This is a genomic window from Arcobacter sp. YIC-80, assembly GCF_044841725.1.
GTDB lineage: Bacteria > Campylobacterota > Campylobacteria > Campylobacterales > Arcobacteraceae > Arcobacter_B.
Window position 1 is genome coordinate 1 of sequence record NZ_JBJBSI010000002.1, and the last position, 57,091, is coordinate 57,091.

Genomic DNA, 57,091 nt, shown 5'->3' on the forward strand with positions numbered 1-57,091 from the left:
ATTACTTCTTATTAACCTTCGTTTTTAAAGATCTTAATCTCTTTAGAACTTTTTGTCGTTCCTCTGAAATTGGACGGGAATTATAGACAAATTTCTCCCCTTTGTCAAGAAGTTTTCCTAAATATTAGCTTAAATTGCTCAATTTGTAATCTTTTTGTCTTTTTTTCTGCTTTTTACTATGCTTTTATTGGGTTTCTGTTTCTCTTATCTTTATATATGATGTCTTATTTTGTATTTCTATTTTTCTCTTATTCATATTTTGATCAATTAATACTAATGTGCAATTATCTATTAGTTTATTTTCTCTTTTATATAATAAGTAAACAATATTAATTTTATAGATTAAAGGAATTTCATTATATTTAATAAGATAGTATTTTCATTTATTAAATATAATATCAAGTTTTTATATTTATATGATTTCTATCTTAGTAACTATTTAGTTTTTTTAGGTCTTTTGATTTATATTAGTATTTAGTGGAGATAATTTTTTGGCAAAAAAAAAGCTTTTAGCTAGAAGAACTTAAGTTCTTTTAGATAAAAGCTTATTTTAAATGGTACCCCCTAGACGATTCGAACGTCTGACCTACGCCTTAGAAGGGCGTTGCTCTATCCAGCTGAGCTAAGGAGGCAATAATATAAAGATAAAAAGCCTTAAATAAAAAGTTAAAAAACAATTTATTTAAGGCTTTTATGGAGCGGGAGACGAGACTCGAACTCGCGACAATCTGCTTGGAAGGCAGAGGCTCTAGCCAACTGAGCTACTCCCGCAATAAAATAAAAAGTGGTGCGGATGAGAGGACTCGAACCTCCACACCGTGAGGCACCAGATCCTAAGTCTGGCGTGTCTACCAATTTCACCACATCCGCAATGTTTTTTCACAAAAAAACTAAAAATAGTTTACCTTTGTAAACTAGTGGTACCCCCTAGACGATTCGAACGTCTGACCTACGCCTTAGAAGGGCGTTGCTCTATCCAGCTGAGCTAAGGAGGCAATAATATAAAAATGGGGTAAGTAATGGGATTCGAACCCACGACCCTCTGAACCACAACCAGATGCTCTAACCAACTGAGCTATACCTACCACATGAATTTTAAAATGGTCGGGGCGAGAGGATTCGAACCTCCGGCCCCCTGGTCCCAAACCAGGTGCGCTAACCAGACTGCGCTACGCCCCGACACTTAACTCTTTTTAAGATGTTTCTCTCAAAAAGTGGACGGAATTATAATATATTTTTTTTACTTTGTCAAGTGTTTTTAGAAGAAAAATGAAAAATTTTCATTTTTTCTTCTTAAAAGCCCTAAAACTGGATTAATCCGTCTATTGGAGAACTTGCTGTTGCATAAGGTTTTTTAGGAATTCTTCCTGCTTTATAAGATAATCTACCTGCAATTGTAGCATATTTAAATGCTTCTGCCATTGCCATTGGGTTTTGTGCTTGAGCTATTGCTGTATTTGCTAAAATTCCATCTGCTCCTAATTCCATTGCATAAGAAGCATCACTTGCACAACCAAGTCCTGCATCTACTAATACTGGAACTTTTACTGCATCTTTAATAAATGCAATGTTGTATGGGTTTTGAATTCCTAGTCCTGAACCAATAGGTGCAGCTAATGGCATAATTGCATCAGCCCCTGCTGATTCTAATTGTTTTGCAACAATTGGATCATCAGAAGTATAAGCCATAATTGTAAAACCTTCTTTTTTCAATACTTCACAAGCTTTAATAGTTTCTATTACATCTGGATAAAGTGTTTTTGCTGCATCACCAATAACTTCTAATTTAATAATATCAATTCCTGTTGCTTCTCTCATTAATCTAAAAGTAGTGATTGCTTCTTCTGCTGTAAAACATCCAGCTGAGTTAGGAAGTAGTTTTACATTCGTGTCTTTAAAGTAATCTAATAAATTTTCTTCATTTGGATTTGTAATATTTACTCTTCTAATTGCAACTGTAATTAATTCACTTCCTGATGCTAATGTAGCATCTTTTGTTGTTTGAAAAGAATCATACTTACCTGAACCAACAATTAGTCTACTATTAAATTCATATTCACCAACTTTTAAAATATCATTGTTCATATAGTTTTCCTTTTATAATGCATTATATAGTGTGATTATTTAACAACAATCACTTATAAATTTTGTATATTTTTTGCTTGAATTCGTTATATCTATTTGGATAATTTCCGGGACATCATAGCTATGTAATTCTTTAATTTTGCTTTTAACTTTTTCAAAATTTTCTTTTCTTGTTTTTATATTAAGTATTGTTTCAAAATCACAACATAACTCATCTTCCCACGCATATACTGATTCTACTTCATGTAATTGTACACAAGCAGCAAGCTTTTCTTGAACTAGAACTTTTGCTAAATTTTTTGCTTCAACTTGTGAAGCACATGTTGTTTGAATAATTACTGCATTCATAATTTTTTTACCTCTTCAATTAAATCTGATGGGATTAAAGAGTAATCATTTTTTTTATAAGCTTTTGCTGCAAATGTATGTGCCAAACTTGCACTTATTGTAGATTCTATACTCTTATACCCTTGTGCTAATAGGGATGCTATTAATCCACTTAATACATCTCCACTGCCACCTTTACTCAAAACAGAACTTCCGTATGGATTAACAAAGATTTCTTTATTCTTTGAGATTAACACATTTGCACCTTTAAGTAATAAAGTAATATTTGGATACTTTTTGCTAAATAACTCTACATAAAAAAATCTATTCTCTTGTAATTCAATAATTGAAATATCAGCAATTTTACATAATTTTAATAATGCACAAAACTCTTTTGGATGAGGAGTTAATACTATATCTTTATCCAATATATCTAAAATAATTTCTTCATAGAATAAATCAGCATCGATTATCATAGGAAGGTCATTATTTAAAATTTCTTTAATTTCTTTTTTATCATACTTACCAAGTCCCATACCAATTGCTATTGCTGTACAGTTTTGACTTAGAAAGTGTGTTTGCATTATATGATAAGGTAAATCTAACTCTTCATGACATACAACACTTACTAATCCAGCACCAAAACCAAAAGCTGCTTTTGCTGCTATTACTCCTGCACCTTTTTTACAACCTGCAATTACATTTAAATGACCATAAGTACCTTTATGAGAATTTTGTTTTTTAGATCTTTTTGGAAGTATCATATCCTCTTTTTCTAAAAGATACTTATTGCTATTACCTTCATATACTTCTCTTTGTACTCCCAAATTAGCTACTTTAATATCACCTACAAACTCTTTTGCTGAATCTGTATATAAAGATGTTTTTAAAGCTCCCATTGTAATAGTAATGTCTGCTTCATAAGCAACATCTATTATTTGTCCTTTATTATTTATCCCACTAGGAATATCACAAGCAATTTTAAAAGCATTAATGTCATTTAATTTATTTATTAAACTTATTGCATCATTTTTTAAAGGTTTATTTAATCCACTACCAAAGATACAATCAACAATAATATCAGCTTCATATAAAGTTTCTATGATATTTATATTTAAAGCTTTTGCTCTTTGGAACTGAAGTTTTGCCATTGGAGATTTTAGGTCAGTATAAAAATATAAAGAAACTTCATAAGCTTTATATAGAAGTCTTGCTAAGGCCATTCCATCTGCACCATTGTTTCCTGAACCACAAACAATCAAAATAGATTTTTTATCTTTATGATTTTTTTGAATATATGAAGCCATTGAAGAAGCTGCATGCTCCATCAAGATATCTTCTGTTAATGCAAACTTTTCATAACATCTTTTATCTAAAGAGTTTACCTCATCAAATATTCTCTTCATAGTTATTCCTTATTTTTTAAACTTCCAATCATTTGCTTGTAATACTACTTTTACTTTCTCTTTTACATCACCTTGTAATTCTATCCATTCTTCTTTTATAGCTCCACCACAAGCAAGCTTTTTCTTTAAAAGTTTAAGAACTTCTTTTTTCTCTTTTTCATCTAAATAAAATCTTCCTACTAATGTTACAGGTTTACCTTTTCTTTTTTCATAAGTAAATACTAACTGATGTTGATTTTTTGGAATAATTTCATTATTTGATTTCTTTTTATTTTTCTTATCATTTTTAGAAGTATCAAAACTATCACCTTCTAATTTTGCACCCATTTCAAAAATCATTTTACATTCCTTTTAATCTAGTTTGCACATCTATTTTATTTACATCTGTGAAATCATTTTGTTTATATTGTTCAACAGCAACTCTTCCAATCATAGCTGCATTATCAGAACAGTATTTCAGTTCACTTAAATGTAAATTTGTTTTATGCTTTTTACATAGTTCTTCTATTTGAGTTCTTAAATGTATATTTGCACTAGCTCCACCTACTATTGAAAAATCTTTTGGAACTATTTTTTTAAATTGTTTCTTTAGTTTTTGCATTATATGAGCAACTGCTGTTTTTTGAAAAGAGGCACACACATCATATTTGTCTTGTTCAGTTATACCATCTTCTTGGTTTTCTAACTTTTCTATTTGCATTCTTACTGCATTTTTCAAACCACTATAACTAAACTGTATATTTGGACTTTGTCTTAATGGTACTGGAAAATCAAATCTATTTTCATCACCTTTTAGTCCATACTCTTGAACTATAGGTCCACCAGGATAGCCCAAGCCCATCATCTTTGCTACTTTATCAAAGCTCTCACCAAAACTATCATCAATTGTTGAAGCAATGATATTCATATCACTTAAAGATTTTGCTTCTATTATTTGAGTATGTCCTCCTGATACTAAAAGTATAGTCATAGGAAGAACTTCTTTTTTTTCTATAAATAGTGAATATATATGACCCTTTAGATGGTTTACTGCAATTAAAGGAAGATTTAAACTAATACTTAAAGCTTTGGCCATAGTAACTCCCTCCATAAGTGTTACAGATAAACCAGGAGCATTTGTAACTGCAATTGCTTTTAGTAAAGGAAAAAACTCTTTACACTCTTCTAATATTTTTGGTAGAGCTTCCACATGAAGTCTTGCTGCAAGTTCAGGAACTACTCCTCCATACATGCTATGTTGTAATTCTTGGGATATTTTTTTGTGATAAACTAATTCTAGGCTATTTATATCTGTAATGGCAATTGAGCTGTCATCACAACTTGATTCTATACTTAAGATTAACTCTTTTGACATTTACAAGTAACCCTTTTCATTTTTATCTTTTGTTAACCAATCAAGTGCAAAATCATGACTACCAAATCCCGATTCGGCATTTATATGTCCTGCATTTTGCATAATGTTAATTTCTACATTTAAATCTTCTTTTAAAAGCATTGCTTCTTCTTCTGTCATATAAGGATCATTTGTTGAGGCTAACATAATAACTTCTTTTGCTTTTAAATCTTTTGGCGGTGTATATGGATAAAATGTTTTTGCTGCTTCAACTACTCTTGTTCTTGAAACAGGCGCAACTAACATTAGTTTTTCTAAACTAATATCTAATTCATCACAAGTTTGAAACCATAATACATTTGCTAAAGAATGACATATAATAGTATCTGGTTTAAAATGTTCAATCTCTTTTTTTAAAAACTCTTTCCATTCTTTTAATTGAGGATTATCTCTTTTAGGAAAAGAAGGAAATGATACTGTGTAATTTTGTTTTATTAAATCTCCTGCTAATACAGCCTGCCAATGGGGATAATCACTACCTCCTAAACCATGTAATATTAAAATTTTCTGCATTCATTCTCCTATTTAAATACTTCTAACACATCTAACATATTTCTTTTTATGTCTACTGTCATAATATGGTGTACCACTTATAAAATGCATATAATCAGCATAAAACCATAAAGTTCGCCAATGAGCTTTAAAAGCCCAGTAACCATCTGGTACATTATATTTAAAAGCATAATTTATATAGTTTTTATGATTTTTTTTATTTACTATAGTTTTAAATTCATCTATAGTTGGAATTCGCCAGTTTGAATATCCTGCAAAAACTAATTTTTCACAATATTCAATTGCTTTTTCATGCTCTTTTTTTATTTTAAGAACATCAATAGTATCTATCCACATTAAATTGGTATTTGTATCAATTACCACCTTTAAACTATTTTTTCTGAAAGTTTGAGCTTGTAATAACGTACAAATTAAAACCATAAAAACTATGTATTTCATAACTTATCCTTTTAAGTTATCTATTTTAAACTTCCCTTTTTCAAGATTGTCTTTTACACTTTCATCAAGAAGCTCAATTTTTAGCTTATACCCTTGTTTATAAACTAAACCTGCTAAAAGTTTTGGTGATTCATTATTTGAATCTTTTTTTGTGTCTAAAGATGAGTTATTTTTCCATTCTTCAAACTTCTTCTCATATAATTGTACTATATCTTTTTCAAATTTACTTCTTGTGTAGATTAAATAAATAACTAAAACTAGTAAAATTGAAAAAGGAATTAACATATCAAGACCCATAATATGTTCTCACTTCCTTATCTATCTCAAATATATCTTCTATTGTTTGTGCTTTTACATTATTAAACTTATTTAATGCATTTAAACTAATTTTAGATACATCTAAAAAGCCTATTTCATTGTTTAAAAATTTAGATACTGCAACTTCATTTGCTGCATTTAAAACAACACCTAAATCAAGATTATTTAATATCTCATCTTTTATTTCCCAAATAGGATAACGTGACTTTTCTATTTTTCTAAACTCTAAAGAGGCTACTTCTAATAAATCTACAGGTTTTAATATTTCTTCATCGCATTTTCCTAAAATTGCATAAGCAATAGGAAGTTGCATAGAAGCATTTGCAATATGAGCTGTTGTACTTCCATCTTTAAAGTTTACTAAAGCATGAATAAGTGATTTTGGTTCAATTATTGCGTCTAATTTTCTAATATCAAATAACCAAGCAGCTTCCATTAATTCAAATATTTTATTTGTCATTGTTGCACTATCTATTGTAATTTTATTACCCATAGACCAGTTTGGATGATTTAAGGCTTCTTTTATTGATACATTTGCTAATGATTCTAAAGGATAATCTCTAAAAGACCCTCCACTTGCAGTAACTAACATAGAATCAATTTTTTTATCTTGAAGTAAATACCAAAGTCCAAAATGTTCACTATCTATTGGACTTAAAGCACTTTTATCTATAAATTTTCCAGCAACTACTAAAGACTCTTTATTTGCTAAGGCAACTTTTTTACCACATTGTATAGCTTTTAAAGTTGGTTTTAATCCAAGAAAGCCAACAAGAGCATTTACTACAATTTTAGAATTACTAGTTTCTATTGCTTCTAAAATTGCTTCTTCTCCAAAAGATACATTTTCATGGTTTACTTTGTGAAAATCCTCTTTTGAAGCTATAACTACTTTTTTAGGTTTAAACTCTTCTATTTGTTTATTTAATATTCCAATATTTTTACCTGCTACTAAAACTTCAATATCTAAGTGAAATTTTCTAGCAATATTTAAAGTATTTACACCAATAGAACCTGTACTTCCTAATACAATCACATTACAACCCTAAGAAGAACTAACATAACAATTGCACCAAAAAGATAGCCATCTGTTCTATCTAAAATACCTCCATGTCCAGGTAAAATATTTCCACTATCTTTTACTCCTGCTTCTCTTTTTAAATAAGATTCAAATAAATCTCCAAATACAGATGCAAAAGCTACTATGATAGATATTGTGATCGCCATTATTATACTTAAATTTTCATGAGCAAAAATTGTACCTAAAATCCCTGCTGTTATAACTCCACCTATTACACCTTCTAATGTTTTATTGGGACTAGTTTCACTAAATTTAGTTTTTCCAATACTTTTTCCTACAAAATAAGCACCTGTATCAGCACCTGCTACAACTACTAATAACCATAAAAGAGTCATAACTCCATACTCTGCATAAAGTGATAATAAAAATAAAAATGAAGCTGTTGGATAAAGTAATGGTAAAAACATTTTTTTATCAAGTGATTTTTTATATGCTAATTGAGAAGCATATCCAATTGCGACAATAAAAATTAAATCTTCTGGATTTGGATGAAAATAAGCAGCAAACCATAAAAGTGCAGTATATACATAAATACTATCACCTTTTAGTTGAAATAGTTTTTTTGACTCACTAATTGAAATCATAAGCATTGTACCAAATAGAAGCCACATTAAGAAAAATGAATCAATATATCCAATTATTACCATTGCAATAATTAGAACTAAACCTGTTTTAATTCTAGTAGAACTATCTTTTATAATATTAGCCATAAAGTAAACCTTGTGTTTGTTAAAATTAGAAGATTATACTAAAGTTTGGCTTTTGATTAAATTTTTAAAAAATTAAATGAAAAGGAAAAAAATTTCCTTTTCATAAATTATTTTGAAGAAATTAGTTCATTAAATCTAGGATGATTAATAATATCTTTTATTAATTTTTTAACAGATGGAGCGAATGAACTTCCCATATTATTACAAGCTGTATATGCTAGAAATGCTGAACCATATTCATTTTTACTTTCTATATCAAAACTTTTTCCATTTGAAGAAGAAACTTTTATATCAAAAGACCAATATGCATTACCAATCATAGAACTTGCATAAATTTTTTTAAGATGCCCACTTAATTTAATATCAGCATTTTTATCATAAATACCAGCTATTATTAACTCATCTCTTAAAGCATTTTCAATATATTTTTCAAATGCCTCATCATTAGGCGTTTCAATAGTTTCAGCAGCTCTACACAATACAGTACTTTCATTTTCTGTTTCTGCAGTAAATGACTTTATTCCTAATTTTATATTTTTATAACTTTTTAATGTTTGCACATTTTCTGCAGATACAGAATAGTCAGATGTTTTAATACCACAACCAGTAAATAATAATGCTGTAAAAGCAGCTATAGCTATTGAATTTTTAGCTTTCATTCTTTTCCTTTTAAATAAATAATTTTTCTAATCATAATATTTTGCTACTTAAAATAAAATATAATTTAATAAATTTATAATATTTTATTTAAAATTTTAAATTTTTATTACTATCGTTGTGTATGGGTTATATAAAACATTTGATCCTGATTGTATTTTTACATTTCTTCTTTGTGTATAATCTACTTCATAAGTACCTGAACTATCCATAGAAAATTTAGCACAAAGTGTTGCTGCTTGCTTTATTACAGAATCGGGAATTGTTTTCTTTGAATTTTGTACTATTACATGTGCTGATGTTCTATCTTTTAAATGAAACCAAAAATCACTTGCTTTTGAATTTTTAAGAAGATAGATATTCTCTCTTTCACTAGTTCCTAACATAATTTTATATCCTTCAAAAAAGAAGCTTTCATAAGGCTGTGCTTTTTTCACTTTTGCTTGATTTCTTTCTTTTTTAGGGTATAAGAACTCACACTCTTGCATTGATTTTGCATTTTGTATATTTTGTTTCATTCTATATAAAAAAGCTAATTTTTCATCTAAGTTATCTTTTTCAAGAGATATATTTTCTGCTTTTTGTTTAGCTCTTTTTGCTTTTTTGAATAAATCATTAGAATATTTAGAAGCAGAAGCATTTTCTTCTAAATCAATCTCAACTTCTTTCCCTTCATAATCGTAAGTTTTTAAGATTTTTTGATATGGCTTAATATTATGTATATTTCCTAAAATTAGATTAGCTTTTTCATATAAGTTAAGTGCTTGACTTTCTAACTCTTCTTTTTTGGGTAAGGCATTTATTGTTTTCTCTAATTTTTTTATTTTTTTATCAATTTGGCTTATTTTTTGTTTTTTTAAATTTTCTAAGTTTTTCTCTTCTTTTTTTAAAAAAACATCGTATAAATATTCTTCAATATTTTTTACCTTATCAATTTTCGGAATAAAATTTTGTTTAGGTATCTCATCTAATTTATGCCCAACCTTTACAATTCTACTAGAGGAAAACTCATCAATATGCCTTAATGCTTCTAAAACAACTCTATTTTCATCTAATAAAATTATATTTGTATGTTTACCTGTAAATTCAAGCTGTAAAATTGTTGTTAACTTTTTATAAGAAGAGGATGAATTTACTTTTATATTTATCACTTTGTCATTTTGATAAAGACAAATATCTTCAATTTTAGAGTTATTAAGTCTTTTTTGAAGAACAACATCAAAAGGAGCATTAAAATCTTTTTTAGATTTTAAAAGCTCTTTTGATTTAAAAACTATACTATTTCCTTTTGTCATATCAAAATATAATATATTTGTATTATTAAATTCTATTATAATAGTATTATTGTCTATTCTCTTACAAAGCCTTATTTTTTGGGAATTACTGGCTAAGTATTCAGTTATTTGTTTTAATAAAAAATGTTTCATATAGTATTCGCTTTTCTAATATTTCTAAGATAATATTTATCTGTATTTGCTATAATTGTACCCAAACAATTATTAGGAGTATAATATGAAGTTATTAAAGTTACTTTTAGCTGCTACTTTAGTATTAGGTGTATCTACTACAACATTAAGTGCAAGTTCTGTAAAAGGACAAAAACTATTTATCAAAAAATTTAAAAATTCTTGCGGAATGAATGGAGCAAAATTTGCTGCAAAACACTCACAAGATGAATGGCAAGAGATTATGGATAATGGAAATTTTAAAAAAGAGTTTGTGAAAATTTGTCCAAATGTAAAAGAATCAGATATTAAAGATAGCTGGGTTGAGCATATTTTTGAATTCTCTTATGAGTATGCAAATGATTCAGGAAATGTTCCTTCTTGTTAAGCTAAAAATACTTTTTAAAAGCTTGGGAAAAAAACCAAGCTTTTTTTATTTCAAATTTAATATAATTTAAACTAATAGTTTAACTATAAATTAAATTAATAAAACTTATAATACGGAAAATATAAATCAAGGATTTTAATATGAAAAAAGTATTATTAAGTTTTGCTACTATAACAGCACTTACAACTACTTCTTTTGCAAATGATATAAATAAAGAGATGTTTAAACAAATACAACTCTTAAAAGCTAAAATTGAAGCTTTAGAAAAACAAATGCAAAAACAGAATAAAGCTCCAAAATTAGATGAAAAAAGAATTGTTAAAATAGAAAAAAAATTAAAAAGCAATTCTAAAAAAATACAAAAAGTAAAAGCTCATGACGCTGGTGATAATATAAAATGGAATGTTGATTTTAGAACACAAGTTGATAATCTAAACTATAAACTAGCAAATGGGAAAAAACTTAAAAATGAAGCTGTTATGTCTAATAGATTAAATTTAGGTATGAAGTTTAAAGCAGATGAAAACTCACTATTTTATGGAATGCTTTCATACAATAAACTTTATGGTGATAATTCTTCAAATGTAAATAACAATGCAAATTTTGATTGGATTACAAATGAAAGTGCTACAAATGATAATGAACTAAAAGTAAAAGAAGCCTACTGGTTATACTCAAATGATTCATTTTTAGGAAATGAAGATATTTCATGGACAGCAAGTATTGGTAGACGTCCATCAACTGATGGTTTAGGAATAAACTATAGAGCGGATCAGAAAAGAAAATCAGCCTTAGCTCATACTGTAAATGTAGAGTTTGATGGAGCAAGTGCTAGATTTAATATAGATAAACTTACAGGAATGACAGGTTCTTGGGCTAAAGTTTGTATGGGTAGAGGTTTAACAAATGCAAGGCTAAGATTTTCAATGGATGGAAAACCAGCGTATACAAAAGATTCAAGTAGTGAAAATATTGATATGGCAGGATTAATTTATGTACCTTATGATGATGGTCAATACTCTATTCATACAAATTATGCAAGAGCTTGGAATTTAATAGGAATGAAAAATGGTGGTTCTACATTTGAAGATTTTGGAAAAATAGATTTAGCAACTATTATGTTAAAAACTGATGGAATTGGTAATGGAATCAACGATATCTTAGACTATACAACTGTTTTTGCTTCATTTGCTATGAGTAAAACTCATCCAAAAGAAGGTATGAGTATGTTAGGTTCAAATGACTCTAAAACAGGTCACTCTATTTGGTTAGGAGTTAATGCTCCATGTCCTTTAAGTCCAGATGATGCAAAAATAGGAGTTGAATGGAATAAAGGAAGTAAATACTGGAGATCTATGACTTATGGTGAGGATACAATGGCTGGTAGTAAAATAGCAGCAAGAGGTACTGCTTGGGAAGTATATAGACATCAAAAATTAACAAAAGCTTTAAGTTTAACTATGAGATATACAAATATTAAATATGATTATACAGGAAGTAATGGTTTCTTTGGAGAGTTAGGCGCACCTACTAAAGTTACAGGTGATAATGTAAAAGAAGCACAAAATGTTACAGCAAATATAAGATATAGATTTTAAGGAAGTTTCTCTTCCTTAAGTCTTTAAGATAGGGAAACTTTATCTAACTTATAAATAATTTTCTCTGCTAACTCTAACATCTCAATATTCAATTTTTTAAAATCATTATTTTTAATATTAACAATAAAATCATCATAAACATTTCCATAAGGATATAAAATAAAATAAATATACTCTTTTGATTTTGCTTCTTTATTTAATTCTTTAAACCAAAGTGCTAACATAGCAAAATAAAGCATAGAAGGATTAAATGACTGATTTTGCTTTAAAAGTTTTGAAAGTTCTTGGTTTATAAAGTTATAAGCATTTAGTATTGCTTTGATTCTATAATGCTTTGCATTTTTTAAATAATAACTTGAAGATAAAGTTACACTATTTATTTGTGTAAGCATATCATCACTAATTTTATTGAATTTTTCGACTACTTCTTTATCTAGTCCATAACTATTAGTATCTTCCTTATCTTTATAAGAAAGAATCAAGTCTTTACAAAATAATAATAGGCTTTCTGTTTTTATCTTTGATAGGTTTAAAATCATACTTAATTGTAACAAAACTTTGTTAAATTACGAAATATCTAATTAACTTTAAGAAGCTTTGCGATAAAATAAGCTAAATTTAATAAAAAAACATAATAAAAAGGAATTTATTGGAACCTATTGGTGTATTAAAAGATGGTCAAATATATGACCTTCAAACTGCTGAAGCTTTAAACATTCAGGGAGAGGATATTAAGGCTGATAACTCTAGTGAGTCTTTAGAGATTCTTAGACACTCATGTGCTCACATGATGGCACAAGCTATTAAAGAATTATATCCTGAAGCTAAGTTTTTCGTAGGGCCTGTTGTTAAAGAAGGTTTTTACTACGATTTTAAAGTTGAATCGAAAATTTCAGATGAAGATCTTCCAACTATTGAGAAGAAAATGAAAGAAATTGCAAATAGAAAATTACCTATTGAAAGATATGAAACTTCAAAAGAAGAAATTCTAACTAAGTTTGCAAACGATGAACTAAAACAAGCTGTATTAAAAAATATCACTGATGACACATTAACCCTATATAAACAAGGTGACTTTGAAGATTTATGTAGAGGGCCTCACGTACCTAATACTAGAATGATTAGAGCATTTAAACTAACAAGAGTTGCTGGTGCATACCTTGGTGGTGACGAAGAAAATGAAATGATTACTAGAATCTATGGTATTGCATTCTTTGATAAAAAAGAATTAAATGACTACGTTAGAATGCTTGAAGAAGCTAAAAAAAGAGACCATAGAAAACTTGGAACAGAATTAGAATTGTTTGCATTCAATGATGATGTAGGTGCTGGGCTACCTTTATGGTTACCAAATGGTGCAAGACTTAGATCTAAATTAGAACATATTTTATACACAGCTCATAGAGTAAGAGGATATGAACCTGTAAGAGGTCCTGAATTATTAAAATCTACTATGTGGGATATTTCAGGACATAATGCTAACTATGGTAAAAATATGTACTATACTACTATTGATGAACAAAAATATGGAATGAAACCAATGAACTGTGTTGGTCATATTCAAATTTTTAAAAATAAATTAGTTTCATACAAAGATTTACCAATGAAACTATTTGAATATGGTGTTGTTCATAGACATGAAATGAGTGGTGCAATGCATGGATTATTTAGAGTAAGAGAGTTTGCTCAAGATGATGCACATATTTTTTGTACACAAGCACAAATAAAAGATGTAATATTTGAAGTTTTAGAATTTGTAGATACTTTACTTAAACTATTTGACTTTAAATATGAAATAGAAGTTTCAACTAAACCAAAAAAAGCAATTGGTGATGACATCTTTTGGGAAACTACAACTAAAGGTATTATGGATGCCTTAGATGAAAATAATATACCTTATGGAATTGATGAAGGTGGAGGAGCATTCTATGGTCCAAAAATCGATATTAAAATTCTTGATGCAATTGGAAGAAAATGGCAATGTGGTACAGTACAAGTTGATATGAACTTACCGTCAAGATTTAATGCTGAATTTATTAATGCAGAAGGTGAAAAAGAGCAACCTGTTATGATACATAGAGCAATTCTAGGTTCATTTGAGAGATTTATTGGTATTTTAACTGAACACTGTGCTGGTGAATTCCCATTTGCTATTGCTCCTACTCAGGTAATTTTTGTACCAATTGCAGATACTCATGTAGAGTATGCGAAAGAGTTAGAAAAAGAGCTTTTAAGAGATGGAATGGATTCAAAAATATTTGATATGAATGAATCTTTAAATAAAAGAATCAGAATGGCAGAAAAACAAAGAGTACCAATGATTGTTGTTATTGGAGATGAAGAAGTTGAAAATAAAACTGTGGCATTAAGAGATAGAAGAAAAAGAGAGCAGTCAAATATGACTAAAGATGAATTTATCTTAATGTTAAATGAAATAAAAAAAGGGAGTAGAATTTGAGTAGTATGAGAAAAGGTAAAAAAAATGAAGCAATAATGAATGAGGACATTACTGCTAAAGAAGTAAGATGTATGGGAGATGATGGTACAAACTATGGTATCATCCCTACAAGAGATGCACAATCAACAGCAGATGATTTAGGACTAGATTTAGTTCTTATTTCAGCAGATGCAAAACCACCTGTTGCGAAGATTATGGATTATGGTAAATTTAAATACCAACAAGAAAAAAAGAAAAAAGAAGCTAAGAAAAAACAAAAAGTTATCGTAGTAAAAGAAGTAAAATTTTCTGTAAAAATTGCAGAAAATGATATCAATTATAAAGTTAAGCACGCTATTGAATTCTTAGAAAAAGGATACCATGTAAAATGTAGAGTATTCTTAAAAGGTAGAGAAATGGCACATCCAGAAGCTGGAGCTGATGTACTTGAAAGAGTATGGCCAATGCTTGAAGAATATGGTGTAAGAGATGGTAAGCCTAAACAAGAGGGAAGATTTGTTAATATGATGGTTCTTCCTAAAAAAGAAGATAAACACTAATATAAAAAAAGAAGAGACTCTACTCTCTTCTGCTCTCAAAAATCCTTCTTTAAACATTTTTTAAGTAATTTTTAAGTAAAATCACGAACTTTTTCAGTTTATTTGAAAATGCAAATTTAAAAGGAGGATTCTTCCATGCCAAAGATGAAAACTAACAGTGGCGCTTTAAAAAGATTTAAAGTGAAAAAAAATGGTTCTATCAAAAGAGGATCAGCTTATAGAAGCCACATCTTAACTAAAATGACTCAAAAGAGAAAAAGAAATCTTAGAGGTCCTAAAACAGTTGCTGCAGTTGACGCAACTAGAATTAAAAGAATGTTAAACAAAGCGTAATTATTTATTTCATATAAATAATTATTAGTCCCTCCACTTATGTGGACAAGTTCAACTATAATGTTGACACCTAATATTAACAATATAATATACGGTAAAGGAAAAATAGAATGCCTAGAGTAAAAACTGGTGTAGTTAGAAGAAGAAGACACAAAAAAGTATTAAAGCAAGCTAGAGGTTTCTTTAGTGGTAGAAGAAAACACTTTAGAAAAGCGAAAGAGCAATTAGAGCACTCTTTAGTATATGCTTACAGAGATAGAAAACAAAAGAAAAGAGATATCAAAAGACTTTGGATTATCAGAATCAATGCAGCTTGTAGATTAAATGATATCAACTACTCAAGATTCATGAACGGTTTAAAATTAGCTGGAATTGAATTAGATAGAAAAATCTTAGCTGATATGGCTATGAATGATTCTGCTGCATTTGCTTCATTAGTAGTAAAAGCTAAAGAAGCACTTAACTAATAAATTTGCAAATCATAAAAAATTAAAAGGGACTAAGGCTTTGCCTTAGTCCCTTTTTTTATTTATATACCTAAAGGTTCATTGACCTCAATTTTACAATTATCACCTTTACAATCTATATTTGCATCAAAGTAATAAATTTCATCCATATCAATTTTTGCATCTTTTAGTTTCACCCATGCATCCATTGATCTTCCACCAGCTGTGCAATTAAACACAATAGTTTTATCTTTTGGGAGTTTTGAATAAAACTCATTTGCTTTTAACTTTTCAGCTTCAATATTTATTGCACCTTTTAAATGGCCTTTTCTAAACTCAATAGGTGATGTTACATCAACAATTTGAATATATTTTGGTACTTTATTGTTTTTGATTAAATTATAAAACCATAATCCATCAACACTCCCCTCATCAAGGCCTTTTTTTAATCCATTTTTACTGTACTGAACTTTTGAGCTAATTTTTTCTTTTTTTACTAAATTAATACTTTTAGTTGTAGCTAATCCAGCTTTCTTCCATGCTGGTATTCCTGCTGCAAAAACAGAAACATTACTATATCCTAAATCTAAAAGTTTATTTGCTACTATATGAGACTTTGAACATGTATATCCACCACAAAATGTGATGATTTTTTCATCTTTATTTATAGGTAATCTTCCCGATAAAGTTTTAAACTTTGTATCAGGAATAGAAATAGCTCCAGGAATTGTCTCTTTTATATATTTGGAATAAGGTCTTGCATCAATTAATAAAGCACTATTTTTAGCTTGAGCTGTTTTTATAGTATTTAAATCTATATCTAAATGACTTTTTTTTTCAATTAGCATTTTAACCTTAGAACTTGTATTATCTATGGATGCTTGACTTCTTGAACATCCAGTAAATAAAAGTATTACTGTTATTATATAAACTAAAAATAAACTAGCTTTCATAAATTCTCCTATTTTACAAATTATATTTTTCCTGATAACATTCCGTATTGTGTCATTGGCTTTAAAATATATGATTTAAGTAACCACCAAATATATCTTTCTTGTGTTGGATCTAAAGGGAATGATGGTTTAGGTTTCATTGACCAATCAAATTCAGCAAGCATTACTTTACCAATATCAGTAATAATAGGACAAACTGTATATCCATCATACTTAGCTTTTAACTCTTTTCCTTCCATAAGAGATAAAATATTATCAACTACTACTTTATACTGTTTTCTTATACTTCCACCTGTTTTTCCTAAAGGAATGGCTGCTATATCTCCCAAAGAAAATATATTATCATATTTAACATGTTGCAAGGTTTCTTTATTTACAGGAACCCATCCTTTTGATGAACCTATTTCAGAATCTGCAATTTCAGGTGCTGCTTTCATGGGAGGAGTAATATGTAAAAAATCATAAGGTATTTCTAAATTTATATGCTTAATTATTCTATTATACTCTTCTAAATCAGGATCCCATGAACCTTTTTCATTCCAAAATTTATCAAATGTTGCTGTTTTATTTTTTAAATCCACTTTCGTAAGATTATGGTTTAAACTATATTTCATATCTCTTACTTTAAATTGCTGAATTATTGCATCTTCATACTCTTTTACACTAAACATTTTTGAACTATTTGTATAAAAATGCATATTTACATTTTGTCTTGCTTTTGGACTTACTTCATTTAATCTAGAATTCATTAAATACATGATTTTTTTAGGTGCACCTCCACACTTAATAGGTGTATTTGGATGAGAAAAGATTGCTTGTTGTTTTTTTCCATTATTTGCTTCATAAATAGTTTTTTGCATGTTTTCCCATGTTTGAACTGCCCCATCAACATTATAAATTGTACTTGCATTTGTATTTTTAAAAAACTTATTCATTTTTTGAGAATCTTGTACTGTGTATAAATATTCTAACTCTTCAAGTCCTTCTATTTTTTCAAAATCTAACACTAATCCAGCAGCAATAACTAAAAAGTCATACTCAATAGTATCCCCTTTTTGAACTCTTAACTTATTATTTTTAGGATCAAATTGTACTGCTTTATCTTTTATAAGTTTAACTGTTTTAGGTAAAAACTCTTTTGTTTCATAAATGACATCATTTTTATCATATATTCCAGCTCCAACTAATGTGTTTCCAGCTTGATAAGATACGGACTTTGCATTTGGTTCTATAATTGTAATATCAGGATTTGTCAAACTATTTGATAATCTTGCAGCTGTAGATATCCCAGCTAATCCTCCACCTACAATAACTATTTTAGCTTTTACATCACTTGCATTTAAATTAGTAGAATAAGCTTTATTGTTCATCAATAATAAACTTCCAGATATTCCCATTAACTTTAATGCTTCTCTTCTATTTATTCCATTTTTTCTTAATTCAATATCAAATTCTTCTATCAAGTCTTTTTTCACAATTTACCTTTTAATAGAAATTTTAAATAATTTATATTCATATTTTTATTATTGTATGCTATTTTAGCTTATATAAATTACAAGTAATTTACAATAAATAAGAGAATAAAATATTATATATAAGTTTAAATTATCTTTATTGTTTTTTTAGAATTTTCTTGGTTATAAAAAGTATAAAAGCTCTTGGAATAAGTAAGAATAAATATATAAAAAATGAAAAAATAAGGGGATGAAAAGAACCAAAGCCTAAAGCTCCTGCTTGACTTAAGTTCTTTAAATGTAAAAGAGGATAAGTTATCCATTCTTCAAAATGGAAACTAATTGATAATAAAATCAAAATAGTAAGAAAAATAAATAACTCTTTTTTCATAAATTATGCTCTACCTGATAACATACCATACATAGTCATAGGTTTTAACATATAAACTTTCATTAACCACCAGATATATCTTTCTTGTGTTGGATCAAGGGGGAAAGTAGGAGTTGGTTTTTTAGACCAGTTAAACTCTGCTAACATTACTTTTCCAATGTCTGTAATTAAAGGACAAACTGTATATCCTGCATATTTAGCTTTTAACTCTTTGCCTTCCATTGCTGAAATTAGATTATCTACTAAAACTTTATATTGTTTTCTTACACTTCCACCTGTTTTACCCATCGGAACTGCTGCAATATCTCCAATTGCAAAAATATTATCATATTTTACATGCTGTAAAGTTTCTTTATTAACAGGAACCCAACCTTTTGACGAACCAATTGCAGATTTTCCTATTTCAGTAGGTGCTTTCATTGGAGGAGTAATATGTAAAAAGTCAAATGGAACTTCTACATTTTGATGCTTTGTAAGCATTTCATACTCTTCTAAATCTTCATCCCAAGCACCTTTTTCATCCCATCTTTTATCAAAAGTGGCTACTTTTTTTTCTAAATCTACTGCTGTTAGATTATGTTTATAATGCCATTTAAAATCTCTTTTTTTAAATTGTTCTGAAATAGCCTCATGGTATTCTTTTACTCCAAACATAGTTGTTCCATTTGGATAAAAAGTAAGCTCTGCATTATTTCTAGCACCAGCTTCTTCTAATCTTGCATTTGTTAAATACATGATTTTTTTAGGTGCACCACCACATTTAATTGAAGTATTAGGATGTGTAAATACACCTTTTACTTTCTTACCACTCTTTGCTTCTTCAACAAACTTTTGCATTTGAACCCAAGCAGCAACTGCTGAATCAGTATTATAAATAGAACATACACCACTATTACCAAACTTATCAATAATACTTTTTCCATTTTCTAATGAAAACTTTTCACCTATTTCTTCTAAACCTTTAATAGCTCCAAAATCTAAACTTAATCCAGCTGCAACAATTAAAAAATCATATTCTACTTTTTTTCCTGATTGTAAAATAACACTATTATCATTTGGATTAAATTCAACAGCTTTATCTTTGATTAAAGTACATCCATCAGGCAAATAATCACTTGTATTATACATTACATCTGATTTTTCATAAATTCCTGCAGCAATTAAAGTATTACCTGGCTGATATGAAACTGATTTAGGATTTGGCTCAACAATTGTTATATTTGGGTTAGTTAAAGTATTTGACAATCTTGCAGCAGTTGCAATTCCAGCTAGACCACCACCTATAATTAAAATTTTTCCTTTTACTTCACTTGCGTTTGCTGTTGTTGAAGCTTCAACTTCTGAGGGATTAAGTAAAAAAGATGCTGTTCCTAAACCTGCAAGTTTAAAAGCATCCCTTCTACTTATTCCTGATTTTTTAATCTCTTCATCTATTATCTCTAAAGCTTCATCAAACTCTTTTTTTGACATAAGTTTTCCTTCTAATATTATTATTAATATTTCTTATTAATCTTTTGAGAAAAGAATATCTAAAAAGAAATAAATAAAGACTTATATATATAGGTATTTTAAAATATTAATTATAAGTATTACTTATCATTTTTAAGGACTTAAAATAATCTTCTTTATGGTTTAAATTTATAAACTCATCATCATTTGGTAGTTGTAGGATATTAGTTTTGTTATTTTGTAGTAAAAAGCCAACTTTATGAAAGTCTTCTTGTAACATTTTTCTAGTAGTCAAACTTATATTTGAAGAAAAAACTCCACAAAGATTATGTGTTCTTATTGTCTTGGCAACAGTAATATCAAACTCTTTTGAAGCATTAATAATTTTTTCTATACTTTTTATAGATACTAAAGGTGTATCAACTGTAATAATAAAAACTTTTTTTTCATTTAATTTAGTTAAAATTGAATCAAGAGCAGCAATAGGTGAATAAGTTTTACTTTCATCTAACAAAAGATTATTTTTATCTAAGAAATCGAATTTATTCTCTTTTGATGAAAGATAGATATTTTTAAAAAAAGGCTTTAGCCTATCATATTGATATTCTGCTAATGTTTTAGAATTGTTGAAAGGAAGAAGAGCTTTATCTTCTCCCATTCGAGAGCTTTTACCTCCACACAAAATTACACATGGTATTTCAAATGAAGGATTTTTCATTATAAACTTCTTGGGTCTGTAATATAACCAGAAATAGCACTTGCAGCAGCAACTGCACTGTTTGCTAAATAAATTTTAGATGACCTTGATCCCATTCTTCCTACAAAGTTTCTGTTTGTTGTAGAAATACACACTTCATTATCACCTAAAATTCCCATATATCCACCTAAACATGCTCCACAAGTAGGATTTGATACTACAGCACCTGCATCAACTAAATCATCAATGTATCCAGCTTTTGTCGCATCTCTTAAGATTTTTTGAGTACCTGGAGTTAAAATAAGTCTAACGTGTCTAGCTACTTTTTTACCTTTTAAAATTTCAGCAGCTACTTTAAAATCTGATAATCTTCCATTTGTACATGAACCAATAAATACTTGGTCAACTCTAATTTCATCAGCAACAGCTTGAGAAACTGAGTGTCCATTATCAGGTAAAAATGGATATGCAATTACTGGCTCTAAATTAGCTACATCAATTTCAATAACTCTTGTATAGTTTGCATCTTCATCTGAGTAATGAATTTTTGGTTCAGCTCTTAAACCACCATTTAGTTCTGCTGTTTTATTTAAAAACTCTTCTGTTACTTCATCATAAGCAAAAATACCATTTTTAGCCCCAGCTTCAATAGCCATATTACAAATAGAGAATCTATCATCCATCGATAAGTATTGTACTGTGTCACCTGTAAACTCTAAAGCTTGATATAAAGCACCATCAACACCTAAAATTCTAATAACTTCAAGAATAATATCTTTACCAGATAAATACTCAGTTGGCTTTCCAGTCATTACAACTTTAATAGTTTCAGGAACTTTAAACCAGTTACCACCTGTAATCATACCAAATGAAATATCAGTTGAACCCATACCAGTTGAAAATGCTCCTAATCCACCATGAGTACATGTATGTGAATCAGCCCCAATAATAACATCACCAGGTAATACTAAACCTTTTTCTGGTAATAAAGCATGTTCAATACCCATATCTTTCTCATCAAAAAAATGTTTTAAATCATGTTTCATAGCAAAATCTCTTGAGATTTTTGCTTGGTTTGCTGAGGCAATATCTTTTGCTGGAATAAAGTGATCTAATACAATAGCAAAACCATCTGGGTTAGCTAATTTTTCTCTTCCACTTTCTTCAAATGCTCTAATAGAAATAGGAGTTGTAATATCATTACCAATTACCATATCAATTGGACTTCTTACAATCTCTCCAGCTTTTACTTCTCTTCCTACGTGTTCACTAAAAATTTTTTCTGTAATCGTTTGACCCATTTTATACTCTTCCTATACTTTTTTATATAATTTTTTGCGATTATATCTAAATTTATTTTAAGCTCCCAAATAGCTTAAGAGCTTAACTCTTTTTGTTTTTTCTCTTCTCTTGCTTTTTTAATTTGAATAAATATAATTATTGCTACACCCAAATTAATAATCACATCTGCAAGATTAAATATAGCAAACTCAAAGCCATAATGCCAATAAAAATAATCAACAACAGCTCCATAAGTAAATCTATCTAAGATATTTGATAAACCCCCTGCATATAATAAAGCTAAAGCAATATAGTAATCAGCAAATACATCTTTATTTCTTAATAAATAAACGGTTGCTATTAAAGCAATTAGTAACTGTATATATTTTAAATACTCTTCTAAAAAAGCAAACATTGAAAATGCAACGCCATAATTATATGCAAGTTGTAAGGACATTATTGGACCTTGAACATCCCAACTAAAATTAGCAAAGCCATATTTTACGACTTGATCAATAATAAATATAACTATAAATATTAATAATGCTATGTTAAACTTTTTTTTCATAGTGCCTTTTTGAAGAATGCAATTAATTCTTCCATTTCCCCATCAACAACTTTTTTATCTTTTCCTTCTAAAAGTAGTCTTATTTTATTTTCTGTTCCTGAATACCTAATAACTTCTCTTAATCCCTTTGCTCTAATTTTAGAAATTAACTCTTCATAACCTTCTATTTTTTCTAAAGGTATTTTTTCATCAACTTTCATATTGTGTTGTGCTTGTGGATATAAATCAAAAGCATTTAAAATTTCACTAGCTTTTTTTCCTGATTTCAAAATTAGTGCTAAAACTTGTAGTGCAGAAGCTAGTCCATCACCTGTTTTTGCAGCATCTGAAAAAATAATATGACCACTTTGCTCACCACCAAAGTTAATATTTTCTTTTGTCATTGTTTCAAGAACATATTTATCACCAACATTTGACCTAAAAAGTTTAATCCCATCTTTTTCCAAAAAGTCTTCTAAAGCTTTATTTGACATAATAGTAGCGACACAAGCATTACCTTTTAGTAACTTTTCATCATTTAAAAATTTACATAAAGCTCCAATTAGTTTATCTCCATCAACTACATCACCATTCTCATCAATTACTACAAGTCTATCAGCATCACCATCTAGTGCAAGTCCAATGTCAGCTCTAAATTCTCTTACAAGTTTTCCTACATTTTCAGGATGCATTGCACCACAATCTTCATTTATATTGTAACCATTTGGTTTGTCATTTATAGTAATTACGTCTGCACCTAACTCTTCTAAGATTGTAGGGCCTACTTTATATGCAGCACCATTTGCACAATCAAGTACAATTCTTAAACCACTTAAATTTAAATCTGTAGGGAAAGAGCTTTTTATTGAAACAATATATCTTCCAATAACATCGTCAATTCTTTTTGAAGAACCAATTTTTCTACCTGTAACTTGTTCTTTAGTCATTAGTTCATCATCATTAAAAATCTCTTCAATTTTCTTTTCACAAGAAACCCCAAGTTTATTACCGTGATTATCAAAAAACTTTATTCCATTATCTTCATAGGGATTGTGTGAAGCTGATATCATAATACCTGCATCACATCTCATAGATTCAGTTAAATATGCAATTGCAGGTGTTGGCATTGGCCCAATTTGAATTACATCATATCCTACAGCTGTTAATCCTGATACTAAGGCATTTTCAATCATATATCCACTTCTTCTTGTATCTTTTCCTACAAGAATTTTTTTAGTAGTCGAATGTTTTCTAAAATAGATACCAGCAGCTTTTGCTAATTTAAGCACTGTAATTGCATCTAAAAACTCTCCAGCTTTACCTCTAACACCGTCAGTTCCAAATAGCTTCATATTAAATCTTCCTAAAATTAAACTAAGTTTAAGTTATTTTAGATAACATTCTACCCTTAAAAATTTTACAAAGAGGTTAAATAAAATGGCAAACCATAAATCTGCTGAAAAAAGAGCTAGACAAACTAAAGTTAGAACAGAAAGAAATAGATTCTACAAAACAAGAATCAAAAATGTAATTAAAAATGTAATCGCAGCTGTAGAAGCTTCTGATAAAGAAAAAGCAACTGAAGCAATGAAAACTGCAAACAAATATATCCACCATTGTGTATCTAAAGGTATCCTTAAAAAAGGTAATGCTGCTAGAAAAGTATCAAGATTACAAACAAAAGTTAACGCTATATAATTTATAGTAAACAGAATATAGGTAAATATGACTCAAGAAAAATTACAACCCTTTATTAATAGGTATAATGAGATTAATGATTTATTAATCTCTCCTGATATTACTAGTGATATCAAAAAAATGACTGAGCTTTCAAAAGAACAGTCAAATATAGAACCAATTGTTAAAAAAGCACAAGAATATATTCAAACTTTAGAAGACATTGAAGAAAATAAAATGCTTTTAGATGATGAAGAATTAGGTGAACTTGCAAAAGAAGAACTTAAAGAACTTGAATCAAAAAAACCTGAACTAGAGGAAGAAATTAAATTTTTAATGATTCCAAAAGATCCTAATGATGATAAAAATATTTATTTAGAGTTAAGAGCTGGTACAGGTGGTGATGAAGCTGCAATTTTTGTTGGAGATCTTTTTAGAGCTTATATAAGATATGCAGAAAATAATAATTGGAAAGTTGAAATCATGAACTCATCTGAGAGTGAATCAGGTGGATATAAAGAGATTGTAATTTTAGTAAAAGGTGACCACGTATTTTCAAAACTTAAATTTGAAGGTGGTACACACAGAGTTCAAAGGGTACCTGCAACTGAATCTCAAGGCCGTGTCCATACATCTGCTATTACTGTAGCTGTAATGCCTGAAGTTGATGACGTTGATGTTCAAATTGATCCAAATGATTTAAAAATTGATGTAATGAGAGCTAGTGGGAATGGTGGACAATCTGTAAATACTACAGATTCTGCTGTAAGAATTACACATATTCCTACAGGTCTTGTTGTAACAAACCAAGATCAAAAGTCACAACATAAAAATAAAGACAAAGCAATGAAAGTTTTAAAAGCTAGACTTTATGAAGTGCAAATGAATGAGAAAATGGAAGCAGAAGGTGCCAATAGAAAAGAACAAGTTGGTACTGGAGATAGAAGTGGAAGAATTAGAACATATAATTATCCACAAGGAAGAATTAGTGACCATAGAATAAATCTTACTCTATACAGACTGGATGCAATAATGAATGATGGATTGTTTGATGAAGTAATTGATCCTCTTATTGCTGATCATCAAGCAAAACTTATTGAAGCAAATGGACTATAATCCATTTGCTTTTTTTATAAATGACTATTTTAAAAAATACTATTTACAAACACTACAAAAATAACCATACTTACGAAGTTATAAACTTTTGTAAAATACAAGAAAATGATCTTTGGGTTAAAGCAATAATTTATAAACCAACAGATTGTGACGAACTATTTGTAAGATCTCTTGAAGAGTTCAAAAATAAATTTACTTTAAATAAATAACTTTCTTTATTAATCATACTCTACATTATAAAGCCTAATTAGTATAGTAACCAAAATGTAACCTTCTCATATTATACTTTCATCATAAAATTTATTTAACGGAGAAAATAAACATGAGAAAAACACTTTTAGCTCTAGGGGCAAGTGCATTATTAGTTACTAGTTTAAGTGCTAGAGATCAAATCAAAATCGTAGGTTCATCAACAGTTTATCCATTTGCTTCATCAGTTGCAGAAGAATTAGGAGCAACAACTAAATACCCTACTCCAGTAGTAGAATCAACTGGTTCAGGTGGAGGAATGAAACTATTTTGTGCTGGTAATGGATTAAATACTCCTGATATTACTAATGCTTCAAGAAGAATGAAAACAAAAGAGTTTAAAATGTGTCAAGAAAATGGTGTAACTGATATCACAGAATCAGTAATTGGTTATGATGGTATTGCATTTGCACAATCAAAATCAAATGCAGCTTTTGATATTTCAAGAAAACATTTAGCATTAGCAGTAGCTAAAGAAGTTCCATCAAAAGATGGAAAATCATTAATTGCTAACCCTTACAAAAAATGGTCTGATATTGATTCTTCATTACCAAATAGAGAAATCATTGTTTATGGACCACCAAAATCATCAGGAACAAGAGATGCATTTGAAGAATTAGTAATGCAAAAAGTATTCAAAAAAATGCCAGTTTATACTGATCTTTACAAAGCTGACAAAAAAGCAAATAAAAAATATAAAAAATACTCTGTAGTGAGAACTGATGGTGCTTATGTTGAGTCTGGTGAAAATGATAACTTAATCGTTCAAAAATTAAATAAAAATAAAAATGCATTTGGTGTATTTGGATTCTCATTCTTAGTAGAAAATGATGATATGATTCAAGGTGCTACAATCAATGGTGTTGCTCCAACTCCTGATACAATCTCTTCAGGAGATTATCCAGTATCTAGATCATTATTCTTCTACGTGAAAAACTCTCATGCAAAAGAAGTTCCTGCAATGAACAAATATGTAGATTTATTTATGAGTGAGAAAATGATTGGAAAAGATGGAATCTTAGGAGAAATTGGATTAATTGCCTTACCTGATGCAACAAGAAATGCTATTAGAGCTTCTGTTTCAAAAAGAGAAAAGCTAACTTTAGACACTCTAAAAAAGAAACACTAATTTCAACTTAAACAACCTTACTTAATAAAGAGGAGAATACTCTCTCCTCTTTCTAACTCTCTTAGGATTATGAAATGACAAAGAAATGGAATACAATTTTAAGAAGGTTAGATTATGCCTTCCAACCTATTATTCATACACATACAGGAAAAGTATTTGCTGTTGAAGCCTTACTTCGAAATGTAACAGATACAGAATATATAAACTCTATTCAAGAACTATTTGATTTAGCCTTTCAAGAAGACCTGCTTTATGAAGTAGATTTGATATTAAGAGAAAAAGCTATAAAAAAATTTTCTTTAATTGAAGTAGAAAATATTAGATTATTTTACAATCTTGATAATAGAATTATTTATAATAGATCTTATAAAGCTGGAAATACATCAAAAATATTAGAAAAATACAATCTTTCAAAAAGTACTATTTGTTTTGAATTAAGTGAAAAAGGTAGTACAATTGAACAAAGTGCTTTATCTAGTATGCTTCAAACATATAAAAAAAGTGGTTATCAAATTGCCATTGATGATTTTGGGATTGGAGTTTCTGGACTAAAACTTTTATATTTTTCAGAAGCTAATATCATAAAGCTTGATAGATTTTTTATTACTAATATAGACTCAGACTCTAAGAAAAAGCTTTTTTGTAGCTCAATTGTTGAAATGGCTCACGTAATGGGAATGAAAGTAATTGCAGAAGGAGTTGAAACTAAAAATGAATTTTTGACATGTAAAGATATGGGAGTTGATTTTATTCAAGGGTATTTAATCCAAAAACCTACTACAAAAACTAAAGAGATTAAAACTATATATAAAAAAGTTATAGACCTAATTCATAACGACAAAAGAAATGATAATATTCATATCATAGAAAAAAAATATATTGAAAATATAGAACCTTTAAATATAAATAGTTCATTACATGACTTATTTGTTTACTTTAAAAACCAAACTAAAAACATTTTTGTACCTATTATTGATGATCATAAAAACCTATTAGGAGTTATTTATGAAGTTGATATAAAAAAAATATCTTATTCTCAATATGGATTGTCTTTAGCAAAGAATAAAAATATTTCTTCTACATTAAAAAAATATATAAAAGAAGTTATTTCTGTTGAGTCTTCATGGGGAATAGATAAAACTTTAGATAGATTTAATCATAACTCCAAAAACTCTATGGGAATTTTTATAACAAATGCAAATAAATACAAAGGATTTATTGGATTAAACTCCTTACTTGAATTATCTCATAAAAGAAATATAGAAATTGCTTCAAATCAAAATCCTCTTACGAAACTTCCTGGTAATCAACAAATTGAGAATTTTATTTATGAGGCTTCAATCAATAAAAAGTCTCAAACTTCATATATGTTGTATTTTGATTTTAATGATTTTAAGCCTTTCAATGATTATTATGGTTTTAGGCAAGGAGATAGGGCTATTTTAATTTTTTCAGAACTTATACAAAAAAAATATTCCAATGACTTTTTTATAGCTCATATTGGAGGAGATGATTTTTTTATTGGAGCAAAAAATAAAAACTTTGAGGAACTTTTTGAACTTACAAGCAATGTTCTTAAAGAGTTTAAAGACAGTGTAAAAAATTTATATAGTAATAGTGATAAAAAAAATGGCTATATTATTACAAAAGATAGATTTGATCAAAAAAGAAAATTTAATCTTCTTTCAACTTCATGTGCGATTATTGAAGTATCAAAAAATTCAAAAATTGAAAACTTTGATCATACGATTAGCCTACTAAAAAAACATTCAAAGAAATATCCATTCCCACTATGTGCTTCTATTTAACATTTGTAACCATTGTGTAACCATCTTTTTATACAATCTCTTCAAATTTTATACAAAAAGGCAAATGTTTGAGCACTTTTGAATCAAAAAACAAAAAAACGCAAGTTTATGAACAGCTAATTAAACTTGCTTTAATCACTGCTTCTGTTATCGCTATACTTACAACATTTGGTATTTTATTTTCAATTCTTTTTGAAGCAATTGAATTTTTCCAAATGCGAAGTTTTTGGTATTTTATTACAGGAACTGAATGGTCACCTGGAGTTACAGGTAGTAAATTTGGAGCTGTTCCAATTTTTGCAGGAACTTTTGTAATTACAATAATTGCTTTATTAGTTGCTATACCTATTGGTTTAGGAAGTGCAGTTTACATGAGTGAATATGCTAGTCCAAGATTAAGAGACTATTTAAAACCAATACTTGAAGTACTTGCTGGTATTCCTACTGTTGTTTATGGTTTCTTTGCTGCTATTACAGTAGCTCCTTTTATTGTAAAAGCTGCAGCTGTTTTTGGATTAGAAGCTACATTTAATTCAGCTTTAGCCTCAGGAGTTGTGATGGGAATTATGATTATTCCTGTTATTTCATCTTTATCTGATGATGTTATTAGATCTGTTCCAGATAGTCAAAGAAAGGCTGCCTATGGTTTAGGTATGACTCATGGTGAGGTTATTAAAAATATAGTTTTACCATCTGCTATGCCAGGTATTATTTCAGCTTCACTACTTGGTTTATCAAAAGCCTTAGGAGAAACTATGATTGTTGTTATGGCAGCAGGTTTAAGACCAAATATTTCGTGGAATCCACTTGAAGATATGACAACTGTTACAGTTACAATTGTAAACTCTTTAGTTGGTGATTTTGAGTTTAATTCTCCTGAAACTTTATCAGCTTTTGCTTTAGGTTTAGTGCTGTTTGTAGTTACATTAATATTAAATATGATTTCATTGTCATTAATTAGAAAATTCAAAGAAAAATATAAAGTGAACACATTATGATTAGTAGAAAAAATAAGAAAAAACAAGAAAACAATCCGTTTTATGATCCTTCATTAAAAAGAAGACATTCAAGTGCAAAAAGATTTAAAAAGTTTACACTTACATCTTTAATTTTTTCAATTGCATTTTTAGCTTTCTTTTTATTTGATATTATTGGAAAAGGAATTCCAGCTTTTAACATTACTTATGTAAAAGTAGAAGTTAATTATAGTGAAGCTGCTGTAAAAGATTATAGAAAAGCTGTAGATAGAAAATACAGAAATATCATATCAAGAGCTTGGCTTAGAGAATTACCTTTAATCATTAAAGATAACCCTTCATTACTTAATACTAAAAAAACTCAGTGGGTTTTAGCTGATGATCAAGTTGATCAATATATCAAAGGTCATCATTATAGACTTAAAAGAAAAGATAGAGCTTTAATTGATGATATGAAAGCTCATGATTTAGTTGAATTAAAATTTAACTCGATTTTCTTTACACAAGGAGATTCAAAAACTCCTGAATATGCTGGTTTATATTCAGCAATGGTAGGTTCAATTTTAACACTTATTATTACAATGTTAGTTGCATTCCCTATTGGAGTTATGACTGCAATTTATCTTGAAGAGTTTGCTGATGATAACAAATTTACAAGATTTATTGAAGTAAATATCAATAATCTTGCAGCAATTCCTTCAATTTTATTTGGTCTTTTAGGACTTGCTATTTTTATTAATCTTTTTGGAATGCCAAGAAGTTCACCTTTAGTGGGAGGTTTAACTCTTGCTCTTATGACTTTACCAATCATTATTGTAAGTTCAAGAGCAGCTCTAAGAGCAGTTCCTGATAGTATTAGACAAGCTGGATATGGTTTAGGTCTAACTAAAATTGAAGTTACAAGAGACCATGTTTTACCTCTTGCTTTTCCAGGAGTTTTAACAGGTTCTATTATAGGTTTAGCACAAGCTATGGGTGAGACTGCTCCATTAATTATCATTGGAATGATTGCATTTATTCCTGATGCCCCAGGTATGGTTACAGACGCAGCAACAGTTATGCCAGCACAGTTATTTACATGGGCAGGTATGCCAGAGAAAATGTATATTGAAAAAACAGCAGCAGGAATTATGGTACTTTTATCAGTACTTATTTCACTTAATGCATTAGCAATATATTTAAGAAAAAAATTCGAAGTTAAATGGTAAGAAGCGTTAAAAAAGCCAACTGCTTGGCTTTTTGGCTCAAAGAGAGTGCGAGCACAAGAGCTTCGCAAACGAAATTGATGTGCATAAGCGCCAATGAGTTCGGGAAAAGGAAGAACAAAAATGTCAAAAGATAATAAAGTAAAAATTAAAGTAGAAGAATTAAACCTTTGGTATGGAGATAACCATGCTTTACATAATATTAGTGTAGATTTATTTGAAAATAAAATTACTGCACTTATTGGGCCTTCTGGATGTGGTAAATCTACATTCTTAAGATGTTTAAATAGAATGAATGATCTAATTAATATTGTTAAAATTGATGGTGAAGTTGTTATTGATAAAAAAAATATTTACGATAAAGATGTTGATGAAGTAAGTGTGAGAAAAAGAATTGGTATGGTATTTCAACAACCAAACCCTTTCCCAAAATCAATTTATGACAATGTTGCTTATGCTCCACTAAAACATGGGATTGTAAAAAAAGGAAAAGAGTGTGATGAATTAGTAGAAACTTCTCTTAAAAAATCTGGATTATGGGATGAAGTAAAAGATAAGTTAAATGACCCAGGAACTTCACTTTCAGGAGGACAGCAACAAAGGTTATGTATTGCTAGAACTATTGCTGTTAAACCAGAGGTTATTTTAATGGATGAACCAACATCAGCACTTGATCCAATTTCAACTGAAAAAATTGAAGCTTTAATGTTAGAACTTAAAAAAGATTACACAATCATTACAGTTACACACAATATGCAACAAGCAGCAAGGGTTGCTGATTATACTGCATTTTTCCATTTAGGAAAACTAATAGAATATGATGAAACAGAAACTATTTTTGTTAATCCTAACAATAAGAAAACAGAAGATTATATTACAGGAAGGTTCGGATAAAATGTTAAAAACTTACGAAGAAAAAAAAGTTAAAATAGAAGATGAAATATTAGAAATTGGAAACAATGTAGTTGAGGCTTTAGAGCTTACACTTATGGGACTAAAAGATGAAGATTTATCAAAATTAAAAGAAATTGACTTATCTATAAAAAAAATAGCCAATAAATCAAATGAAATTGATAATTTAATAGTTACAACATTAGCCTTATATTCACCAGAAGCTAAAGATTTAAGAGAGCTTGTTTCTTATTTAAAAATCACTAATGAATTAGTAAGGGCAGGAGCAAATACTAAAACTTTTGCCAAACTATTTAGAAAGGCATATAGTGATGATTTAAATACTAAAACTATTTTAGAGTATGCTATTCCTTTACAAAAGTCATCTATTCTTGCACTACAAACTTCAATGAGTATGTTAAAAGAGTCTAATTCTAAACATATAGAAGAAAAGTATCAAAGAGTTGTAGTTGAAGAGAGTAAAACTGATGATTTATATGCAATGATTGAAAAAAATATTTTAAAACTAATTTCAAAGAATTTAGAATTATCAAAAGAGTATTTTGAAGTTTTAAGTGCCTTAAGAAAGTTAGAAAAAACAGCTGATAGAGCAGCTTCAATCGCTAATTTATTATTATTTGCTGAAAAAGGGGGAGATATAGAACAATCTTAAGGATTGTTCTTATTTTATGAAAAAAGCAATTTTAAAGATAAAAGCATACTTCAGTTCAAACTTTGAGGTACTAGCAGCAACTATTATTTTTACAACTATTTTAGCAACGGGATTAGAGTTTTATAAGGCAATTATTTTAATGCTTGAATTTATTGTTATTATGGAAGTTGTAAAGATGATTTCTGACTTTATAAAAAAAGAAAAACTAAGACTTAGATTTGTTATTGATATTTTTATCATTTTTTTAATTCGTGATGTTATAATATTATCTACAAATGTTAATAAAGACTATTTTGATATTAGTTTTTTACTTATAGTTATTTTTATATTCTTTATTTTTAGAATTTTGGCAATTAAATTCTCTCCTGGTGGAAATAAAAAAACAAGTAAAATATCAATGTAAATATAAAAGAGATAAAATGGAAGACAAAACAATATTAATAGTAGAAGATGAAGAAGATATATTAGAACTTTTAGAATATACACTTCAAAAAGAAGGTTTTGAAACAATTGGCTTTTTAAATGTTGATAAAAACTTAGAAAAAATCTTTGATGAAGAAAAAATAGATTTAATTTTGATGGATAGAAACCTTCCTGGTTGCGAAGGTACACACTTTATAGATGAAATTAGAAAAAAAGGTTATAATAATCCAGTTATTTATGTTACTGCAAAAGACAAGGATGAAGATATTCTTGAAGGATTTGAATCTCATGCTGATGATTATATTACAAAACCTTTTAATATTAAAGAATTAATAGCAAGAATAAAAGCTGTAATAAAAAGATCAACTAAAGACATTGATATCTTAAAAATAAGAGATATTGTCTATAAAGCTTCTAATAAAAAATTTTTTATTGATAATATAGAGTTAGAATTAACACACTTAGAACATGATTTACTTTTAGAGTTTATAAAAAATAAAGATATTTTGATGACAAGAGAGCATTTACTAAATTCTGTTTGGGAAGATTCCCTTGATAAAAAAATGAAAACTGTGAATGTTGCAGTAAAAAGACTAAAAGCAAAGATTGATCCTGATGGAGAAAAAAACTATATTAAATCAATCAGAGGGGAAGGTTACATTTTTTGTTAAAAATACATCAACTTTTTTTAAGAACCTTTAGTCTTATTTTTATAGCAATTCTAATTAGTTTAAGTATAGTTACTTATTTTTGGTCTAAAAATATCTATTTAGATCAAATTGAAAAAAATTTAATTCAAAATATTGATACCTTATCTATTGTATTAAATGATTTAGATAATGTAGATAATATTATCAAAGACTTACATTCACAAATTGATCTTAGAATTACTATAGTTGATGAAAAAGGAAATGTAATAGCTGAAAGTGACAAAAATAAAGAGTTATTAGAAAATCATGCAAATAGAAAAGAGATTTTGGAAGCTAAAGATTTTGGAATTGGAAAAGTTATAAGATATTCTACTACAATGCACAAAGAACTACTTTACATAGCAAAAAAAGTTACTATCAATAAAAAAATATATTTTATTAGAATGTCTGACTACACAGATAATATTACAGACAATTTTATGAAATTATCACTTCAAATTTTTGCATTTATTAGTTTTTTTATAATTATTGCATTTCTTGCTTCTTATTTTATTAGTTTAAAAATCAAAGATGAAACTGAAAATATTTTAGATTTTTTAACTCAGCTTGCTTCTAAGAAAACAACTCCTGAATTAGAATCAAATTTTACTTTGGAATTTCATAAAATCACAAAAATTCTAAATAAAGTTGCTATAAAATTAAAGAAAAAAGAGAAACAAAAAGCTAAACAAAATGCAAAATTAAAAATAGCAAATAGACAAAAAGACGAAATTATATCTGCCTTGTCCCATGAATTTAAAAATCCCATTGCTATCATTTCTGGATATAGTGAAACTATTTTAAATGATGATGCAATGCCCCAAAGTATAAAAAATAAGTTTTTAGCAAAAATACATTCAAACTCCTTAAAAATGTCAAATATAATTGATAAATTAAGATTGACACTTAAACTTGAAGAAGGAAAACAAGAGATAATACTACTTCCTACTTCTATGAAAGTCTTAATTAAAGAAATTATTTCTGATTTACAAGATAACTATAAAAATAGAGAGATTGAATTAATAGGAGAAGATATACAGTTAAAAGTTGATTCTACATTAATTAGTATGGCTATTTCAAACCTTATAGAAAATGCTTTAAAATATTCAGAAGATAAAGTAATTGTAAAGATAAATAGTGATGAAATAAGAATAATTGATAGTGGAATAGGAATAGAAGAATTAGACTTAGAAAATATTAAACAAAAATTCTACAGAGTCTCTAAAAATGGTTGGAATAACTCTTTAGGTCTAGGTTTATTTATAGTTCAAGCCATATTAAATTTACACAATTTTAAACTTGAAATAGAATCAATTCACAATAAAGGTTCTGAATTTTCAATAAAATTTTAAAATTTACTTAATTTAAGTATTTTTTAAGTATCACTACACTATTATTCCACCTCATTAATAAAAGCGGAGAAAATAAATGAAATTTACTCAAATGGCAAAAGCTAACGAAATCGAAAGAGATTGGATAGTAGTAGACGCAGAAGGTAAGGTTTTTGGTAGAATCATTACTGAAGTTGCAACTATCTTAAGAGGTAAAAATAAACCTTGCTTTACACCACATGTTGATTGTGGAGATTACGTTGTAATCATTAACGCATCTAAAGCAAAATTTACAGGTGCTAAATTAGAAGACAAGAATTACTTCACTCACTCAGGATACTTTGGTTCTACTAAGACTCATAAAATGTCTGATATGTTAATTAATAACCCTGAGAAGTTATATAAACTTGCAACTAGAGGTATGTTACCAAAAACTACTTTAGGTAAAGCAATGTTAAAAAAATTAAAAGTATACGCAGGTTCAGAACACCCTCACACTGCGCAAATTAAAGGATAAGACTAATGGCAAAAGTTTACGCAACAGGAAGAAGAAAAACAGCTGTAGCTAAAGTATGGCTAGAAAATGGTAACGGTCAACTTACAATCAATGGTCAATCTTTAGACACATGGTTAGGTGGACACGAAGCAATTAAAAAAAGAGTTATGCAACCATTAGAAGTATCTAAACAAGAAACTTCTGTAAACATCGTAGTTAAATCTTTAGGTGGTGGTTACTCTGCACAAGCTGATGCTATTAGACACGGAATTTCAAGAGCTTTAGTTGCTTATGATGAGCAATTCAGAACTATCTTAAAGCCTTACGGATTATTAACAAGAGACGCAAGAGCAGTAGAAAGAAAGAAATACGGAAGAAGAAAAGCAAGAAAAAGCGGTCAATTCTCAAAAAGATAATCACTATTTTATCTTTATATACTTTGTTTTTACAAAAATCAAAAAGGAAGCAAGAAATTGCTTCCTTTTTTTTTATGTCAATTTTACTACAATACCTTATGAAAAATATAAAACCACTAATCAAAATTTTAATTGTTTTATCAATATTAGTAAGTACTGTTTTTGCTAGTACTCTAAATATGTCTATTAGTTCAAGTCCTAGTAGATTAAATCCTATTCTATCAAATGATACAGCAAGTACAGAAGTATCTAGTTGGCTTTTCAATGGTTTATTTAAATATGATAAAAATGGTAATCCAACAGTTGCTTTAGCAAAGTCTTATAAGTTCATAAGCCCTACAAAACTTCTTATAAAACTAAGAAAAAATGTGTTATGGCATGATAAAAAAAAGTTTACTTCAAAAGATGTAATTTTTACTTATGAACAAATAATTTCCCCAAAAGTCTTTAACTCAATAAAATCTAACTTTAAACTTGTAGAAAGTGTAAAAGCTTTAGATGAATATACGATTGAAGTGATTTATAAAAAACCTTATTTTAAAGCTTTAGAGACTTGGATGGTTGGAATTCTTCCTTATCATATTTTAAAAGATGAAAAAAATTTAATGACAAGTGATTTTAATAAAAAACCAATTGGTACGGGTCCATATAAAATAGACGGTTTTAAAACAGGTTCTGATATCAAGATATATGCTAATGATGATTATTTTGATGGTCGTCCTAAAATCGATGAAATAAATTTTAAGTTTTTACCAGATCCCAATACATCTTTTTTATTTTTAAAACAAAAAAAGCTTGATTTAGGAGGATTGACTCCTATGCAAGTTGATAGACAAATAAATGAAACATTTAAAGAAAATTATAGAATTATTGAAAAACAAAGTTTTGGTTATGCATATCTTGGTTTTAATTTAAGAAATGAGAAATTTAAAAACAAAAAAGTTAGAGAAGCAATTGCACTAGCAATTGATAAACAAGAATTAATTGACATTCTCTTTTTTGGTCATGCTAAAGTTGCTAATGGACCTTTCTTACCAGGAAGTTTTGCATACAATGATAAAGTTAAAACTACAAAAACAAATATTTTAAAAGCAAAAAAAATTTTAAAATCACTTGGGTTTAATAAAAATAATCCTTTTACTTTTGAAATTATTACAAATACAGGTAATGACATAAGAGTAAATGCTGCTCAAATACTTCAATATCAGTTAGCAAAAGCTGGTATAAAAATGAAAATCAGAGTGATGGAATGGCAAGCATTTTTAAATACTGCTGTAAATCCAAGAAACTTTGAAGCTATATTACTTGCTTGGAGTCTTGCTTTAATGCCTGATGCTTACCCTTTATGGCATAGTGATTCAGATAAGCTTGGAGGATTTAATCTTGTAGGATACAGAAATAAAGAAGTTGATGAACTAATAGAAAAAGGTGCTAATACTGTAAATAGAGAAAAGTTAAGTACTATTTATAAAAAAATTTATAAAAAAATAGCAGAAGACTTGCCTTATGTATTTTTATATATACCAAATTCTATTACTGTTGTAAATAAAGATATAAAAAATATTAAACCTGCTTTTTTAGGTATAACATATAATCAAAAAGATTGGATAAAGGAATAAATATAAATGAATAAAGATACAATAATACTATTTGATTTAGACGGAACACTAATAGACTCAACAGATGCAATTGTTTCATGTTTTTATCACTCATTTAAAGAATTAAACTTTGAATTTAAAGGAACAACAGAAGATATTAAAAACCTTATTGGATACCCCCTTGATGTAATGTATGTAAATTTAGGAGTTGAAGATAGTAAAAAATGGAATTTTGTAGATTCATACAAAAACCAATATAGAAAAATTTCAAAAGAGCAGACATACCTTTTAGAAAATGCAATTGAAGCAGTACAATATGCTTCATCTTATGCAAGACTTTCAGTGGTTACAACAAAAACAAGAATGTATACAATGCCTCTTTTAGAAAACTTAAATATAGACAAGCACTTTGAGATAGTTACAGGAAGAGAAAATGTACAAAATCCAAAGCCACATCCAGAACCTATTGATATAACATTAAAACAAATGAATTATGACAAAGATAAACATGATGTATGGATGATAGGTGATACAAAACTTGATTTAATTGCTGCAAAAGAAGCAAAGGTAAATAGTATTGGAGTTTTATGTGGCTATGGAAAAAAAGAAGAATTACTACTTTATACAGATAAAATTCAAAATAATGCTTATGAAGCTGTAAAATTTATAAAAGAGCAAAAAATTTAAAACTTTTTGCTCTAAGAGACTCAATTTCTTAAATAAAAAAGCTTAATCTAAACTTATTTTTTGATATTAATAACAGCTTCCTATATATTTTTAAGACACAAACCCTATAGTAAATATGTGAATTAATAATAATTAAAAATTTATTAGTAAACACCATAAATTAAGACTTTATTTCTTAGTAAACTAATTAAATAAGATTGTTTTTATTATTTTAAAAAACTTTTTTCTTATAAAATACTAGTGATTAATTAATTTAATTGTGTTAAGAAAAGTTACATATCTACACTTAAAAAACTTAATGAAAGTACATTCTAAGTTAAAAGTATGTATAATAGTTAAGACTAATTAAATTTTTTAAGTCAAATTTAATAATTAAGGAGCCACTATGTTAGAAATTAGATGGCATAGCCGTGCAGGTCAAGGTGCTGTTACTGGAGCAAAAGGACTTGGTTCTATTGTTGCACAATCTGGAAAAGAAGTTCAAGCTTTCGCTTTTTATGGTTCAGCAAAAAGAGGTGCGTCAATGACTGCCTACAATAGAATTGATGATAAAGTTATTTTAAATCATGAAAAATTTATGAGTCCTGATTTTGTATTTATACTAGATCCAGGATTAGCATTTACTGATGATTTTACTGCTAATGGTAAAGATACTACAAAATATATTATTACTACACACCTTAGCAAACAAGAGTTAATAGACTCAGTTCCTGAATTACAAGGGATTGAAGACAGAGTATACATTTTAGACTGTCTACAAATAGCTAGAGATACTATTGGTAGAGCTATTCCAAATACACCAATGCTTGGTGCATTTATGAAAGTTAGCGGAATGTATGAATTAGAGTTCTTTAAAGAGGCAATGCAAGGGGTATTAAAAAAATTACCTCAAAATATTATTGATGCTAATATGGTTGCAATCCAAAGAGCTTACGACGAAGTTCACTAAAGGATAAAATATGAGTAAACCAATTAATGAAATGGGATGGGATGAGCTAGTACCAGGTGCTGCTTTATATACATTCGAAGGTGATGTTGATTATAACATTGCTGATATTCAACCAGAAGAAAGAAATTATTCTGAGACAAGTTCAAAAAGTATGTCAGTAGGAGACTGGAGAATTATTAAACCAGTTTGGAACTCTGAAACATGTATTGATTGTCAAAACTGTTGGGTATTCTGTCCGGATACTTCAATTATTGCTAGAAATAAAGAGATGAAAGGTGTTGATTACGAACACTGTAAAGGATGTGGTCTATGTGTAAGTGTATGTCCTACTAATCCAAAATCTTTATTAATGTTCAACGAATATGAAACTGTTGAAGATGCACTTGCTAAATGGCCAGAAAAGAAGAAAAGAGGTGAAAAGTAATGAATAGTAGAGAAATGGAATTAAACGAGGTAGAAGTTTGGGATGGTAACATGGCAAACTCTCAGGCTCTTAGACAAGCCGACGTTGATGTAGTTGCTGCTTATCCTATTACTCCTTCAACTGCAACAGTAGAAAACTATGCAATGTTCCATGCAAACGGATATATTGATGGTGAAGTTATTATGACTGAGTCTGAGCATGCTGCAATGTCAGGATGTATCGGTGCTGGAGCTGCTGGTGGTAGAGTTGCTACTGCAACTTCTTCTCAAGGTTTAGCACTTATGATTGAAACTTTATACCAAGCATCAGGTATGAGAATTCCAGTTGTATTATGTCTTGTAAATAGAGCTTTAGCTGCACCTCTTAACGTAAATGGAGATCACTCTGACCTTTACTTAACAAGAGATTCAGGATGGGTATCAATTGACGCATTTAACCCACAACAAGCTTATGATATGACTTTAATGTCATTTAAAATTTCTGAGCATCCAGCTGTTAGATTACCAGTAATATCTAATCAAGATGGATTTATGACTTCACATACTGCACAAAATGTGACTCCTTTAAAAGACGAAGTTGCTGCGAAATTTGTTGGTGAATACACTAAAGTAAATGCATTATTAGATTTTGACAAACCTGTAACACATGGTGTACAAACTGAACAAGATTGGCACTTTGAGCATAAAGCTAAACAACACGCTGCATTAATGGCATCAAAAGATGTAGTAAAAGAAATTTTTGCTGAATTCAAAGAATTAACTGGTAGAGAATATAAACTAGTTGAATCTTATGGAATGGAAGATGCAGAAGTAGCTATCGTATGTTTAGGTTCAACTTATGAAACTGCTATGCTTGCTATTGATCAATTAAAAGAAGAAGGTATTAATGCTGGTGTTGTTGCACCTAGATTATTTAGACCTTTCCCATTAGAAGAAGTAGCACATGAGTTACAAAAGGTTAAAGCTGTAGCTTGTATGGATAGATCTGCTCCTGGTGGAACTGTTGGTGCATTATACAACGAAGTTTCTGGTGCATTATTCAATACACCTGCAAGACCTTTAATGTCTAACTTAATCTATGGATTAGGTGGTAGAGATATGACAGTTGCAGGATTAAAAGATATCTTTAGAACATTAGATAAAGAAGCAAAAGATGGTAAATTATCAGGTAATATCCAAAGATTAATTGGTGTTAGAGGTCCTGAATTAAGCTTCTACAATGTGGAAGGAAAATAAATATGAGTACACAAAAAGTAATTAAAAACTTAAAAACATTTTCAACAGCAGCAGAGAGATTTGAAGGTTCACACCTTTTATGTCCTGGTTGTGCTCACTCTATTATCGTAAGAGAAGTTTTAAATGCAACTAATGATAACTTAGTTGTATCTGCTTCTACTGGATGTTTAGAAGTTTGTACAGCAATTTATCCTCATACTTCATGGGACTGTTCTTGGATTCATATTGGATTTGAAAACTCTTCAACTGCAATGGCAGGTGTTGAAACTATGAACAAAGCCTTAAGAAATAAAGGTAGAATTGCAGCAGATGAGCCACAACCAAAGTTTGTAACATTTGGTGGTGATGGTTCTACTTATGATATTGGTTTCCAATGGATTTCTGGTTGTTTTGAAAGAGGACATGATTTCATGTACGTTTGTTTAGATAATGAAGTATATGCAAATACAGGTGGTCAAAGATCATCTTCAACTCCTATTGGTTCTTCAACAACAACAGCTCCTGCTGGATCTCACTCTTATGGTGAAAGAAGACAAAAGAAAGATATCGTATCTATTATGGCAGCTCATGGTGCTCCTTATGTTGCACAAGTTGCTCCAAATAAATGGAAAGATATGGTTAAAAAAATCCAAAGAGGATTTGATACAGAAGGTCCTGTATTTATCAATGCAATGTCTGCTTGTACTACTGAGTGGAAATTCGCACCAAACCAAACTATTGAAGTATCTGATTTAGCAGTTGATTCATTAGTTTTCCCATTATATGAAATTATTGATGGTAGAGAATTAAACATCACTTACAGACCAAAAAATATTGTACCAGTAAGAGATTACTTAGGTGCACAACCAAGATTCAAACACTTATTCAAACCAGAAAATGAATATTTAATTGAAGAATGGCAAAAAAGAATTGACGAAAGATGGGCATTCTTACAAAAAAGAGAAGAAATTAGAATGTAATTTTTCTATGCTTGCTCTAGGAAGGCTCCTTTTTTCTAGGGCAGCATAAAACATAAATATTATTACAATATTGACTTAATACTAACATGAAATAATATAAACCCTTACCCTATTTAGCTTCCTTCCATGGGTATAGGGTTTATATATTAAACTACAAAGCTTTTATATATTTTATATAATCTTTTCCATAAATATCAAGAGTCTCTTCACTTAAAACAGTTTCTGTATTATAAGTTATATAAGGTTTTAGATAATTCATTTTTACATAATTAGCAGTGATTTCAAAAGGAAATAAAAACTCCTCAACATATTTTTTATCTTTACCTGTTTCACAAAATGCTTCTTTTGCACCTCCACAACTAATAGCAATAGCAAGAGATTTGTTTTCTAACATATAAGTTCTAGCATGAGCAAACCCAGGCTCTAGTACTCTATCAAACCATTCTTTTAAAAGTGAGGGTGAACTAAACCAATACATAGGAAATTGAAAAAGAATAATATCATTTTCTAAAAGCAGTTTTTGCTCAAGCTTAACATCTATTTTAAAATCTGGATATTTACTATATAAATTATTTACAGTCACATTTGGTATATTTTCAACACTACTTAACAACTTTTTATTTACAACTGACTCTTCAATATTTGGATGAACCAAGTTTATTAAAATTTTTTTCATTTCTGTTCCTTTTTTATTAGATTTATAGAATTGTAGTTAAAATATGAATATAATGTAAGTATGTACTTTTATGTAATATACTATCAAAAAGGAAAGCACTAAATGAAAAAAACTGACTTCAAACCCCTAATAGACACACCTTTTGGATATACTTTATCTTTAATTTCAGGAAAATGGAAAATGGTAATTTTATATTTATTAGATGAATACAAAGTAATAAGATACAACGAATTACAAAGAAAAATTGGTTCAATCACTTATAAAATGTTAAGTTCTCAATTAAAAGAACTAGAAGAATGTGATCTTATAAAAAGAAAAGAATATCCAGTTATTCCTCCAAAAGTTGAATATAGTTTAAGTAAAAGAGGAAAAACACTAATTCCAATCTTAGATGCAATGTGTGAATGGGGTTCAACTCAAAAACCAGAATTATGTCAATATAGATAAAGCTAGATTTTTTAAATTCTAAATCTTTTTTATTTTTCTTACATTTTTTTTACCTAAACTTAAAATATATAAACAAAAGGATAGAAAAATGAAAAATATAGCTACAAAATTTTGTAAAAGTTTAACAATTGTAGGTTTACTAGTTGCAGGTTCTGCCTCATCAACTTTCGCTAATAATGTTGAAAAAGTACATTTCTTAATTCCAGGTGGAGCTGGTGGTGGTTGGGATGGAACTGCTAGAGGTGTGGGAGAGGCACTTAAAAAATCTGGATTAGTGAAAGAAACATCATTTGAAAATATGTCTGGTGGTGGAGGTGGTAAAGCCATTGCTTATTTAATAGAAACTGCTAAAAAACAAAAAAATACCTTAATGGTTAACTCTACTCCTATTGTAATTCGATCACTTCAAGGTGTTTTCCCTCAATCTTTTAGAGATTTAACTTTAGTTTCATCAGTTGTTGCTGATTATGGTGCTTTAGTTGTTAAAACTGATTCTAAGTATAAAACATGGGCAGATGTAAAAACTGCATTCGATAAAAATCCAAGAAAAGTAAAAATTGCAGGTGGAAGTTCAAGAGGTTCTATGGATCACTTAGTTGCTGCACAAATATTTAAAGCAGCAGGAGGAAACCCAACTAGTGTAAGATATGTAGCTTATGATGCAGGTGGAAAAGCTTTAGCAGGACTGTTAACAGGTGAAGTTGATGTATTATCAACTGGACTTGGGGAAGTTTTAGAAAAACACAAAAAAGGAGAAGTAAGAATTATTGGTATTACTTCAAATAAAGATATTGAAGGAATACCAAGCTTTAAGGGAATGGGAGTAGATGCTTACTTTGCTAATTGGAGAGGTTTTTTTGCTGCGCCAAATTTACCACAAGAAAAAGTTGATGCATTCGCTGCTACTTTAGGAAAAATGTATGATACTAAAGAGTGGGAAGATGTAAGAAAAAGAAATGGTTGGACAAATCTTTATCAACCAAAAGAAGAGTTTAATACATTTTTAGAAAAACAAGAAAAAATCATCTCTTCTCTTATGAAAGAAATGGGATTTTTATAGGATAAGTAGAGAAAATTCTCTACTTTGACAAAGGATTTATTATGACAAAAAATATTATTGGTTCAATATTCTTTTTAGGTTTTTCTTGTTTTTATTTTTTTAATGTATTTAATATAAAAAAAATGCCAGGTTCACAGTTTGAAGTAATGACAGCATCTACTTTTCCTTTTTATATAGGAATTTCAGGTATTGTTATTTCAGGTATTATCTTGATTTTTTCAATAGTAAAAAAAGATGAAGATGCATTATCATTATCTTATCTTAAAACTTTAGACTTTAAAACAACTACTTTATTTATAGTAGCAATGATTTTCTATGGCTTTACTATTAGAACCTTAGGTTTTATCTTAGCTACGATTATCTTCTTAGCAATTGGTTTTTTTATACTAAAAGAGAAAAATTTAAAAAGAATTTTTTTAATCTCAGTGGGTGTATCTGTAGGGTTTTACATAATTCTAAATAATCTTTTAGGTGTATATATAGACCCCGGAATGATTTTTGATAGTTTAGCAGGAGGTGAATCATGATGGATGGTATATTTCAAGGGGTAAGTACTGCTCTTTCAGGCTACAATATATTTATGGTTGCTGTTGGTTGTTTTGCTGGTACATTTATTGGTATGCTTCCAGGACTTGGGCCTATTTCAGCTATTGCACTTATGATTCCAATAACTTATGGTATGGATCCAGCTTCTGGACTTATCTTAATTGCTGGTGTTTATTATGGTGCTATTTTTGGAGGTTCAACTTCATCAATTCTAATCAATGCCCCAGGTGTTGCAGGAACTGTTGCTAGTTCATTTGATGGTTATCCAATGGCTAAAAAAGGTCAAGCAGGTAAAGCTTTAGCAATTGCCGCTTATGCTTCTTTTACAGGTGGAACAATTGCTGCTGTATTTTTGCTAATTGCAGCACCAGCACTAGCAAGTGTAAGTTTAAGTTTCCAATCATCTGACTACTTTGCTTTAATGATATTAGGTTTAACTGCCGTTGCTGCCTTTGCTGGTAAAGGGAAGTTTTTAAAAGCTGCCATTATGACAATATTTGGTCTTATGTTGGCAACTGTTGGAACAGATAGTGATTCAGGTATTGCTAGATTTACTTTTGGTAGATTAGATTTAATTGATGGTATTTCATTTTTGCTTTTAGCTATGGCAGCCTTTGCTTTATCAGAAGCACTTATGAATGTACTTGAAAATAAAGAACCTAGTGATAAAGAAAAAGAAGAACTTAAAAAAGATATAGGTTCATTAAAACTTACAAAATCAGAAGTTAAGGAGATGGTTCCAACTGTTGGAAGATCTTCTGTTCTTGGTTTTTTTGTTGGAGTTCTTCCAGGTGCAGGTGCTACTATTGCTTCTTTTTTAGCTTATGGAATGGAAAGAAGTTTTGCAAAAGCAAAAGAAAAACTTACTTTTGGAAAAGGAAATGTAAAAGGTTTAGCAGCCCCAGAGAGTGCAAATAATGCAGCCTGTTCAGGTTCCTTTGTACCATTATTAACTCTTGGTATTCCAGGGTCTGGAACAACTGCTATTATTTTAGGTGCATTAATTTCTTATGGAATTCAGCCAGGACCTACAATGTATGTGGATAATCCTGCTCTATTTTGGTCAGTAATTATCTCTATGTATATTGGGAATATTGTTCTTTTGATTTTAAATCTACCATTAATTCCTTATATTGCTAAGTTATTAACATTGCCAAGACAGCTGTTGTTACCACTTATTATATTCTTCTCATTGATTGGAGTTTACTTAGTGACATTTAACAACTTTGATATTTATATGATGACTATCTTTGCTGTTGTTGCATTGTTTTTAAGACTTATTGATTATCCTATGGCTCCAATGATTTTAGGATTTATCTTAGGTGGAATGATGGAAGATAATCTAAGACGTGCACTTACGATAAGTGATGGTTCATTGTCATTCTTATGGGAAAGACCTATTACTTTAAGTATTTTGATAATTACTGTTCTAATTTTATTTATGCCACTAATTAGTGAGTTTTTTGCTAAAATGAAAGAAAAGAGAAAAGAAGCGTAATGCTTCTTTTTTATATGGATTTATCATGGAAAACTTTAAAGATTATACAATACTATATATTGAAGATGATGAAGGTGTAAGAACTATAAATTCAAGATTCTTAAATCGTATGTTTTATAAACTTTATGAAGCGTGTGATGGAAAAGAAGGATTAGAATTATACGAAAAACATCAACCTGATATAATTCTAACAGATATAAACATGCCAAAATTAAATGGTTTAGAGCTAGCAAAAAAAATAAGACAAACAGATAAAGACACAAAGATTATAATTTCAACAGCCTTTAGTGATAAAGACTATTTACTTGAAGCTATTGAACTTAATTTAGAGAAATATATAATCAAACCACTTACAAGTAGAAACCTACTTCCTGTCCTTACAAAAGTAGTTGAAACATTAGAAAAAACAAAAGAAAAAAAGATATATCTTGATAAAAATTTTTATTTTGATAACACAACATCTCTTTTTTATGTAGATGAGAAAGTTCTTGATTTAACAAAAAAAGAACTACTTTTTTTAAAACTTTTAGTTTTAAATAAAAATAGACTTGTAAACTATAAAGAAATAGAACAATATGTTTGGGAAGAAGAACCCATGAGTTTAAATTCGCTTCGTACAAATATTGGTTTTCTAAGAAAAAAGATTCCCTTTAACTGTATAAAAAATATATCAAATATGGGGTATAAATTAAGTCTTGAAAAAAAACTATAAGAAAAACGTAGAACAAAGAATAAAGAAAATAACACTTCTTAGTTCTACTATTATTATACTACTTGTTGCTACTATTATAGGATCAAATCTAATAAAAACAGAATATAATAACTTCAAGAATCATATAAAAAACTTCAAGAATACAATAATCCATAGAGAAAAATTTTATATAAAGACAGCTATTGAAAATCTAAAAAATGATATTGAATTTGAACGACTTTCCATTTTAAATAGCAAAAAACAAAGAATAAAAAACCAATCAATTATTGCCCATAATCTTGCCATTTCTCTTTATGAAAACTCAAAAAACCTATCCAAAAAAGAACAAAAAAAGTTAATTATCTCTTCTATTAGACAAATAGCTCAAAAACAAAATGATATTCACTATTTTATTTATGATATAAATGGAAATTTACTTTTAAATACTGAAAATCCAAGAAATGAAGGAGTGAATTTTTTAGATTTTGAAGATATAAATGGTGTAAAGTTTATAAATGAGATGATTAATGCAAAGCAAAATAAACAAAACTATGTGGAATATTTTTGGTACAAACCAAACAAAAGAATCACTTACTCAAGACATATAAAAGAACTTGGTCTTATCATAGGTTCTGCTTCTTTTTTAGAGAGTAGAAAAGAGGAATTAAAAGAAAAACTTCTAAAAAAAATAATACTTCAAAACTTTAATGAAGAAGAGTTTTTATTTATATACAAACTAAATAGTTTAAATAATATCACTACTCAAAGTAATTTACTTATTGAAAAAAATATACAAACCTCAAAAGATGAGCTTCTAGCAGTTGAGAAACTAATGATAAAATCAAACTACAAAGGAAACGACTACCTCATCTATGATAATAAACAAAAAATTTTCTATGGAACTTTTCTTACAAACCTTAGATACTTTATAGCTGTAGGAGTTGATTTATCTCAAATATATAATTTAATAGAAAAAGAAAGAGTTATATCTTTAGATAATATGTATAAAAACATCATCAAACTTTTTATAATCATAAGTATTATGACTATTATATTTTTTATTTTTTCACTATTATTTACAAAAAAGATTGAATTTCTTTTTAATAAATATAAAAAAACAGTAAAAGAAAATGAAGAAAAATACGCCCTACTTTTTAACTATAGTAATGATGGCTTTATTATCTCAGAAGTAAATAAAAGCTCTACTAATATTCTAAGTCTAAATAGTACAGCTTTAAAAACTATAGGATACGAAACAAAAGAGATTTTATATCAAGACTTTTTCAACTTATTTGAGAACTTAACACTTGATGATATTATTGCAGAGAAATCATTGTTTAGAACTGTGAAATTATTCACAAAAGAGAATAAACTTAGAACTATTGAACTAAATGCCATGATGTATTTGTATGAAGATAAAAAACTAATCTTCGCATCACTTCGTGATATTACAGAAAGAACATTATTAAAAGAAGAAAAACTAAAACAAGAAAAATTACTAATACAAAAATCAAAAATGGCTGCTATGGGTGAAATGATAGGTAATATCGCTCATCAATGGAGACAGCCTCTATCTCAGATATCAGGACTTTTCTTCGATATAGAATCAGCTTATGACTTTAAAGAACTTGACAAAAAATACCTTACTAAGAGAGTTGATGAAGCAAATGATATACTTGAGTATATGTCAAGAACAATTGATGATTTTAGAAATTTCTTCAATCCAAACTCAATAAGAGAAGAGTTTAATATAAAAGAAACAATTACAAATGCAGTGAAAATAGTAAACTCAACTTTAAACTATCATAATATACAAATACAAATAGATCAAGAGCTTAAAATAAATGGCTACAAAAATGAATATGCTCAAGCCATAATAAATATAATCTCAAATGCAAAAGATATTTTAATTGAGAGAAAAATAAAAGAACCCTTGATAAAAATATATATGAAAGATAAAAATACTCTATGTATTGAAGATAATGCAGGTGGAATAAATAAAGAGATTATAGAGAAAATATTTGATCCTTACTTTACTACTAAGTTTGACTATGGAACGGGGATTGGATTATATATGACAAAACTCATTATTGAAGAGAAAATGAATGGAGTTATAGAAGTTGAAAACTCACAACTTGGAGCAATTTTTAGTATAGAAATTTAGAATTTCATTTTTCTTACATTTTTCTAATATATAATTGCTTTGTGAGTATTATAGATAATTAAGTATTTAAGCCCATACCTCCAACCTATTCTGTGATTGAATATAAAAACTTTTTCCTAAACCCTGCTTCCTTCTTGGGAATTGAAGTTTTTATTTACTACAATTTCTATAATACTTTCATTTATGAAATAGGAGCAATATGTTTACTTCACAAAATTTCTTACGTATGTTATTTGCATTGAGTATTGGAGTTTGTGGTTCTATTATTTTTATTTATTTGGGTTTACCTTTGCCTTGGCTTTTGGGAGCTATCTTTGCTTCTTCTATTGCTATAAGATTTGAAAACCTTCCTATACTAAGCCCTAAGCCTTTCTCAATTCCTGCTAGAATACTTATAGGTCTTACTATAGGAAGTGCTTTTACTCCTGAGATATTGCAGTATATTGATGTATATTTTTATAGTTTACTTCTTGTGATACCTTTTACTATTTTAACTATACTTTGTGGGATGTATTACTATTATAGATTTCAAGGTTTTGATAAAAAGACTGCCTATCTAAGCTCTATGCCTGGTGGCGTAATAGAGATGGTAATCATAGGTGAAGAAATAAAAGCAAATATCTCAAAAATCACTTTGGTTCAATCATCAAGACTTTTTTTTATAGTTGTTAGTTTACCTTTTGTAATACAGTATATCTTCAAAGTTGATATAAGTGGAAACAAACTAATCACACAACCAATCACTTCTATAAATATCCCTGAGTTTTTAGCTTTAGTTTTTATAGGTGTTGCAGGTGGAGTAATAGCTAAAAAGATAAAACTATCAGCTGCTTTTCTAATAGGCCCTATGATAGCAAGTATAGCTGTTCACTCTACAGGAGTTATCACAACAACAGTACCTGATGAGTTTTTGAAGTTTGTACAAGTAGTATTTGGTACAATCATAGGGTTTACTTTTAGAGGTGTAAGGATGAAGACTATCATCTCAACACTAATAGGAACTTTTGGACACTTTATCATACTAGCTTTAATATCAAGTATCTTTATAAGTATCGCTTACTTTAGTTTTGGTTTTCCTATAATCTCTACAATCCTAGCTTTTAGCCCAGGAGGACAAGCCGAACTAAACCTAATAGCAATACTAGTAGGTGCAAATGTACCTTATATAACCCTACACCATATAGTAAGACTTTTTATAGTGATGAATATAGCACCTATTTTTGCTAGGAGGTTGAGGGATTAGATATCTTTATTCACTTTAACTCTTCTAAAATATCTATAAATTTAAAGACAAAGGCACTATAATCCTTTATACTTATACAGATGATGTTTCTTAGGAAGTGAAATAAATATTACTGATGAAGGTATTGAAAGAGTTAGTTATAAATATCCTCACTTACAATCTGTTGTAAATGAGAATATTTATTTACTTATTTTTTAAAAATCTTTCACCTATAACAAAAACTATTAATCCAATAAACATAACTAATGAAGAAATAATCTCAATTAATGTAAGAGTTTCACCATAAATATAAGAAAGAGCTACTCCAAATACAGGAACTAGTAATGAAAAAGGTGCAATTTGTGATGCACCATTTTCTTTTATTAATCGTGACCATATTGCAAACCCAAATAGTGTAGAAATACCTGAAGTATAAAGTAATACTATTATCTCTTTAAATCCTATATTCATTAAAACTACTATTTGATTTGTTTCGAAAAAATATGATAGTATGAATAATGGAATAGGTGGAACTAAAGACATCCAAATAACTAATGAAAATGGTTCAACTTTCTCCGACTTATTAGTAATAATATTTGATACTGCCCATGCAAAACCTGCTATTACAATTAATGAAAAAGAATAAAATCCTATTTCTGTATTATTTAATCTATCAACAAACATTCCTGCTATACCAAAAAATGCGATAATCATACCACTAATCTTAATCAAACTCAGTGTCTGTTTTAAAATAAAATAAGCTAATATCGCAGTAAAAAAAGTTTGTACTTGTAAAACAACTGAAGAAAGTGCTGCCGTCATTCCTAAATGCATACCAACAAATAATAATCCAAATTTAATAAACCCTAGAAAGAAACCTACACCTATTATAGTTTTAAAAGACATACCTTTTCTATCTATAAAAAAGACTAAAGGAATTGCACATAAGATAAACCTTAATGCAGAAAATAGTAATGGAGGAAAAGACTCTAATCCAATTTTAATTACAATAAAATTTAATGCCCACAAAAATGTAATAAGTATTGCTAAAGATATATCCCTATTATTCATAACAATTAATCTCTTTTAAAACATCCTCTAATATCGACAAACTTTCATCTAATAAATCAATACTAATAGTAAGTGCAGGCAAAAATCTTAATACACATCCTTCTCGTCCACCATTCTCTAAAATTAATGACCTTTTAAAACATTCGTGTTTAATAGCATTAGCAAGTTCTCCATTAGCTTTAGGATTTCCTGATGAATCATTCTCATTAGGTTTAATAATTTCGATTCCTAACATTAATCCTTTTCCTCTTACATCACCAATAATTAGATATTTATCTTTCATACTATTAAGTCTTTTCATCATAAAAGAACTTTTATGATTTACTTCTTGAATAATATTTCCTTCTAAAAGCATATTAAGTGATTCTGCACCAGCTACCATAGCTAATTGATTTCCTCTAAATGTTCCTGTATGTGCACCAGTATTCCAAATATCGAATTTTTTATTATATACAAGTAAAGATAATGGTAAACCACCACCAACAGCTTTAGACAATAAAACCGCATCTGGTATAATATCAGCATGTTCAAATGCAAACATTTTTCCTGTTCTACCAAATCCAGATTGTATTTCATCTAATACTAAAGGAATATCTAGTTCTTCACAAATATTTTTCAATCCTTTCAACCATTTATTAGGAGCAGGTATACATCCTCCTTCTCCTTGAATAGCTTCAACTATAATTGCCGCAGGTTTTAGAATACCACTATTGGGATCAATTAATGTAGATTTAATATGACTTAACGAAGTTTCAATTATTTTTCCATTAGAATTCCCATATGGGTTTCTAAATTCGTATGGAAAAGGGAAAAAATGAACATCAGGCATACTTACACCTATTTCTTTTTTGATTGCAAGATTCCCTGTTAGTGAAATAGCTCCCATTGTCATACCATGATAAGCTCCATGAAATGAAATGATTGGATTTCTTTTTGTTGCAGTTCTAAATAATTTAATTGCTGCTTCTGTTGCATCTGTTCCAGCAGGTCCACAAAATTCATTTTTTACATTTTCAACAGCATCTATTCTATCTTGATTCTTTTCTACTAATTCATATTGCAAATCGTTAGTCAAAACAGCAATTTTTTTCATTTTCTCCAATCCTTAACTTATAATAAATTATATATTTTTACTTGCAAGCCATGAAATATTACAAGAATGCATACTTTAAAAATAGTAAAAAATTGCGGTTTCTTTACTTTAAAAACTAAATATTTATTTTTATTATGATAGAATAATATTTATGATAGTTAAAAATACAGTATTTGAAAATATCTTAGATTCAAATGGACTATTCCAAAAACATTTTCACTCAACTTATACAATAGGAATTACACATGATGGTTTTTTTAAATCATTTGCTTCAAATAAATCATCTGTATCTTATAAATACTCAACAAGAATTATAAATCCTCATGAAATACACCATGGAAACTCAAAAAGTTGGAAATATACAAACTTTTATCCATCTATATCACTTTTAGAAGATATTTATGAACAAATATTCTTTGAAAGAAAAATTCCACTATTTGCAGAACATATTATAGAAGATGAGATTTTATATAAACTATTATGGAACCTTTTTAATAGTGTTTATATAAAAAGTGCTACTATGAATATTGAAATTAATTTAATTGAAACATTATCATATATTGTAAAAAACTATACAAGTGATAGAAAAAGAAATGATAATTTTCCAGTTGAAAAAAAAATAATAGTAAGAACTTTAGAATATATACACGATTGTATAGAATTTACAATATCATTGGATAATTTAGTCGAAAATATAAATTTAAGTAAATATCATTTTATTAGAGTATTTAAAGAATATGTAGGACTAACTCCTCATCAATATATTATTATGAGCCGGGTAAATAGAGCAAAAGAATTAATTATAAAAGGTGAAAGTTTATCTATCGCAAGTTTAAATACAGGATTTACAGATCAATCTCATTTTATAAAAAATTTTAGAAAAATTTATGGTTATTCTCCTAAACAATTACAAAAAAAAGAAAACTTTTTTTTACTTTAATAATATAGCTTCTATTTTTGCTAAGCGGTTGAAAGATTAGATTGTCATTTATTTATTTGGTAGTTAACTCTTTTTAATCTCTCTTTATATTTTTCTAAATAGAATACTTTACCTTCATCCGACAAAAAGGAAGCATTTATCAAATCTTCTACTTTAGTTATACTTGAATTTACTTGAGTTAGGATTTTGTTAAATCTTTTTTCATTTATACCTAGATAAGTTGCAAACAATTTAAAATCATAAAAAGTATAATATCCAACTTGTTCAAAAACATCTGAATAATCATCAAATAAAGCCAATGCAGTATCTCCATATTTTTCATTTACATGAAATCTTGTATTTAGTAAATCATAATTTGGAGTCAATCTATAATCAACACTATCTGGTAAACTATATAATGAAAAGTTCTTCAAATGAGCATCGCCATTAGCTATGAGATAGTTAAGTAATATTCTTTTAAAAAAATCTTCTAATGTAACTATTGATGCAGGGACATTAAGCTTTATTGCATTTGCACAATCTAAATAAGTTTTAGCATCATATTTATAATCAGCACCATCTTTTGCAGAATTTACATCTAATATTGATGCAAAATCTTCTTGATCATATTTCGTTCCATCTTTTGTATAATCGAACCTTTTTGTTATATATGCAAGTTCACCATCTCTAAAAGGTATAACTGCACAATTTGCAGTATCTATCTTAAAAATCTTTTTTGATATTAACATTGAAAGATGTTCATTTGCAGCTACATCTTCTTGGTTTTTTATTTGATGACTCATAGGAACTGGTTTTAAAATATAACTTCCATTTGTAGCAGTTACTTTTAGTCTATTATCATTGAAAGTTAATGAAAGTTTATCTTCTACACCAGAAATTGACATTCTATGAGCTAATTCATTTCTTTGTATATAAAAATCTTTTTTATCAAAATCTAATGGCTCAGGGGTAACTCCTCCAAATACCTCATCAATACATTTTTTACAATAAAATTGACTTTTTAGTTTTTTTTCTTCTAAGCAAGCATAACATTTAGGCATTGTCTGCTCCTTTTATTACTTCTTTTATGGTAATTGAACCTATGGTATTTTCTTTTGCTGTTTTTAATAATCTACTAAAATCATCATCTTTATCTAATCTTAACTGTTTGCATTGAAGATCTTTCATATCACCCTCAGAAAGCATATTTGAGAAAAAAGAGAATAAATAATCAGATAGATACTCTTCTTCACGCAATTTTAGGTTTATACTTATTGATTTTGCATTATCACTATTTAGATAATTCTTATCATATTTAAAATAGTATTTATTATCTTTATCTCTTTTTATAAGACCTACGAATTTATTATTGCGATACACTTTTCCTATTTGCATTAGTTAGTCCTTTTTGTGATAACTAAATCAAGTGTTAATCCAAGAGGAATTAGAAGTTTTTCGATAGTTTTGATAGTTGGGTTAGCCTTTCCTGTTTCAATTCTTGATATTGTTGCTTCTGTTATACCACTATATTCACTTAAATCTTCAATATTTAGTTTAAGTTCTTTTCTTCTTATTGCGATTTTTTTACCTATATCTTTTAATAACATAAATTTCTCCAATAAACTTAATAGTAGCTTTTATTTTATACTATAATATAATTTATCAGAAAATTAATTTAGATAAACTTAAATATAGCTTTTAATTTATATTATAAAATAAAACTCTAGATTAAGTCTAGCTCTTCACTTATGTCTTTGATTAGTTTTGAAAATGGCTTTTTTGATAGGTCTGCTTTTTCAATCATGTCATAAACTATATCTTTATGGGCTTTGTATCTTTTGTTTAGTTTGAAAACTTTTATATATTTTTCATACTTTTTTAAAAACTGCTCTTTAAGTTTTATATCTATATTATCTTTATCTTTTACATGTAAATCTTTGCAGTCTTCATCTAAGTATAATATAATTTGAACTTTATTTTTTCATGAAATCTAAACTCTTCACTATTTGGAGCAATAATATCTATCATACTTTCACTACTTTTTACTTTACTAGAGTTACAAGTAGCACATAAAGGGTTAAGATTATAAAAAAATAAAGCTAAATATGGATAAGTTCCCTTATCATAGTAGAAGTGTATACACCTTTTTGTTTCTCAAAGTTTGTAACAATATGTAATTTTATAAATAGTTTTTAATTGTAAATATACTTTATGAATTAGAGGGATATTATTTAGAGGTACTTCCTTGATAAACAACTAAATCATAAGGTAATTTATTCCTACTTTTCAAATTCTCAATAATTTTTGGAATAATTATATTGTAGTCATTTCTATATTTTAATTCTAAATGTTCTGAAATATCATACGCACCATTATAACCTTCTTTATTTAATTCCTTAATTTTTATAATAGAATGTTCACTACATATTTGGTTCTCAATTTTTGACATTCTGACATATTTAATACATTCAAATATCATATAAATACCTAAAACTATACATACACCTAATAACACATTCTGTTCAATAGTATACATAAAGAGATAAACAGTAGCAGCAAAAAATAAAATCAATCTAATCATAGAATCAGTACTTGGCATTAAATTAAACCTATCTGAAATTTTATGAAGAATAAAAGTAAGAATCAGAACTCCAAAAAAAAGTATAATAAAACCTATTATTATAATTGCAGTATCACTCATTAATTTCCTTTTTTCCATAATTATACTAAAACTCACTATAATAATAAATAAAAATTGTATTATTTATTTATTAAATATCAATTCTATAATGTCATTAAAAGTCAAAATGGCCTTTTAAATCCTAAATATTACTCTCTTTATAATATTCACAGCTTGCTAAATCTAAATCATTAGAATACATATTTTCAAAAATACTATAAATATACTCTTTAAAAAACTATTAAATCTAACCACCATGTGTTAATTTAGCTTAATCTCAATAATAGATATAATGATTCACTATGGAGAAAGTCTAAATGTACTCTAATATAAATCTTCTTATTTAGTTCTTGCGTTTTATTCAATAAATTAAATTTAGTTTTTTCTAACTCTTTTTTATGATTGACAAATAATGATCTCTTGATAAACATAAATTTGTTTATCTAAATTTTTCTTTTATATTCAAAATATATACTAGTTCATTATTTTATATGGTAGTAAAAGTGTTATTTAGTTTTGCTTTATTTTACACTTTCACATTCTATACAGCTGTATATTTTATGTTCAGTTTTTTAGAACTCTTACTATCTTGTTTTGCTATACTAAAAATAAAATAAGGCTATTTATGGGACTATTTGATATAAGTATAAAAAAAGAGTTACCCTCTACACTTTCAAAGCAAGAGTTTTTAGAAGAGTTAAAGACTTCACTTATTCAAGACAAAGAGTATGAAACAAAACTAGATAAAAGCTCACTTGAAATACAGAAACTTCATCTTGATACACTTTTGAAGTATAACTGTAAAATCACTTTAGACAAACAAAAAAAAGCAACTTCATTTCAGCTTGAAGGGCAGTTACATGATACTTTGATACTTACTATTTTGATTATCTTAGCTATTTTACTTACTTATGGGATAGGTGTAGTTTTAGTGATACTTTTCACATATTTACAAAAGAAAAAAGCAACTAAATTTATAAATGAGATTTTAGATAAAATGAATAAGTCTTAAAGTTCATCTTTGAATCTATCTCTTATTGCTAAAAACTCATCTAAATTTTCAAAGAATAAATCTATAAGTTTTGGGTCAAAGTGCTTTCCTTTTTCTTCTTTAAATAATTTGAATATTTCCTCATCATCCCAAGCTTTTTTATAAACTCTATTACTTCCTAATGCATCAAATAC

At 28.2% G+C, this 57,091-nt stretch carries 63 protein-coding genes and 6 tRNA genes (1 of these 69 cut by a window edge); 35 read left to right on the forward strand and 34 right to left on the reverse strand.

The window, feature by feature from the left end:
* Positions 1-555 precede the first annotated feature (555 nt).
* The 18 genes from ACH5BK_RS03960 to ACH5BK_RS04045 form a co-directional block, all read right to left on the reverse strand.
* Positions 556-632 (reverse strand) — tRNA-Arg (locus ACH5BK_RS03960).
* 62 nt (positions 633-694) lie between these two features.
* Positions 695-771, reverse strand: a tRNA-Gly gene (locus tag ACH5BK_RS03965).
* A gap of 14 nt (positions 772-785) precedes the next feature.
* Positions 786-870, reverse strand: a tRNA-Leu gene (locus ACH5BK_RS03970).
* 48 nt (positions 871-918) lie between these two features.
* Positions 919-995: transfer RNA gene (locus tag ACH5BK_RS03975), tRNA-Arg, on the reverse strand.
* A gap of 13 nt (positions 996-1,008) precedes the next feature.
* Positions 1,009-1,085: transfer RNA gene (locus ACH5BK_RS03980), tRNA-His, on the reverse strand.
* Positions 1,086-1,101: 16 nt separating this feature from the next.
* A tRNA-Pro gene (locus ACH5BK_RS03985) sits at positions 1,102-1,179 on the reverse strand.
* A gap of 123 nt (positions 1,180-1,302) precedes the next feature.
* On the reverse strand, positions 1,303-2,085 hold the full coding sequence (locus tag ACH5BK_RS03990) for a thiazole synthase (RefSeq protein ID WP_404304673.1): 783 nt from the start codon (positions 2,083-2,085) through the stop codon (positions 1,303-1,305).
* A gap of 39 nt (positions 2,086-2,124) precedes the next feature.
* On the reverse strand, positions 2,125-2,433 hold the full coding sequence (gene cutA, locus ACH5BK_RS03995) for a divalent-cation tolerance protein CutA (protein ID WP_404304675.1): 309 nt from the start codon (positions 2,431-2,433) through the stop codon (positions 2,125-2,127).
* On the reverse strand, positions 2,430-3,818 hold the full coding sequence (locus ACH5BK_RS04000) for an NAD(P)H-hydrate dehydratase (RefSeq protein WP_404304677.1): 1,389 nt from the start codon (positions 3,816-3,818) through the stop codon (positions 2,430-2,432). Before ACH5BK_RS04000 ends, cutA begins: the two co-directional genes overlap by 4 nt.
* 9 nt (positions 3,819-3,827) lie before the next feature.
* Positions 3,828-4,157, reverse strand: coding sequence for a translation initiation factor SUI1 (locus ACH5BK_RS04005; protein ID WP_404304679.1), 330 nt, complete (start codon positions 4,155-4,157; stop codon positions 3,828-3,830).
* A 1-nt stretch (position 4,158) separates the two neighbouring features.
* Entirely contained in the window at positions 4,159-5,172 is a 1,014-nt protein-coding gene (gene tsaD / locus ACH5BK_RS04010; protein WP_404304681.1) for a tRNA (adenosine(37)-N6)-threonylcarbamoyltransferase complex transferase subunit TsaD, read from the reverse strand.
* Positions 5,173-5,724: an RBBP9/YdeN family alpha/beta hydrolase gene (locus ACH5BK_RS04015; protein ID WP_404304683.1), complete on the reverse strand. Its 552-nt coding sequence runs from the start codon at positions 5,722-5,724 to the stop codon at positions 5,173-5,175.
* A gap of 12 nt (positions 5,725-5,736) precedes the next feature.
* On the reverse strand, positions 5,737-6,162 hold the full coding sequence (locus ACH5BK_RS04020) for a DUF1566 domain-containing protein (RefSeq protein WP_404304684.1): 426 nt from the start codon (positions 6,160-6,162) through the stop codon (positions 5,737-5,739).
* Between the two features lie 3 nt (positions 6,163-6,165).
* Complete coding sequence (locus ACH5BK_RS04025) at positions 6,166-6,459, reverse strand: hypothetical protein (protein ID WP_404304686.1); 294 nt, start codon at positions 6,457-6,459, stop codon at positions 6,166-6,168.
* Positions 6,449-7,516, reverse strand: a complete 1,068-nt coding sequence (gene dxr / locus ACH5BK_RS04030; RefSeq protein WP_404304688.1) for a 1-deoxy-D-xylulose-5-phosphate reductoisomerase — start codon at positions 7,514-7,516, stop codon at positions 6,449-6,451. The genes ACH5BK_RS04025 and dxr overlap by 11 nt, the downstream gene beginning before the upstream one ends.
* A complete protein-coding gene (locus ACH5BK_RS04035; RefSeq protein WP_404304690.1) occupies positions 7,513-8,271 on the reverse strand; it encodes a phosphatidate cytidylyltransferase in 759 nt (252 codons plus the stop codon). Before ACH5BK_RS04035 ends, dxr begins: the two co-directional genes overlap by 4 nt.
* Positions 8,272-8,378: 107 nt before the next feature.
* Positions 8,379-8,930, reverse strand: a complete 552-nt coding sequence (locus tag ACH5BK_RS04040; RefSeq protein ID WP_404304692.1) for a hypothetical protein — start codon at positions 8,928-8,930, stop codon at positions 8,379-8,381.
* Positions 8,931-9,026: 96 nt separating this feature from the next.
* Entirely contained in the window at positions 9,027-10,355 is a 1,329-nt protein-coding gene (locus tag ACH5BK_RS04045) for an NFACT RNA binding domain-containing protein (RefSeq protein ID WP_404304694.1), read from the reverse strand.
* Positions 10,356-10,440: 85 nt separating this feature from the next.
* Here ACH5BK_RS04045 and ACH5BK_RS04050 point away from each other — a divergent pair, with 85 nt between their 5' ends.
* Together ACH5BK_RS04050 and ACH5BK_RS04055 are read left to right on the forward strand one after the other, a co-directional pair.
* Complete coding sequence (locus ACH5BK_RS04050) at positions 10,441-10,761, forward strand: cytochrome C (RefSeq protein ID WP_404304695.1); 321 nt, start codon at positions 10,441-10,443, stop codon at positions 10,759-10,761.
* Between the two features lie 140 nt (positions 10,762-10,901).
* The gene (locus ACH5BK_RS04055; protein ID WP_404304697.1) at positions 10,902-12,359 is read left to right on the forward strand and encodes a DUF3373 family protein; all 1,458 of its coding nucleotides are present in this window, start codon (positions 10,902-10,904) and stop codon (positions 12,357-12,359) included.
* 23 nt (positions 12,360-12,382) lie between these two features.
* Here the strand turns inward: ACH5BK_RS04055 and ACH5BK_RS04060 are convergent, their stop codons facing one another.
* On the reverse strand, positions 12,383-12,913 hold the full coding sequence (locus ACH5BK_RS04060) for a hypothetical protein (RefSeq protein WP_404304699.1): 531 nt from the start codon (positions 12,911-12,913) through the stop codon (positions 12,383-12,385).
* Between the two features lie 95 nt (positions 12,914-13,008).
* Here ACH5BK_RS04060 and thrS point away from each other — a divergent pair, with 95 nt between their 5' ends.
* From thrS to rplT, 4 genes are all read left to right on the forward strand, one after another.
* On the forward strand, positions 13,009-14,817 hold the full coding sequence (gene thrS / locus ACH5BK_RS04065) for a threonine--tRNA ligase (RefSeq protein ID WP_404304701.1): 1,809 nt from the start codon (positions 13,009-13,011) through the stop codon (positions 14,815-14,817).
* Between the two features lie 5 nt (positions 14,818-14,822).
* The gene (gene infC, locus ACH5BK_RS04070; RefSeq protein WP_404305270.1) at positions 14,823-15,356 is read left to right on the forward strand and encodes a translation initiation factor IF-3; all 534 of its coding nucleotides are present in this window, start codon (positions 14,823-14,825) and stop codon (positions 15,354-15,356) included.
* Positions 15,357-15,491: 135 nt separating this feature from the next.
* On the forward strand, positions 15,492-15,689 hold the full coding sequence (gene rpmI, locus ACH5BK_RS04075) for a 50S ribosomal protein L35 (RefSeq protein ID WP_254576932.1): 198 nt from the start codon (positions 15,492-15,494) through the stop codon (positions 15,687-15,689).
* A 110-nt stretch (positions 15,690-15,799) separates the two neighbouring features.
* The gene (gene rplT / locus ACH5BK_RS04080) at positions 15,800-16,156 is read left to right on the forward strand and encodes a 50S ribosomal protein L20 (RefSeq protein WP_404304704.1); all 357 of its coding nucleotides are present in this window, start codon (positions 15,800-15,802) and stop codon (positions 16,154-16,156) included.
* A gap of 62 nt (positions 16,157-16,218) precedes the next feature.
* Here rplT and ACH5BK_RS04085 read toward each other — a convergent pair whose 3' ends face one another.
* The 7 genes from ACH5BK_RS04085 to glmM all read right to left on the reverse strand — a co-directional run bounded on the left by ACH5BK_RS04085 (position 16,219) and on the right by glmM (position 24,259).
* Entirely contained in the window at positions 16,219-17,088 is an 870-nt protein-coding gene (locus ACH5BK_RS04085; RefSeq protein ID WP_404304706.1) for a rhodanese-like domain-containing protein, read from the reverse strand.
* Between the two features lie 20 nt (positions 17,089-17,108).
* A complete protein-coding gene (locus ACH5BK_RS04090; RefSeq protein ID WP_404305272.1) occupies positions 17,109-18,566 on the reverse strand; it encodes an NAD(P)/FAD-dependent oxidoreductase in 1,458 nt (485 codons plus the stop codon).
* Positions 18,567-18,936: 370 nt separating this feature from the next.
* Positions 18,937-20,403, reverse strand: a complete 1,467-nt coding sequence (locus tag ACH5BK_RS04095; RefSeq protein WP_404304708.1) for an NAD(P)/FAD-dependent oxidoreductase — start codon at positions 20,401-20,403, stop codon at positions 18,937-18,939.
* Between the two features lie 106 nt (positions 20,404-20,509).
* Complete coding sequence (mobA, locus tag ACH5BK_RS04100) at positions 20,510-21,100, reverse strand: molybdenum cofactor guanylyltransferase MobA (RefSeq protein WP_404304710.1); 591 nt, start codon at positions 21,098-21,100, stop codon at positions 20,510-20,512.
* Entirely contained in the window at positions 21,100-22,380 is a 1,281-nt protein-coding gene (locus tag ACH5BK_RS04105) for a 3-isopropylmalate dehydratase large subunit (RefSeq protein WP_404304712.1), read from the reverse strand. Before ACH5BK_RS04105 ends, mobA begins: the two co-directional genes overlap by 1 nt.
* Positions 22,381-22,454: 74 nt before the next feature.
* A complete protein-coding gene (gene lspA / locus ACH5BK_RS04110) occupies positions 22,455-22,928 on the reverse strand; it encodes a signal peptidase II (RefSeq protein WP_404304714.1) in 474 nt (157 codons plus the stop codon).
* Positions 22,925-24,259, reverse strand: coding sequence for a phosphoglucosamine mutase (gene glmM / locus ACH5BK_RS04115; protein WP_404304715.1), 1,335 nt, complete (start codon positions 24,257-24,259; stop codon positions 22,925-22,927). Before glmM ends, lspA begins: the two co-directional genes overlap by 4 nt.
* Positions 24,260-24,344: 85 nt before the next feature.
* Here glmM and rpsT point away from each other — a divergent pair, with 85 nt between their 5' ends.
* From rpsT to ACH5BK_RS04215, 20 genes are all read left to right on the forward strand, one after another.
* Complete coding sequence (gene rpsT, locus ACH5BK_RS04120; RefSeq protein WP_404304717.1) at positions 24,345-24,605, forward strand: 30S ribosomal protein S20; 261 nt, start codon at positions 24,345-24,347, stop codon at positions 24,603-24,605.
* 27 nt (positions 24,606-24,632) lie between these two features.
* Positions 24,633-25,700: a peptide chain release factor 1 gene (prfA, locus tag ACH5BK_RS04125; RefSeq protein WP_404304719.1), complete on the forward strand. Its 1,068-nt coding sequence runs from the start codon at positions 24,633-24,635 to the stop codon at positions 25,698-25,700.
* 20 nt (positions 25,701-25,720) lie between these two features.
* On the forward strand, positions 25,721-25,909 hold the full coding sequence (locus ACH5BK_RS04130; RefSeq protein ID WP_404304721.1) for a DUF1653 domain-containing protein: 189 nt from the start codon (positions 25,721-25,723) through the stop codon (positions 25,907-25,909).
* A gap of 113 nt (positions 25,910-26,022) precedes the next feature.
* Complete coding sequence (locus tag ACH5BK_RS04135; RefSeq protein WP_404304723.1) at positions 26,023-27,078, forward strand: PstS family phosphate ABC transporter substrate-binding protein; 1,056 nt, start codon at positions 26,023-26,025, stop codon at positions 27,076-27,078.
* A 74-nt stretch (positions 27,079-27,152) separates the two neighbouring features.
* Positions 27,153-28,886 (forward strand): GGDEF domain-containing protein, encoded by a 1,734-nt coding sequence (locus ACH5BK_RS04140; RefSeq protein ID WP_404304725.1) that lies wholly within the window; start codon positions 27,153-27,155, stop codon positions 28,884-28,886.
* A gap of 68 nt (positions 28,887-28,954) precedes the next feature.
* The gene (gene pstC, locus ACH5BK_RS04145) at positions 28,955-29,884 is read left to right on the forward strand and encodes a phosphate ABC transporter permease subunit PstC (protein ID WP_404304726.1); all 930 of its coding nucleotides are present in this window, start codon (positions 28,955-28,957) and stop codon (positions 29,882-29,884) included.
* On the forward strand, positions 29,881-31,071 hold the full coding sequence (gene pstA, locus ACH5BK_RS04150; RefSeq protein ID WP_404304727.1) for a phosphate ABC transporter permease PstA: 1,191 nt from the start codon (positions 29,881-29,883) through the stop codon (positions 31,069-31,071). The genes pstC and pstA overlap by 4 nt, the downstream gene beginning before the upstream one ends.
* A gap of 120 nt (positions 31,072-31,191) precedes the next feature.
* The gene (gene pstB, locus ACH5BK_RS04155; RefSeq protein ID WP_404304729.1) at positions 31,192-31,962 is read left to right on the forward strand and encodes a phosphate ABC transporter ATP-binding protein PstB; all 771 of its coding nucleotides are present in this window, start codon (positions 31,192-31,194) and stop codon (positions 31,960-31,962) included.
* A 1-nt stretch (position 31,963) separates the two neighbouring features.
* Complete coding sequence (locus tag ACH5BK_RS04160; RefSeq protein ID WP_404304730.1) at positions 31,964-32,632, forward strand: phosphate signaling complex PhoU family protein; 669 nt, start codon at positions 31,964-31,966, stop codon at positions 32,630-32,632.
* Positions 32,633-32,648: 16 nt separating this feature from the next.
* Positions 32,649-33,035 carry a phosphate-starvation-inducible PsiE family protein gene (locus ACH5BK_RS04165; protein ID WP_404304732.1) on the forward strand — a complete coding sequence of 129 codons (387 nt, stop codon included), beginning with the start codon at positions 32,649-32,651 and terminating at the stop codon, positions 33,033-33,035.
* A gap of 16 nt (positions 33,036-33,051) precedes the next feature.
* The gene (locus tag ACH5BK_RS04170) at positions 33,052-33,726 is read left to right on the forward strand and encodes a response regulator transcription factor (protein ID WP_404304734.1); all 675 of its coding nucleotides are present in this window, start codon (positions 33,052-33,054) and stop codon (positions 33,724-33,726) included.
* Complete coding sequence (locus ACH5BK_RS04175; RefSeq protein ID WP_404304736.1) at positions 33,720-35,096, forward strand: ATP-binding protein; 1,377 nt, start codon at positions 33,720-33,722, stop codon at positions 35,094-35,096. The genes ACH5BK_RS04170 and ACH5BK_RS04175 overlap by 7 nt, the downstream gene beginning before the upstream one ends.
* A gap of 76 nt (positions 35,097-35,172) precedes the next feature.
* Entirely contained in the window at positions 35,173-35,592 is a 420-nt protein-coding gene (gene rplM / locus ACH5BK_RS04180) for a 50S ribosomal protein L13 (RefSeq protein WP_404304738.1), read from the forward strand.
* Positions 35,593-35,597: 5 nt separating this feature from the next.
* Positions 35,598-35,987: a 30S ribosomal protein S9 gene (gene rpsI / locus ACH5BK_RS04185; RefSeq protein WP_404304740.1), complete on the forward strand. Its 390-nt coding sequence runs from the start codon at positions 35,598-35,600 to the stop codon at positions 35,985-35,987.
* A gap of 98 nt (positions 35,988-36,085) precedes the next feature.
* Positions 36,086-37,606, forward strand: a complete 1,521-nt coding sequence (locus tag ACH5BK_RS04190; protein ID WP_404304742.1) for a peptide-binding protein — start codon at positions 36,086-36,088, stop codon at positions 37,604-37,606.
* Positions 37,607-37,612: 6 nt separating this feature from the next.
* Entirely contained in the window at positions 37,613-38,272 is a 660-nt protein-coding gene (locus ACH5BK_RS04195) for an HAD family hydrolase (protein WP_404304744.1), read from the forward strand.
* Between the two features lie 385 nt (positions 38,273-38,657).
* Complete coding sequence (locus ACH5BK_RS04200) at positions 38,658-39,221, forward strand: pyruvate flavodoxin oxidoreductase subunit gamma (protein ID WP_404304745.1); 564 nt, start codon at positions 38,658-38,660, stop codon at positions 39,219-39,221.
* 10 nt (positions 39,222-39,231) lie between these two features.
* On the forward strand, positions 39,232-39,645 hold the full coding sequence (locus ACH5BK_RS04205; RefSeq protein WP_404304747.1) for a 4Fe-4S dicluster-binding protein: 414 nt from the start codon (positions 39,232-39,234) through the stop codon (positions 39,643-39,645).
* Complete coding sequence (locus tag ACH5BK_RS04210) at positions 39,645-40,880, forward strand: 2-oxoacid:ferredoxin oxidoreductase subunit alpha (RefSeq protein ID WP_404304748.1); 1,236 nt, start codon at positions 39,645-39,647, stop codon at positions 40,878-40,880. Before ACH5BK_RS04205 ends, ACH5BK_RS04210 begins: the two co-directional genes overlap by 1 nt.
* A gap of 2 nt (positions 40,881-40,882) precedes the next feature.
* Positions 40,883-41,839, forward strand: a complete 957-nt coding sequence (locus tag ACH5BK_RS04215; RefSeq protein ID WP_404304750.1) for a thiamine pyrophosphate-dependent enzyme — start codon at positions 40,883-40,885, stop codon at positions 41,837-41,839.
* A gap of 151 nt (positions 41,840-41,990) precedes the next feature.
* Here the strand turns inward: ACH5BK_RS04215 and ACH5BK_RS04220 are convergent, their stop codons facing one another.
* Complete coding sequence (locus ACH5BK_RS04220; RefSeq protein WP_404304752.1) at positions 41,991-42,515, reverse strand: NAD(P)H-dependent oxidoreductase; 525 nt, start codon at positions 42,513-42,515, stop codon at positions 41,991-41,993.
* A gap of 102 nt (positions 42,516-42,617) precedes the next feature.
* Here ACH5BK_RS04220 and ACH5BK_RS04225 point away from each other — a divergent pair, with 102 nt between their 5' ends.
* From ACH5BK_RS04225 to ACH5BK_RS04255, 7 genes are all read left to right on the forward strand, one after another.
* Entirely contained in the window at positions 42,618-42,962 is a 345-nt protein-coding gene (locus ACH5BK_RS04225; protein ID WP_404304754.1) for a winged helix-turn-helix transcriptional regulator, read from the forward strand.
* 88 nt (positions 42,963-43,050) lie between these two features.
* On the forward strand, positions 43,051-44,022 hold the full coding sequence (locus ACH5BK_RS04230; RefSeq protein ID WP_404304756.1) for a tripartite tricarboxylate transporter substrate binding protein: 972 nt from the start codon (positions 43,051-43,053) through the stop codon (positions 44,020-44,022).
* A 41-nt stretch (positions 44,023-44,063) separates the two neighbouring features.
* On the forward strand, positions 44,064-44,549 hold the full coding sequence (locus ACH5BK_RS04235; RefSeq protein ID WP_404304758.1) for a tripartite tricarboxylate transporter TctB family protein: 486 nt from the start codon (positions 44,064-44,066) through the stop codon (positions 44,547-44,549).
* On the forward strand, positions 44,549-46,066 hold the full coding sequence (locus ACH5BK_RS04240) for a tripartite tricarboxylate transporter permease (protein ID WP_404304760.1): 1,518 nt from the start codon (positions 44,549-44,551) through the stop codon (positions 46,064-46,066). The genes ACH5BK_RS04235 and ACH5BK_RS04240 overlap by 1 nt, the downstream gene beginning before the upstream one ends.
* Before the next feature lie 25 nt (positions 46,067-46,091).
* On the forward strand, positions 46,092-46,778 hold the full coding sequence (locus ACH5BK_RS04245) for a response regulator (RefSeq protein WP_404304762.1): 687 nt from the start codon (positions 46,092-46,094) through the stop codon (positions 46,776-46,778).
* Positions 46,762-48,921 (forward strand): cache domain-containing protein, encoded by a 2,160-nt coding sequence (locus ACH5BK_RS04250; RefSeq protein ID WP_404304764.1) that lies wholly within the window; start codon positions 46,762-46,764, stop codon positions 48,919-48,921. Before ACH5BK_RS04245 ends, ACH5BK_RS04250 begins: the two co-directional genes overlap by 17 nt.
* Positions 48,922-49,120: 199 nt before the next feature.
* Positions 49,121-50,164, forward strand: coding sequence for an AbrB family transcriptional regulator (locus tag ACH5BK_RS04255; protein WP_404304766.1), 1,044 nt, complete (start codon positions 49,121-49,123; stop codon positions 50,162-50,164).
* Positions 50,165-50,347: 183 nt separating this feature from the next.
* Here the strand turns inward: ACH5BK_RS04255 and ACH5BK_RS04260 are convergent, their stop codons facing one another.
* Both ACH5BK_RS04260 and ACH5BK_RS04265 read right to left on the reverse strand, forming a co-directional pair.
* Positions 50,348-51,214: an EamA family transporter gene (locus ACH5BK_RS04260; RefSeq protein ID WP_404304768.1), complete on the reverse strand. Its 867-nt coding sequence runs from the start codon at positions 51,212-51,214 to the stop codon at positions 50,348-50,350.
* Positions 51,207-52,307 carry an aminotransferase class III-fold pyridoxal phosphate-dependent enzyme gene (locus tag ACH5BK_RS04265; protein ID WP_404304770.1) on the reverse strand — a complete coding sequence of 367 codons (1,101 nt, stop codon included), beginning with the start codon at positions 52,305-52,307 and terminating at the stop codon, positions 51,207-51,209. Before ACH5BK_RS04265 ends, ACH5BK_RS04260 begins: the two co-directional genes overlap by 8 nt.
* A 151-nt stretch (positions 52,308-52,458) precedes the next feature.
* Between ACH5BK_RS04265 and ACH5BK_RS04270 the strand changes: the two genes are divergently transcribed.
* Positions 52,459-53,247: an AraC family transcriptional regulator gene (locus ACH5BK_RS04270; RefSeq protein WP_404304772.1), complete on the forward strand. Its 789-nt coding sequence runs from the start codon at positions 52,459-52,461 to the stop codon at positions 53,245-53,247.
* Between the two features lie 44 nt (positions 53,248-53,291).
* On the opposite strand, the gene ACH5BK_RS04275 is transcribed toward ACH5BK_RS04270, so the two are convergent.
* The 4 genes from ACH5BK_RS04275 to ACH5BK_RS04290 all read right to left on the reverse strand — a co-directional run bounded on the left by ACH5BK_RS04275 (position 53,292) and on the right by ACH5BK_RS04290 (position 55,927).
* Positions 53,292-54,287 carry a type II toxin-antitoxin system HipA family toxin gene (locus ACH5BK_RS04275; RefSeq protein ID WP_404304774.1) on the reverse strand — a complete coding sequence of 332 codons (996 nt, stop codon included), beginning with the start codon at positions 54,285-54,287 and terminating at the stop codon, positions 53,292-53,294.
* Positions 54,280-54,621, reverse strand: coding sequence for a HipA N-terminal domain-containing protein (locus tag ACH5BK_RS04280; RefSeq protein ID WP_404304776.1), 342 nt, complete (start codon positions 54,619-54,621; stop codon positions 54,280-54,282). Before ACH5BK_RS04280 ends, ACH5BK_RS04275 begins: the two co-directional genes overlap by 8 nt.
* Positions 54,621-54,833: a helix-turn-helix domain-containing protein gene (locus ACH5BK_RS04285; protein ID WP_404304778.1), complete on the reverse strand. Its 213-nt coding sequence runs from the start codon at positions 54,831-54,833 to the stop codon at positions 54,621-54,623. The genes ACH5BK_RS04280 and ACH5BK_RS04285 overlap by 1 nt, the downstream gene beginning before the upstream one ends.
* A gap of 620 nt (positions 54,834-55,453) precedes the next feature.
* The gene (locus ACH5BK_RS04290; RefSeq protein ID WP_404304780.1) at positions 55,454-55,927 is read right to left on the reverse strand and encodes a hypothetical protein; all 474 of its coding nucleotides are present in this window, start codon (positions 55,925-55,927) and stop codon (positions 55,454-55,456) included.
* Between the two features lie 604 nt (positions 55,928-56,531).
* On the opposite strand from ACH5BK_RS04290, the gene ACH5BK_RS04295 reads away from it, so the two are divergent.
* Positions 56,532-56,918, forward strand: a complete 387-nt coding sequence (locus tag ACH5BK_RS04295; RefSeq protein WP_404304782.1) for a hypothetical protein — start codon at positions 56,532-56,534, stop codon at positions 56,916-56,918.
* Here the strand turns inward: ACH5BK_RS04295 and ACH5BK_RS04300 are convergent.
* Positions 56,915-57,091 carry the 3' end of an HD domain-containing phosphohydrolase gene (locus tag ACH5BK_RS04300; protein WP_404304784.1) on the reverse strand. The gene runs 1,821 nt beyond the window's last position, so the window shows 177 of its 1,998 coding nt (coding positions 1,822-1,998); its start codon lies off the right edge, out of view; the stop codon is at positions 56,915-56,917. The genes ACH5BK_RS04295 and ACH5BK_RS04300 overlap by 4 nt on opposite strands.

Excerpts from the sequence above, each read along its gene's own strand:
- ACH5BK_RS03990 (WP_404304673.1), bottom strand. The coding sequence starts at position 2,085 with ATGAACAATGATATTTTAAAAGTTGGTGAATATGAATTTAATAGTAGA.
- ACH5BK_RS04105 (WP_404304712.1), bottom strand. The coding sequence starts at position 22,380 with ATGGGTCAAACGATTACAGAAAAAATTTTTAGTGAACACGTAGGAAGA.
- ACH5BK_RS04135 (WP_404304723.1), top strand. The coding sequence starts at position 26,023 with ATGAGAAAAACACTTTTAGCTCTAGGGGCAAGTGCATTATTAGTTACT.
- ACH5BK_RS04205 (WP_404304747.1), top strand. The coding sequence starts at position 39,232 with ATGAGTAAACCAATTAATGAAATGGGATGGGATGAGCTAGTACCAGGT.
- infC (WP_404305270.1), top strand. The coding sequence starts at position 14,823 with ATGAGAAAAGGTAAAAAAAATGAAGCAATAATGAATGAGGACATTACT.
- ACH5BK_RS04220 (WP_404304752.1), bottom strand. The coding sequence starts at position 42,515 with ATGAAAAAAATTTTAATAAACTTGGTTCATCCAAATATTGAAGAGTCA.
- ACH5BK_RS04025 (WP_404304686.1), bottom strand. The coding sequence starts at position 6,459 with ATGGGTCTTGATATGTTAATTCCTTTTTCAATTTTACTAGTTTTAGTT.
- cutA (WP_404304675.1), bottom strand. The coding sequence starts at position 2,433 with ATGAATGCAGTAATTATTCAAACAACATGTGCTTCACAAGTTGAAGCA.
- ACH5BK_RS04020 (WP_404304684.1), bottom strand. The coding sequence starts at position 6,162 with ATGAAATACATAGTTTTTATGGTTTTAATTTGTACGTTATTACAAGCT.
- rpmI (WP_254576932.1), top strand. The coding sequence starts at position 15,492 with ATGCCAAAGATGAAAACTAACAGTGGCGCTTTAAAAAGATTTAAAGTG.
- ACH5BK_RS04230 (WP_404304756.1), top strand. The coding sequence starts at position 43,051 with ATGAAAAATATAGCTACAAAATTTTGTAAAAGTTTAACAATTGTAGGT.
- pstB (WP_404304729.1), top strand. The coding sequence starts at position 31,192 with ATGTCAAAAGATAATAAAGTAAAAATTAAAGTAGAAGAATTAAACCTT.
- ACH5BK_RS04015 (WP_404304683.1), bottom strand. The coding sequence starts at position 5,724 with ATGCAGAAAATTTTAATATTACATGGTTTAGGAGGTAGTGATTATCCC.
- ACH5BK_RS04280 (WP_404304776.1), bottom strand. The coding sequence starts at position 54,621 with ATGCAAATAGGAAAAGTGTATCGCAATAATAAATTCGTAGGTCTTATA.
- ACH5BK_RS04275 (WP_404304774.1), bottom strand. The coding sequence starts at position 54,287 with ATGCCTAAATGTTATGCTTGCTTAGAAGAAAAAAAACTAAAAAGTCAA.
- rpsI (WP_404304740.1), top strand. The coding sequence starts at position 35,598 with ATGGCAAAAGTTTACGCAACAGGAAGAAGAAAAACAGCTGTAGCTAAA.
- ACH5BK_RS04255 (WP_404304766.1), top strand. The coding sequence starts at position 49,121 with ATGTTTACTTCACAAAATTTCTTACGTATGTTATTTGCATTGAGTATT.
- ACH5BK_RS04035 (WP_404304690.1), bottom strand. The coding sequence starts at position 8,271 with ATGGCTAATATTATAAAAGATAGTTCTACTAGAATTAAAACAGGTTTA.
- ACH5BK_RS04140 (WP_404304725.1), top strand. The coding sequence starts at position 27,153 with ATGACAAAGAAATGGAATACAATTTTAAGAAGGTTAGATTATGCCTTC.
- ACH5BK_RS04195 (WP_404304744.1), top strand. The coding sequence starts at position 37,613 with ATGAATAAAGATACAATAATACTATTTGATTTAGACGGAACACTAATA.
- ACH5BK_RS04040 (WP_404304692.1), bottom strand. The coding sequence starts at position 8,930 with ATGAAAGCTAAAAATTCAATAGCTATAGCTGCTTTTACAGCATTATTA.
- ACH5BK_RS04045 (WP_404304694.1), bottom strand. The coding sequence starts at position 10,355 with ATGAAACATTTTTTATTAAAACAAATAACTGAATACTTAGCCAGTAAT.
- rplT (WP_404304704.1), top strand. The coding sequence starts at position 15,800 with ATGCCTAGAGTAAAAACTGGTGTAGTTAGAAGAAGAAGACACAAAAAA.
- ACH5BK_RS04190 (WP_404304742.1), top strand. The coding sequence starts at position 36,086 with ATGAAAAATATAAAACCACTAATCAAAATTTTAATTGTTTTATCAATA.
- ACH5BK_RS04285 (WP_404304778.1), bottom strand. The coding sequence starts at position 54,833 with ATGTTATTAAAAGATATAGGTAAAAAAATCGCAATAAGAAGAAAAGAA.
- ACH5BK_RS04245 (WP_404304762.1), top strand. The coding sequence starts at position 46,092 with ATGGAAAACTTTAAAGATTATACAATACTATATATTGAAGATGATGAA.
- prfA (WP_404304719.1), top strand. The coding sequence starts at position 24,633 with ATGACTCAAGAAAAATTACAACCCTTTATTAATAGGTATAATGAGATT.
- glmM (WP_404304715.1), bottom strand. The coding sequence starts at position 24,259 with ATGAAGCTATTTGGAACTGACGGTGTTAGAGGTAAAGCTGGAGAGTTT.
- ACH5BK_RS04050 (WP_404304695.1), top strand. The coding sequence starts at position 10,441 with ATGAAGTTATTAAAGTTACTTTTAGCTGCTACTTTAGTATTAGGTGTA.
- ACH5BK_RS04095 (WP_404304708.1), bottom strand. The coding sequence starts at position 20,403 with ATGTCAAAAAAAGAGTTTGATGAAGCTTTAGAGATAATAGATGAAGAG.
- ACH5BK_RS04260 (WP_404304768.1), bottom strand. The coding sequence starts at position 51,214 with ATGAATAATAGGGATATATCTTTAGCAATACTTATTACATTTTTGTGG.
- ACH5BK_RS04235 (WP_404304758.1), top strand. The coding sequence starts at position 44,064 with ATGACAAAAAATATTATTGGTTCAATATTCTTTTTAGGTTTTTCTTGT.
- ACH5BK_RS04000 (WP_404304677.1), bottom strand. The coding sequence starts at position 3,818 with ATGAAGAGAATATTTGATGAGGTAAACTCTTTAGATAAAAGATGTTAT.
- ACH5BK_RS04210 (WP_404304748.1), top strand. The coding sequence starts at position 39,645 with ATGAATAGTAGAGAAATGGAATTAAACGAGGTAGAAGTTTGGGATGGT.
- ACH5BK_RS04265 (WP_404304770.1), bottom strand. The coding sequence starts at position 52,307 with ATGAAAAAAATTGCTGTTTTGACTAACGATTTGCAATATGAATTAGTA.
- ACH5BK_RS04270 (WP_404304772.1), top strand. The coding sequence starts at position 52,459 with ATGATAGTTAAAAATACAGTATTTGAAAATATCTTAGATTCAAATGGA.
- ACH5BK_RS04130 (WP_404304721.1), top strand. The coding sequence starts at position 25,721 with ATGACTATTTTAAAAAATACTATTTACAAACACTACAAAAATAACCAT.
- ACH5BK_RS04225 (WP_404304754.1), top strand. The coding sequence starts at position 42,618 with ATGAAAAAAACTGACTTCAAACCCCTAATAGACACACCTTTTGGATAT.
- ACH5BK_RS04200 (WP_404304745.1), top strand. The coding sequence starts at position 38,658 with ATGTTAGAAATTAGATGGCATAGCCGTGCAGGTCAAGGTGCTGTTACT.
- ACH5BK_RS04085 (WP_404304706.1), bottom strand. The coding sequence starts at position 17,088 with ATGAAAGCTAGTTTATTTTTAGTTTATATAATAACAGTAATACTTTTA.
- ACH5BK_RS04290 (WP_404304780.1), bottom strand. The coding sequence starts at position 55,927 with ATGAGTGATACTGCAATTATAATAATAGGTTTTATTATACTTTTTTTT.
- ACH5BK_RS04005 (WP_404304679.1), bottom strand. The coding sequence starts at position 4,157 with ATGATTTTTGAAATGGGTGCAAAATTAGAAGGTGATAGTTTTGATACT.
- ACH5BK_RS04170 (WP_404304734.1), top strand. The coding sequence starts at position 33,052 with ATGGAAGACAAAACAATATTAATAGTAGAAGATGAAGAAGATATATTA.
- rplM (WP_404304738.1), top strand. The coding sequence starts at position 35,173 with ATGAAATTTACTCAAATGGCAAAAGCTAACGAAATCGAAAGAGATTGG.
- lspA (WP_404304714.1), bottom strand. The coding sequence starts at position 22,928 with ATGAAAAAAAAGTTTAACATAGCATTATTAATATTTATAGTTATATTT.
- pstA (WP_404304727.1), top strand. The coding sequence starts at position 29,881 with ATGATTAGTAGAAAAAATAAGAAAAAACAAGAAAACAATCCGTTTTAT.
- ACH5BK_RS04295 (WP_404304782.1), top strand. The coding sequence starts at position 56,532 with ATGGGACTATTTGATATAAGTATAAAAAAAGAGTTACCCTCTACACTT.
- ACH5BK_RS04055 (WP_404304697.1), top strand. The coding sequence starts at position 10,902 with ATGAAAAAAGTATTATTAAGTTTTGCTACTATAACAGCACTTACAACT.
- rpsT (WP_404304717.1), top strand. The coding sequence starts at position 24,345 with ATGGCAAACCATAAATCTGCTGAAAAAAGAGCTAGACAAACTAAAGTT.
- ACH5BK_RS04160 (WP_404304730.1), top strand. The coding sequence starts at position 31,964 with ATGTTAAAAACTTACGAAGAAAAAAAAGTTAAAATAGAAGATGAAATA.
- mobA (WP_404304710.1), bottom strand. The coding sequence starts at position 21,100 with ATGAAAAATCCTTCATTTGAAATACCATGTGTAATTTTGTGTGGAGGT.
- ACH5BK_RS04165 (WP_404304732.1), top strand. The coding sequence starts at position 32,649 with ATGAAAAAAGCAATTTTAAAGATAAAAGCATACTTCAGTTCAAACTTT.
- ACH5BK_RS04215 (WP_404304750.1), top strand. The coding sequence starts at position 40,883 with ATGAGTACACAAAAAGTAATTAAAAACTTAAAAACATTTTCAACAGCA.
- ACH5BK_RS04240 (WP_404304760.1), top strand. The coding sequence starts at position 44,549 with ATGGATGGTATATTTCAAGGGGTAAGTACTGCTCTTTCAGGCTACAAT.
- tsaD (WP_404304681.1), bottom strand. The coding sequence starts at position 5,172 with ATGTCAAAAGAGTTAATCTTAAGTATAGAATCAAGTTGTGATGACAGC.